Source organism: Allobosea sp. P1_A7 (assembly GCF_056406775.1).
Window position 1 is genome coordinate 1 of the sequence record NZ_JBFTZN010000010.1, and the last position, 48,986, is coordinate 48,986.

46 protein-coding genes and 4 pseudogenes are annotated in these 48,986 nt (G+C 65.6%); 26 read left to right on the forward strand and 24 right to left on the reverse strand.

The genetic code is table 11. The features are described 5' to 3' along the window. Positions 1–933: ABC transporter substrate-binding protein (locus tag AC1D34_RS02615; protein WP_476823422.1), on the reverse strand; the 933-nt coding region annotated here is incomplete at its 3' end. A gap of 415 nt (positions 934–1,348) precedes the next feature. On the opposite strand from AC1D34_RS02615, the gene AC1D34_RS02620 reads away from it, so the two are divergent. After that, positions 1,349–2,089: a GntR family transcriptional regulator gene (locus AC1D34_RS02620; protein WP_441506726.1), complete on the forward strand. Its 741-nt coding sequence runs from the start codon at positions 1,349–1,351 to the stop codon at positions 2,087–2,089. Between the two features lie 86 nt (positions 2,090–2,175). Beyond that, a complete protein-coding gene (locus AC1D34_RS02625; RefSeq protein WP_441506725.1) occupies positions 2,176–3,444 on the forward strand; it encodes a Gfo/Idh/MocA family protein in 1,269 nt (422 codons plus the stop codon). Positions 3,445–3,535: 91 nt separating this feature from the next. Here the strand turns inward: AC1D34_RS02625 and dhaK are convergent, their stop codons facing one another. From dhaK to AC1D34_RS02685, 12 genes are all read right to left on the reverse strand, one after another. Further along, entirely contained in the window at positions 3,536–4,522 is a 987-nt protein-coding gene (dhaK, locus tag AC1D34_RS02630) for a dihydroxyacetone kinase subunit DhaK (protein WP_476823423.1), read from the reverse strand. Next, on the reverse strand, positions 4,519–4,977 hold the full coding sequence (locus AC1D34_RS02635; protein ID WP_441491149.1) for a hypothetical protein: 459 nt from the start codon (positions 4,975–4,977) through the stop codon (positions 4,519–4,521). Before AC1D34_RS02635 ends, dhaK begins: the two co-directional genes overlap by 4 nt. After that, complete coding sequence (ptsP, locus tag AC1D34_RS02640; protein WP_441506723.1) at positions 4,974–6,578, reverse strand: phosphoenolpyruvate--protein phosphotransferase; 1,605 nt, start codon at positions 6,576–6,578, stop codon at positions 4,974–4,976. The genes AC1D34_RS02635 and ptsP overlap by 4 nt, the downstream gene beginning before the upstream one ends. A gap of 6 nt (positions 6,579–6,584) precedes the next feature. Continuing rightward, on the reverse strand, positions 6,585–6,863 hold the full coding sequence (locus tag AC1D34_RS02645) for an HPr family phosphocarrier protein (protein WP_441491362.1): 279 nt from the start codon (positions 6,861–6,863) through the stop codon (positions 6,585–6,587). A 53-nt stretch (positions 6,864–6,916) separates the two neighbouring features. Then, entirely contained in the window at positions 6,917–7,315 is a 399-nt protein-coding gene (gene dhaM, locus AC1D34_RS02650; RefSeq protein WP_476823424.1) for a dihydroxyacetone kinase phosphoryl donor subunit DhaM, read from the reverse strand. A gap of 4 nt (positions 7,316–7,319) precedes the next feature. Further along, the gene (dhaL, locus tag AC1D34_RS02655) at positions 7,320–7,922 is read right to left on the reverse strand and encodes a dihydroxyacetone kinase subunit DhaL (RefSeq protein ID WP_441491146.1); all 603 of its coding nucleotides are present in this window, start codon (positions 7,920–7,922) and stop codon (positions 7,320–7,322) included. A gap of 3 nt (positions 7,923–7,925) precedes the next feature. Then, positions 7,926–8,939, reverse strand: coding sequence for an ABC transporter ATP-binding protein (locus AC1D34_RS02660; RefSeq protein ID WP_476823425.1), 1,014 nt, complete (start codon positions 8,937–8,939; stop codon positions 7,926–7,928). Next, positions 8,932–10,053, reverse strand: a complete 1,122-nt coding sequence (locus tag AC1D34_RS02665) for an ABC transporter ATP-binding protein (RefSeq protein ID WP_441491144.1) — start codon at positions 10,051–10,053, stop codon at positions 8,932–8,934. The genes AC1D34_RS02660 and AC1D34_RS02665 overlap by 8 nt, the downstream gene beginning before the upstream one ends. A gap of 3 nt (positions 10,054–10,056) precedes the next feature. Further along, positions 10,057–10,281 carry a hypothetical protein gene (locus tag AC1D34_RS02670; RefSeq protein WP_441491143.1) on the reverse strand — a complete coding sequence of 75 codons (225 nt, stop codon included), beginning with the start codon at positions 10,279–10,281 and terminating at the stop codon, positions 10,057–10,059. 8 nt (positions 10,282–10,289) lie between these two features. Continuing rightward, complete coding sequence (locus AC1D34_RS02675; protein WP_441491142.1) at positions 10,290–11,258, reverse strand: carbohydrate ABC transporter permease; 969 nt, start codon at positions 11,256–11,258, stop codon at positions 10,290–10,292. Beyond that, positions 11,255–12,175, reverse strand: a complete 921-nt coding sequence (locus AC1D34_RS02680; protein ID WP_441491361.1) for a carbohydrate ABC transporter permease — start codon at positions 12,173–12,175, stop codon at positions 11,255–11,257. Before AC1D34_RS02680 ends, AC1D34_RS02675 begins: the two co-directional genes overlap by 4 nt. 136 nt (positions 12,176–12,311) lie before the next feature. Continuing rightward, entirely contained in the window at positions 12,312–13,619 is a 1,308-nt protein-coding gene (locus AC1D34_RS02685; RefSeq protein WP_476823432.1) for an ABC transporter substrate-binding protein, read from the reverse strand. A 304-nt stretch (positions 13,620–13,923) separates the two neighbouring features. Here AC1D34_RS02685 and AC1D34_RS02690 point away from each other — a divergent pair. Continuing rightward, positions 13,924–14,163: pseudogene (locus tag AC1D34_RS02690) on the forward strand (EmrB/QacA family drug resistance transporter); the annotation flags it as partial. A gap of 45 nt (positions 14,164–14,208) precedes the next feature. Here the strand turns inward: AC1D34_RS02690 and AC1D34_RS02695 are convergent. After that, on the reverse strand, positions 14,209–15,978 hold the full coding sequence (locus tag AC1D34_RS02695) for a hybrid sensor histidine kinase/response regulator (protein WP_441506721.1): 1,770 nt from the start codon (positions 15,976–15,978) through the stop codon (positions 14,209–14,211). 96 nt (positions 15,979–16,074) lie between these two features. On the opposite strand from AC1D34_RS02695, the gene AC1D34_RS02700 reads away from it, so the two are divergent. From AC1D34_RS02700 to AC1D34_RS02740, 9 genes and pseudogenes are all read left to right on the forward strand, one after another. Beyond that, a complete protein-coding gene (locus AC1D34_RS02700) occupies positions 16,075–16,776 on the forward strand; it encodes a response regulator (protein ID WP_441506720.1) in 702 nt (233 codons plus the stop codon). A gap of 1,792 nt (positions 16,777–18,568) precedes the next feature. After that, a pseudogene (locus AC1D34_RS02705) lies at positions 18,569–18,733 on the forward strand (autotransporter-associated beta strand repeat-containing protein); the annotation flags it as partial. A gap of 260 nt (positions 18,734–18,993) precedes the next feature. After that, positions 18,994–20,397, forward strand: coding sequence for an autotransporter outer membrane beta-barrel domain-containing protein (locus AC1D34_RS02710; protein WP_441506719.1), 1,404 nt, complete (start codon positions 18,994–18,996; stop codon positions 20,395–20,397). Between the two features lie 221 nt (positions 20,398–20,618). Continuing rightward, on the forward strand, positions 20,619–21,017 hold the full coding sequence (locus AC1D34_RS02715; protein WP_441506718.1) for a DUF1236 domain-containing protein: 399 nt from the start codon (positions 20,619–20,621) through the stop codon (positions 21,015–21,017). 198 nt (positions 21,018–21,215) lie between these two features. Continuing rightward, positions 21,216–21,539, forward strand: coding sequence for a response regulator (locus AC1D34_RS02720; RefSeq protein WP_476823426.1), 324 nt, complete (start codon positions 21,216–21,218; stop codon positions 21,537–21,539). 286 nt (positions 21,540–21,825) lie between these two features. Further along, positions 21,826–25,260: a response regulator gene (locus tag AC1D34_RS02725; protein ID WP_441506716.1), complete on the forward strand. Its 3,435-nt coding sequence runs from the start codon at positions 21,826–21,828 to the stop codon at positions 25,258–25,260. After that, positions 25,257–26,096, forward strand: a complete 840-nt coding sequence (locus tag AC1D34_RS02730; protein ID WP_441506715.1) for a CheR family methyltransferase — start codon at positions 25,257–25,259, stop codon at positions 26,094–26,096. The genes AC1D34_RS02725 and AC1D34_RS02730 overlap by 4 nt, the downstream gene beginning before the upstream one ends. Further along, complete coding sequence (locus AC1D34_RS02735) at positions 26,093–26,659, forward strand: chemotaxis protein CheB (protein WP_476823427.1); 567 nt, start codon at positions 26,093–26,095, stop codon at positions 26,657–26,659. Before AC1D34_RS02730 ends, AC1D34_RS02735 begins: the two co-directional genes overlap by 4 nt. 8 nt (positions 26,660–26,667) lie before the next feature. Next, positions 26,668–27,786, forward strand: coding sequence for a response regulator (locus tag AC1D34_RS02740; protein ID WP_476823428.1), 1,119 nt, complete (start codon positions 26,668–26,670; stop codon positions 27,784–27,786). Positions 27,787–27,833: 47 nt separating this feature from the next. Here AC1D34_RS02740 and AC1D34_RS02745 read toward each other — a convergent pair whose 3' ends face one another. Then, entirely contained in the window at positions 27,834–28,169 is a 336-nt protein-coding gene (locus AC1D34_RS02745; protein ID WP_441506712.1) for a GIY-YIG nuclease family protein, read from the reverse strand. A gap of 126 nt (positions 28,170–28,295) precedes the next feature. Here AC1D34_RS02745 and AC1D34_RS02750 point away from each other — a divergent pair. Both AC1D34_RS02750 and AC1D34_RS02755 read left to right on the forward strand, forming a co-directional pair. Next, a pseudogene (locus AC1D34_RS02750) lies at positions 28,296–28,957 on the forward strand (DUF2239 family protein). A gap of 72 nt (positions 28,958–29,029) precedes the next feature. Then, positions 29,030–29,647, forward strand: a complete 618-nt coding sequence (locus AC1D34_RS02755; RefSeq protein ID WP_441506711.1) for an NUDIX domain-containing protein — start codon at positions 29,030–29,032, stop codon at positions 29,645–29,647. A gap of 88 nt (positions 29,648–29,735) precedes the next feature. Here AC1D34_RS02755 and AC1D34_RS02760 read toward each other — a convergent pair whose 3' ends face one another. The 7 genes from AC1D34_RS02760 to AC1D34_RS02790 form a co-directional block, all read right to left on the reverse strand. Continuing rightward, positions 29,736–30,416 carry an antibiotic biosynthesis monooxygenase family protein gene (locus tag AC1D34_RS02760; RefSeq protein WP_476823429.1) on the reverse strand — a complete coding sequence of 227 codons (681 nt, stop codon included), beginning with the start codon at positions 30,414–30,416 and terminating at the stop codon, positions 29,736–29,738. Between the two features lie 43 nt (positions 30,417–30,459). Further along, entirely contained in the window at positions 30,460–30,852 is a 393-nt protein-coding gene (locus tag AC1D34_RS02765) for a RidA family protein (RefSeq protein ID WP_441506709.1), read from the reverse strand. Between the two features lie 188 nt (positions 30,853–31,040). Beyond that, positions 31,041–31,226, reverse strand: a complete 186-nt coding sequence (locus AC1D34_RS02770) for a hypothetical protein (RefSeq protein ID WP_162767949.1) — start codon at positions 31,224–31,226, stop codon at positions 31,041–31,043. Positions 31,227–31,499: 273 nt separating this feature from the next. Next, a complete protein-coding gene (locus AC1D34_RS02775; protein ID WP_441506708.1) occupies positions 31,500–32,252 on the reverse strand; it encodes a siderophore-interacting protein in 753 nt (250 codons plus the stop codon). A gap of 222 nt (positions 32,253–32,474) precedes the next feature. Further along, the gene (locus tag AC1D34_RS02780; protein ID WP_441506707.1) at positions 32,475–33,131 is read right to left on the reverse strand and encodes a hypothetical protein; all 657 of its coding nucleotides are present in this window, start codon (positions 33,129–33,131) and stop codon (positions 32,475–32,477) included. Between the two features lie 35 nt (positions 33,132–33,166). Then, entirely contained in the window at positions 33,167–33,637 is a 471-nt protein-coding gene (locus AC1D34_RS02785) for a chromate resistance protein ChrB domain-containing protein (protein ID WP_441506706.1), read from the reverse strand. Beyond that, positions 33,634–34,605: a Fe-Mn family superoxide dismutase gene (locus AC1D34_RS02790; RefSeq protein ID WP_441506705.1), complete on the reverse strand. Its 972-nt coding sequence runs from the start codon at positions 34,603–34,605 to the stop codon at positions 33,634–33,636. The genes AC1D34_RS02785 and AC1D34_RS02790 overlap by 4 nt, the downstream gene beginning before the upstream one ends. Positions 34,606–34,884: 279 nt before the next feature. Here AC1D34_RS02790 and AC1D34_RS02795 point away from each other — a divergent pair, with 279 nt between their 5' ends. The 4 genes from AC1D34_RS02795 to AC1D34_RS02810 all read left to right on the forward strand — a co-directional run bounded on the left by AC1D34_RS02795 (position 34,885) and on the right by AC1D34_RS02810 (position 38,864). Then, on the forward strand, positions 34,885–35,976 hold the full coding sequence (locus tag AC1D34_RS02795; RefSeq protein ID WP_476776167.1) for a Cj0069 family protein: 1,092 nt from the start codon (positions 34,885–34,887) through the stop codon (positions 35,974–35,976). Further along, a complete protein-coding gene (locus tag AC1D34_RS02800) occupies positions 35,973–36,956 on the forward strand; it encodes a chromate resistance protein ChrB domain-containing protein (protein WP_441506703.1) in 984 nt (327 codons plus the stop codon). Before AC1D34_RS02795 ends, AC1D34_RS02800 begins: the two co-directional genes overlap by 4 nt. A 16-nt stretch (positions 36,957–36,972) precedes the next feature. After that, positions 36,973–38,388, forward strand: a complete 1,416-nt coding sequence (gene chrA, locus AC1D34_RS02805; protein WP_441506702.1) for a chromate efflux transporter — start codon at positions 36,973–36,975, stop codon at positions 38,386–38,388. A gap of 101 nt (positions 38,389–38,489) precedes the next feature. Further along, positions 38,490–38,864, forward strand: coding sequence for a hypothetical protein (locus AC1D34_RS02810; RefSeq protein ID WP_441506701.1), 375 nt, complete (start codon positions 38,490–38,492; stop codon positions 38,862–38,864). Between the two features lie 35 nt (positions 38,865–38,899). Here AC1D34_RS02810 and AC1D34_RS02815 read toward each other — a convergent pair whose 3' ends face one another. Beyond that, positions 38,900–39,832, reverse strand: a complete 933-nt coding sequence (locus AC1D34_RS02815; protein WP_441506700.1) for a MurR/RpiR family transcriptional regulator — start codon at positions 39,830–39,832, stop codon at positions 38,900–38,902. Further along, the gene (locus AC1D34_RS02820; RefSeq protein WP_441506699.1) at positions 39,829–40,587 is read right to left on the reverse strand and encodes an HAD-IIA family hydrolase; all 759 of its coding nucleotides are present in this window, start codon (positions 40,585–40,587) and stop codon (positions 39,829–39,831) included. Before AC1D34_RS02820 ends, AC1D34_RS02815 begins: the two co-directional genes overlap by 4 nt. 192 nt (positions 40,588–40,779) lie before the next feature. Between AC1D34_RS02820 and AC1D34_RS02825 the strand changes: the two genes are divergently transcribed. From AC1D34_RS02825 to AC1D34_RS02860, 8 genes and pseudogenes are all read left to right on the forward strand, one after another. Next, entirely contained in the window at positions 40,780–41,703 is a 924-nt protein-coding gene (locus tag AC1D34_RS02825) for an ABC transporter permease (protein WP_441506698.1), read from the forward strand. Between the two features lie 6 nt (positions 41,704–41,709). Beyond that, on the forward strand, positions 41,710–42,612 hold the full coding sequence (locus AC1D34_RS02830) for an ABC transporter permease (RefSeq protein ID WP_441506697.1): 903 nt from the start codon (positions 41,710–41,712) through the stop codon (positions 42,610–42,612). Between the two features lie 59 nt (positions 42,613–42,671). Next, positions 42,672–44,240 (forward strand): ABC transporter substrate-binding protein, encoded by a 1,569-nt coding sequence (locus AC1D34_RS02835; protein ID WP_476823430.1) that lies wholly within the window; start codon positions 42,672–42,674, stop codon positions 44,238–44,240. Between the two features lie 72 nt (positions 44,241–44,312). After that, positions 44,313–45,206 carry a metallophosphoesterase family protein gene (locus tag AC1D34_RS02840; protein WP_441506695.1) on the forward strand — a complete coding sequence of 298 codons (894 nt, stop codon included), beginning with the start codon at positions 44,313–44,315 and terminating at the stop codon, positions 45,204–45,206. Between the two features lie 76 nt (positions 45,207–45,282). Beyond that, positions 45,283–45,921 (forward strand): class I SAM-dependent methyltransferase, encoded by a 639-nt coding sequence (locus AC1D34_RS02845; protein ID WP_441506694.1) that lies wholly within the window; start codon positions 45,283–45,285, stop codon positions 45,919–45,921. Between the two features lie 381 nt (positions 45,922–46,302). Next, positions 46,303–47,823 (forward strand): ABC transporter substrate-binding protein, encoded by a 1,521-nt coding sequence (locus AC1D34_RS02850; protein WP_441506693.1) that lies wholly within the window; start codon positions 46,303–46,305, stop codon positions 47,821–47,823. Continuing rightward, entirely contained in the window at positions 47,820–48,737 is a 918-nt protein-coding gene (locus AC1D34_RS02855) for an ABC transporter permease (RefSeq protein WP_476823431.1), read from the forward strand. Before AC1D34_RS02850 ends, AC1D34_RS02855 begins: the two co-directional genes overlap by 4 nt. A gap of 19 nt (positions 48,738–48,756) precedes the next feature. Further along, positions 48,757–48,986: pseudogene (locus tag AC1D34_RS02860) on the forward strand (ABC transporter permease); the annotation flags it as partial.

Consider the following 48,986-nt stretch of genomic DNA (forward strand, 5'->3'; position numbering starts at 1 on the left):
CATCTGCGACGGCTTCAGATACTGCCCCGGCTTGCCGCCCGCCGTGACCGGGAAGGCGGTGATGTCGAGCTTGGCCTTGTTGAGCTGCTGGAGGCCGACGAATTGGTTGGAATGCGGGAACGCGGTCGCGGCATAGCCGAGCGTCAGGGTCGAGGTGTCGAGCGTCGACTTGTCGAGGGCCTGGACATCCGGCGGTACGCAGCCGCCCGATTTGCGCAGTTCGGCCCAGAGCTTGAACCAGTTGCCCGCGTCCTTTTCGTCGAAGGCGAGCTTTCCATCCTCGCCATAGAGCGCCTTGCCGTTCTGCACGAGCCAGAGCTCGAAGCCCGGCTCATGGCCGCTGGCATCCATGGTGGCGTAGAATTTCTTGCGCTTGTTGCCCTTTGCGAAGGCCGCGCATTTGCTGACGAACTCGTCCCAGCTGTTGCCGAACGCCAGTGGCGCGACGCCAGCCGCCTCCCAGGCAGCCGGATCGAACACGGCGCAGGACGAGTTCACGCCGAGATTGATGCCGAAGAGCTTGCCGTCGACACTGCAGGATTCGAGATTGGCCTTGCCGAAATCCTCGATCTTCAGCGCGTTGCCCATGTACTGGTCCAGCGGCACGATCGCGCCGCGGCGGGCGTATTCGAACATGTACCGGTAGTCCATCTGGAGCAGATCCGGCGCATTGCGCCCGGCGACCCGTGTGGCGAGGCGCGGCCAGTAATCGCTCCAGCCGGCGAACTCGGTCTTGGCTTCGATGCCGGCATTCGCCTTCTTGTAGGCATCGACGGCCCGGTTGGTACGGTCGGCACGCTCCTGCGAGCCCCACCAGAACACCCTGATGTCCTTTTGCTGCGCAGCTGCGGGCTTGAGGCCCAGCAGCGAAGCAGCAGCGATACCGGCGCCGGCGCCAAGCAACCCTCGACGGCTAACAGAATAGGCGCTCATCGACTTTCTCCCTCGATTGGTGCGTTTCCAGATTTTGTTTTTGTTTGAACTTATTGTTCTTGGCGCGCCGGTGCGCGCGGAAGTCTTCGGACGTCAAACCTACTTCGGGCGTCAAAGATACTTCAGGCATCAAAGCGTCTGCAGTCGTCGGAGCTGGTGTCAGGCGGCGAGCTGTATCCGCCCATGCTTGCACGAGCGCGGCCCCGATCCCAGCCCGCAAGTGCAGCGAACCCTGCCCCGTCATGCCCAACAGACGGATGAGCGCGGACGGGCATGCGCTTCGAGCGGTAGCGAGCTGGTTTTGTGGCGTTCCAACCAAGCGCCTTCCTTTGAGCCTTGATAAACTGATACACTAAGATACTAGTATGTCAAAACCGCCTTGAGCGGTGCTGCACAGGCCGAACAGGCGAGAGCGATGGAACGCCAGGGCGAGCATGAAACGGCGGAGGGGCCCGTCCCGCGGGGGCGGTCGGCGAAGTCCGGCCTTCGTCCGCCGCAGCGACGCGTCACCACGGCGACGGTGATCTACGACGAGCTCTACGAGGCCATCGTCAACATGCACCTGGCCCCCGGGACCCCCCTGCAGGAGAAGGCGCTGACCCAGCAATTCGGGGTCAGCAAGACGCCGGTGCGCGAGGCGCTGATCCGCCTCTCGGAGGACGGACTCGTCGACATCTTCCCGCAATCGGGCACCTTCGTCTCGCATGTGCCGCTCAGCGCAATCCCCGAGGCGCAGGTCATCCGGCTGGCCCTTGAAGACACGGCGATCAAGCGCACGGCCGAGATCGCGACCGTCGCCGACATCGCCCAGCTCGACGCCAAGCTGGCGAACCAGCGGATGCTGGCCGAGATCGGCGACATGGACGCCTTCCACGCGGCGGACGAAGCCTTCCACGAGGCGATCGCGCTGATCGCCGGCTATCCCAGCATCTGGAAGCTGCTGCGCCAGGTGAAGGTCCAGATCAACCGGGCGCGCCGGCTGACCCTGCCGGTCCCCGGCCGCATGCACCAGGTCATCGGCGAGCACGAGGTCATCCGCGACGCCATCGCGCGGCATGACGTCGAGGCCGCGCGGGAGGCCATGCAGACCCATCTCAACGTGGTCATCCCCGACCTGGCCCGGCTGCGCGTCGCCCATCCCGACTATTTCGTCTGACGGCCGGTCATTGCAGCCGGCGATCAAGCCCGGCGCGGTGATCCGGAGGGTTTCAAAAAACAAGAGACTGACGAGGAAATGCAGACATGACGGATGCGGCGATGACCTTGAGTGACGAACGCCATCGCGTGGCCCTGGTCGGCACCGGCCACCGCGGCGCCGGCATGTGGGGGCGCGAGCTCCTCGCCGGCTGGCGCGATTGCACCGAGTTCGTCGCGATCTGCGATATCAACGAACGACGCGCCAGCCATGCCCGCCAGGAGATCGGCACCAATGCGCCGATCTATACCGATGTCGACACGATGCTCGCCGTGGCAAAGCCCGAGATCGTCATCGTCTGCAGCCGCGACGACACCCATGACGACATCATCATCAAGGCGCTGGAGGCCGGCTGCCGGGTCATCACGGAAAAGCCGATGACCACGACGCCGGAGAAATGCCGCCGCATCCTCGAGGCCGAGATCCGCACCGGACGGCAGATCGACGTGACCTTCAACTATCGCTTCGCGCCGACTGCCGCCCGGATCAAGCAGCTGCTGCTCGAGAACGCCATCGGCACCGTCACCTCGGTCGATTTCCACTGGTATCTCGATACCAAGCACGGCGCCGACTACTTCCGGCGCTGGCACGCCTATGAGAAGAATTCCGGCAGCCTGTTCGTGCACAAGTCGACCCATCATTTCGACCTGCTGAACTGGTACCTGGACTCGACGGCGCTCGAGGTTTCCGCCTTCGGCACGCAGCGCCATTACGGCCGCAATGGCCCGTTCCGCGGCGAGCGCTGCCAGACTTGCGCGCATGCTGGCGCATGCGACTTCTATCTCGACATCCGCAAGGACCCCTGGCTGACGGCGCTCTATGACGAGCCCGCCGAGGTCGATGGCTATTTCCGCGATGGCTGCGTCTATCGCGAGGATATCGACATCCCCGACACGATGACGGCGATGCTGCGCTACGAGAACGGCGTGATCGCCTCCTACTCGCTCAACACCTTCATGCCGATCGAGGGGCACCACCTCGCCTTCAACGGCACCAAGGGCCGCATCGAGATCCGCCAGTACGAGCGCCAGGCCTTCGAGGTGCCCGACCACGACGAGATCATGCTGATGCGGAATTTCGGCAAGGCCGAGCGCATCCGCGTGCCGCATGCCAGCGGCGGCCATTTCGGTGGCGACGACCGCCTGCGCGACATGCTGTTGCGCCCCGGCCTCAAGGACCCGCTCGGGCAGCGCGCCGGGGCACTGGCCGGCGCCATGTCGATGCTGTGCGGCGCGGCCGCGATGGCCAGCGTCAAGCAGGGCCGGCCGATCACGCTCAAGGAACTGGGCGGATTGCCGGACGGCATCCAGATCTGATCCGCGCGAGGTTGGGCAGACTGCCGGGCCGTGCGCCGCAACCGGACATCGGGCCTCCCAGCGATGGCCGGCATGCGGAGCGGTGCGGCGCCTACCCCCAGCGGAGCGCGGCCGTATGGACGGGCGCGTCCCAGAGCTGGATCAGGCTGTCGTCCAACGCCGTCACCGTCAGCGAACAGCCCGCCATGTCCAATGAGGTGACGTAAGAGCCTACCAACCCGCGCGCGATCGAGAGACCCCGCCCCGCCATGACGCGCCTTGCAGCATTGGCCATCAGATAGAGCTCCATGGCAGGAGTCCCGCCGAAGCCGTTGACGAGCAGCAGGCAGGGCGTGCCGCTCTTCAGGGAGAGATCGTCGAGGATCGCGYCCATCATCTCGTCGGCAATGGCATCCGCGGTTGCCAGCTTCACGCGCCGCCGGCCCGGTTCGCCGTGGATGCCGACGCCCATCTCCATCTCGTCCTCGGCGAGTGTGAAGGTCGGCTTGCCGGCTGCGGGCACGGTGCAGGAGGTCAGCGCCACGCCCATCGAGCGGGTGCGCCGGTTGACCTCGTCGCCGAGCGACTTCAGCGCGTTCAGATCACGGCCCTGCTCGGCGGCCGCGCCGACCATCTTCTCGACGATCAGCGTGCCGGCGACGCCACGCCGGCCGGTGGAATAGGTCGAGGCCGGGACCGCAACGTCGTCATCGGTGATGACCGTCGCAACCGGGGTCTCGGCCATCTCGGCGGCCATCTCGAAATTCATCACGTCGCCTTCATAGTTCTTGACGATGAAGAGCGAGCCCGCCGAGGTGGCGACGGCGTTGACGGCCGCAAGCATCTGGTCTGGCGTCGGAGAGGTGAAGACCTGGCCCGGGCAGGCGGCATCGAGCATGCCGGTGCCGACGAAGCCGGCATGCAGGGGTTCATGGCCCGAGCCCCCGCCCGAGATCAGCGCGACCTTGCCCGGCATCAGTGCCTTGCGCCGAACGAACTTCTCCTCTTCGCCAAGCATGAGGATATCGCCGTGGATGGCGGCAAGTCCCTGGAGGCTCTCCGACAGGATGCTGTCGACCGCGTTGATCAGCTTCTTCATGGGCTCTCCCCCCGCATCTCGGCTTCGTCGTCATCGGCCCCGACCGGAATCAGCGAGACCAGGCCGCGCGCGACCCCCAGCACGATATGGTCGGCCCGGGCATTCAGGTCGGCGCTGCCGAAATCCGGCAATTCGACCACGAGCCGGCGCATCGGCCGGGCGGTGTCGACCACCTCGAGACGCCCGGGATGGGCGGCCCGGTAAGCATTCAGGAAGGCCTCGCGTTCCGGGGGCGCGAAATGGCAGACATGGAAGATCGTCTCCAGATGCTGGACCGGCACGGGCGTGACATAGGCCGGGTTGACGATCTGCGAGATGAAGCTGCGGTTCTTGCCGAGGGCTTCCGCCAGTCGCTGCCGTGTGCCGGAAGGACGGTTCTCGATGACCGCGCGCAGGATCGCCTTGTACTCGGCCAAGGGCGAAGGCACGCTGGCAAGGGTTTCCAAGCCTGTCATGCGTCCGCCCCTGGCTGCGAGAGATCGACCGCGCGGATCGCTTCCTTTGCCAGCGCCAGCTGCCCGGGAGAGACCGATACAGCCCGGACGCCGGCCCGCAGCAAGGCGGCGATGGCGCGCGGATCGCCTCCCGCGTCGCCGCAGAGGCTGACCTCCCGACCCTGCTCCACACCATGGCGCGCGACATGCGCGATCATCGCGAGCACGCCGGGATGCAGAACATCGGCATAGGCCGCGACCTCCGCCCCATCGCGCGCGGCAGCAGTCGCGTATTGCGTCAGATCGTTCGAGCCGATCGAGAAAAACGCGGCGTCGAAGCTCGCGACCGCCACGGCGGCCGCGGGAATCTCGACCATGATGCCGAGTGCGGGCGCGCCATGCGGCACGCCGTCGGCCGCAAGTTCCGAGAGAACGCCGTCCAGCAGCCCCCTCGCCTCCTCCAGTTCCCGCGCTGCCGTCACCATGGGCAGCATGATCTTGAGCGGGCCGAGGCTCGCCGCCCGGGCCAATGCGCGCAACTGGACGCGAAAAATTCCGGGATGGCGCAGCGACAGCCTGATGCCGCGCAGGCCGAGAAAGGGATTGGTCTCGCCATCGAGCGTGTAGCCGGCGATGGGCTTGTCGCCGCCGGCATCGAGCGTGCGGATCGTCACCGGCCGGCCGGCCGCCCAGTGCAGCAACCCGGCATAGGCCTCGAACTGGCGCGCCTCATCCTGCAACGCCTGCTCGACCAGAAACTCCGTGCGGGTCAGGCCGATGCCGTCGCAGGCGTCGGCCGGGAAGCCGGCGACATCGGCCATCCCCGCGACATTGACCATCACGGTAATCGGGGTCCCGTCGCGGGTCAGCGCAGGCTCGCGCTTGCGGGTTTCCGCCTGGGTCCGCACTTGGCCGAGTTCGTCTGCCCGCTGCCGCGCCGCGTCGATGCTCGCACGCGACGGTCCGGTCAGGACGAGGCCCGCCATGCCGTCGACGACGACCGTGCCGGAGACCGCCTCCCAGTCGGAGCCGATGCCGACCACCATCGGCACGCCACGCCCGCGCGCCAGCATGGCGACATGGCTGGTCGGGCTGCCGGCCCCGAGCACGATGCCGCCACCTTGCGACCAATCGATGCCGAGGAAGGCGGAGGGCGGCAGGTCCTGAGCCAGGATGACGGCGCCGGGCGGCGCATCCGTCAGCTCGGGCAAGCCGAAAAGCTGGCGCAGAACCCGGTCCCGGATATCTGCCAGATCTGCGGCGCGGGCGCGGAAATAGGCGTCGTCGGCCGCCTCATAGCCTGCGATCTCGTCCGCCAGCGCCTGGCGCCAGGCCGCGTCGGCCGGCACACCACTCTCGATTGCGGCAAAGGCCCCCTCGGTCAGGGCATCGTCCTCAAGCAGCGCCACCTGGAAGCCCACGATATCGGCGGCCTCGCCGTGAAGGCTGGCAGCCAAACCCGTGACCGCCTGGAGGGAGGCGGCAACCGCATCCGCCAGGGCCTGTCGCTCGCTTGCGACCGGCCCCGTCTTGCGCTGCATCTCGCCGACGGCGCGAAAGACCACCGCCGGGCCGAAGGCGATCCCGGTCGATGCGGCGAGGCCGGAAAGGCGGCGTTCCATCACGCCTCACTCCTCGTCGAACTTGCGTGCGACGATATCGACGAGCGCGGCCAGCGCCGCGGACGCATCGTCGCCGCTGGCCTTGAAATGCAGCACTTCACCCTTGGCCGCCTTGACGCGCATGATCTTCACCGGGCTCTTGGCATCGGTCCACGGGCCGGCCGCGCTGGTGGCCACCTCGATACGGGAGCCGAAGCGCTTGGCGGTCTGGGTAAGCTTCACCGAGGGCCGGGCATGAAGCCCGATCTTGTTGGTGAGCAGGGCGCTGGCCGTCACCTCCTGCATCCCTTCATTCCTCTCGCTACCTTGCCTCTGGCTGGCATTGGCCGACATCTCGTTCATGCCGACATCAATTCCTCGGCGGTCGCCTGCACGACTGCCAGCGTCGAGCCGCCGGACGCTTCGGTCGCGGCCATCACGGCGCCTTCCACAATGGGTGCATTACAGATGACGATGCGCTCGCGCCGCTCCTCCGGCATCATTTCCACCGCCATCTCGCTATTGGTCTCGGCCCCGCCAAGATCGACCAGGATGGCGACGCCCGCCTCCGACCATGCCTTGTCGATCGCTGCCATGATGGCGGCGACATCGGTGCCGAGGCCGCCTTCGGCATTGCCCCCGGCCGCGGCGAGCGGGACATTGTCGCCGACCATCTGGCGGACCATGTCGGYGGCGCCTTCGGCGACCTTGGCCGAGTGCGACACGATGACGATGCCGACATTCTTGCTGGCTGGCATGGTTTCAGGCTCCGATGGTATTGCAGATTGCGGTGGCGAGCAGCGCCGATGAGCGTGCCCCGGGGTCCATATGGCCGACCGAACGCTCGCCCAGAAACGAGGCGCGTCCGCGAATGGCCCTGAGCGGAACCGTCGCCTCGGCCGCGTCCTTCACGACCTCGGGAAGGCGCTTCGTGAGATCGGCGCCGCCCTGAGCGAGGGCGACCTGGAGCGGCGCCAGCACGTCGAGCATGGTCTTCTGGCCGAAATCGGACTTGCCGCGTGCCTTCACGGCCTCGATCGCCGCGGCCAGCGCTCGCGCCAGATCCGCAACCGTCGGCTCTGACGGCAGCTCCTTGCCCAGCGCCATGAACAATGTGCCGTAGAGAGGCCCCGAGGCGCCGCCGACCTTCATCACCAATGTCGTGCCGATAGCCTTCAGGGCGTCGGGCAAGGGCTTTGCCGCGATCGGATCCATGTCCGCCAGCACGGCCTCGAAACCGCGCTTCATGTTCAGGCCGTGGTCACCGTCGCCAATAGCCTGATCGAGCGCCGTCAATTCATCGGCATGGCCGACGATCGCCCCGGTCATGGCCTCGATCAGCCTCTTCTTCAGCGCGCCATCCATGGTTCACCTCACCCTCTGGCCGTCGGCATCGAAGAACAGCGGCCTGAGCAGGCTCACGCTGACCTCGTCGCTGACATCCAGTCCTTCATCGGGATCGACCAGGCTGACGATCTGCTGCTGGTTCACCGCGATATGCAGGTGGTTCTGGTCGCCGAGCCGCTCGATCCAGTTGACCTTGCCCGTCACCGCGCCGTTGCCCGCCTTGGCGATGGCGAGATGCTCGGTGCGCACGCCGATCGTGGTCGTGCTCGCCGGCGCCTCCAGATTGGGAAAGAGTGCGCGCGGCAGCAGGTTGATGCCGGGGCTGCCGAGCCGGGTGGCGACATAGATGTCGGCCGGGTCCTCATAGATGCTGCGCGGCGTGCCGATCTGCACGAGGCGGCCCTGGTTGATCACGCCGATCCGCGAAGCCAGCGTCATCGCTTCGGTCTGGTCATGCGTGACGTAGAGGATGGTCGCGCCCAGGTCCTGCTGGATATGCTTCAGCTCGATGCGCAATTCCGCGCGCAGCTTGGCATCGAGCGAGGAGAGCGGCTCGTCCATCAGGTAGATGGACGGGCTGCGCACCAGGGCGCGGCCGATCGCGACGCGCTGCATCTGGCCGCCGGAGAGTTGTGTCGCGCGGTTCTGCAGCTTGTCCTCGATCCTGAGCAGCTTTGCGACATGGCCGACCGCGCGCCGGATCTCGTCCTCCGGCGTGCGCCGTGTCGGCGAACGCAAGGGGAAGGCGAGATTGTCGAAGACGCTCAGATGCGGATAGAGCGAATATTGCTGGAACACGAAAGTGACGTCGCGCGCCGCCGCCGGCAGCGCGGTGACGTCGACGCCGCCGATGAAGATCCGGCCGTCATCCGGGGTTTCCAGCCCGGCGACGAGGCGCAAGACTGTCGTCTTGCCAGCGCCTGTCGGCCCCAGCAGCACCACGAACTCGCCATCGGCGATGGTAAGCGACAGGTCGCTCGCGGCCTGCACCGCGCCGAACCGCTTCGAGACCTGCGTCAGCGTGACTTCAGCCATGGGTGCGCCTCGTCGTGCCGGCCTCATGCAAGGCGGAGCGGATCGCCTTCCCCGTCGCCGCATCGAACAGCGACAGCCGCTCCGGCCTGAACGAGAGGCTGACGCGCTCGCCGGCGACAACCGGCATATGGGCGGGCAAGCGCGCCTTGAGCTTGCCGCGCGGGGTCGCGACCGTCACGATCTGGGTCGTGCCGAGATATTCGGTGCCGAAGATCTCGCCCGGAAGGGCGCTGCCTTGCCGGCCGGGATCGCCGATGACGATCTGCTCCGGCCGCACCCCCAGCGCCAGCGGCCCGGGCGCGTGGCTCTCGCGCAGTTCCGGCAAGGTCACGGAGGCGGCATCGATGCTGACCGAGGTCGAGCCCGCAATCGCTGCGCCGTCGAAACGAACGAAGTTCATCGCTGGCGAGCCGATGAAATCCCCGACGAACATCGAGTTCGGCCGGTCATAGATCTCCTGCGGCGAGCCGAGCTGCTCGATCACGCCATCATTCATCACCGCGATCTTGTCGGCCATCGACATGGCCTCGAGCTGGTCGTGGGTGACGTAAACCGTCGTCGCCTTCAGCCGGTCGTGTAGGGCGCGCAGCTCGCCGCACATCAGATGGCGGAACTCGGCGTCGAGCGCGCCCAATGGCTCGTCCATCATGAAGGCCTTCGGCTCGCGCACGATGGCGCGGCCGAGCGCGACCCGCTGCCGGTCGCCGCCGGAAAGGCCGGATATCGATTTGTCGAGCAGATGCTCGATGCGCAGCACGCGCGCCGCTTCCTCGACGCGCCGTCTCGTCTCGTCCCTGGGCACGCCCATCGAGACCAGCGGAAAACTGATGTTCTTGCGCACGTTCATATGCGGGTAGAGCGCAAAGAGCTGGAACACCATGGCGATGTCGCGTTCGCGCGCCCGCTTGAAGGTGACGTCCTCGCCGTCGAGCTGGATGCTGCCGGAGGATGGCAGTTCCAACCCCGCAACCATCCGCAATGTCGTGGTCTTGCCACAGCCCGACGGACCCAGCAGGCAGAAGAAATCGCCATCCTCGACCGTGAAGCTGGTATCGCGCACCGCCATGAAGGCGCCGAACCGTTTCACCAGATTGTCGACCCGGATCTCGGCCATGGCTCACTCCGGGAACTTGGTGACGAAGGTGAACATGACGACGCCGATCAGGGTCGTGACGAAGGAATAGCCGTAGAGCGCAAGCGAGAAGGGCTGCAGCAGCATCAGCACGCCGGCCGAGATCAGCACCGTTGCCAGTGTTTCCATCGGTCCGCGTCGCAGCGCCTTCGGCCAGCGCGACGCGGCCGCGCCTTCGCGCTCCCGGGGATGGCTCAGATGCCGGTTCATTTGCAGGTTCATTTGCGCACCGCCCCGAAGGTGATGCCGCGCAGGAGGTGCTTGCGCAGCAGCACGGTGAAAACCAGGATCGGTATCAGGAACAGCGTCGTTCCGGCCGCCACGGCCGGCCAATCCTGCCCGCCCTCCCCGATGATGATCGGGATAAAGGGCGGCGCGGTCTGCGCCGTGCCCGAGGTAAGCAGAACGGCGAAGGCATATTCGTTCCAGGCGAAGATCAGGCAGAAGATCGCGGTCGCGACGATGCCGGTCGTGGCCTGAGGCAGCACGACCTTGCGGAAGGCCTGCAGCCGCGTATAGCCGTCGATCATCGCCGCTTCCTCGTATTCGCGCGGGATCTCGTCGATGAAGCCCTTGAGCAGCCAGACGGCCAGCGAGACATTGACCGAGGTGTAGAGCAGGATCATTCCCAGCCGCGTGTCGGAAAGGCCGAGTTCGCGATACATCAGGAAGATCGGGATCGCGACGGCGATCGGCGGCATCATCCGTGTCGACAGGATGAAGAACAGCAGGTCGTCCTTCAGCGGCACCTTGAAACGCGAGAAGGCATAGGCCGCGCAGGTACCCAGGCCGACCGAGAGCAGCGTCGAGCCGAAGGCGATGATCAGCGAATTGACGAAGCGCGGCACGTAGTTCGACGGGCCGACGACCACCATGCTGCGCGAACGGGTGATCTCCTCGCAGGCGGAATTCGCAGGCGGGAGCGAGGCAAGGTAGTCCGCCGTCTGGCGCGAGCGCGTGTTGAACAGGTTGCAATAGCCTTCGATCGAAGGCTCGAAATGCAGGAAGGGCACGACCTTGGGTGGGTAGGAGATCGAATCGGGCGGCGTCTTGATGCTGGTCAGACCGATCCAGAGCAGCGGCACGATCGCCACCAGCGCGTAGAGGGCGACGATGGTGCCGGCCAGCAGCTTGACGCGACCGCTCGGCGCGACGACGGAATGGGCCGTGGAGAGAGCGCCGCTCATCGTGCCTTCACCTTGTTCAGCGCCTTCACATAGATGTTCGCCAGCCCGAACACGGCGACGAACAGGATAATTGCGAAGGCGGAGGAATAGCCGGTGCGCCAGGCCTCGAAGGCGGCGCGCTTCAGCGTGATCGAGGCGAGTTCAGTGGTCGAGCCCGGTCCGCCGGAGGTCAGAAGATTGACCATGTCGAACATCTTGAAGTTCTCGATACCGCGGAAGAGTACGGCCAGCATGATGAAGGGCAGGCACATCGGCAGCGTGATCGAGATGAATTGCCGCCAGTTGCTGGCCCGGTCGACCTCCGCTGCCTCGTAGATGTAGTCCGGGATAGAGCGCAGGCCTGCGAGGCAGATCAGCATCACGTAGGGCGTCCACATCCAGGTATCGACGATGATGATCGCCCAGGGACTCAGGGTCACATCGCCGAGCATCTGGAAGGAGGACGGCGGAATGCCGGAGAAGAACGAGACCACGTAATTGAACAGGCCGATCTGCGGCTGGTACAGGAAGGTCCAGAAATTGCCGACCACCGCCGGCGAGAGCATCATCGGGATCAGGATCAGCGTGGTCCAGAAGCCATGGCCGCGGAACTTGCGGTCGATCAGATAGGCCAGCGCGAAGCCGATGACCATCTGCAGCAGGATCGTCCAGAACACGAAATGCGCCGTCGCCTGCATGCGCTGCCAGATTTCGGGATCCGACAGGATCGTCTGGTAGTGCTCGATCCCGACATTGCGCAGCGGCGCATTGGGGCGATTGGCGCGGTAATTGGTGAAGGAGAGCTGGATCGTCCAGATCAGCGGAAACAGGTTGATCACGAGCAGGAGGATCATCGTCGGCGCGATGAAGATCCAGGCGATCGCCCTGTCGCTGAGGCCCCGGACCCGGTGGGCGATCGGGGGATAGGCTGCGCGCATCGCTGCCGCGCTCCTGATGCCGGTGACGTCGCTCGCATTCATGACTCAGCACCGTTCAAAGGCAAGGTCGGGAACTGGCTGCGCCGCCTGTGAGAGGCGCAGCCCCGGTTCGGCTGGGGGGAAAGCCCCGCTTGCGTCAGAACTTGCCGTCTTCCTTGAAGACCTTGGTCCAATCCTGGATCAGCAGGTCGAGCGCCTGTTTGGCTGTGCCCTTCTCCGCCACGACATAGTCGTGGATGCGCGCCTGCTCCGCCTGCATCAGCTGCGCGTAGGAGGGCTCGGCCCAGAAATCGACGACCTGGCCCATGGCGACGAGGAAATCGGCCGCGAAGGGCGCAGATTTGGCGAAGCCGGGATCGTTCAGCACGCCCTTGTGGCAGGTATAGCCGCCGAGCTCCCACCACTTCTTCTGCACATCGAGCGAGGCGAACCATTTGACATAGGACAGCGCCTCGGCCTGGTTCGGCGAGTAGGCGACGACCGAGAGGCCCTGCCCGCCGAGCTGCGAGCCCTTCTCCTTCTCCGGCGGATTGACGAAGAAGCCGATCTTGTCGCCGCCGACATTCGGATCCTTGTACAGGCCGGGGAAGAAGGCGAACCAGTTCATCTGCAAGGCCGCCTGCCCGGATTTGAAAGCGTCCAGACCCTCCTGCATATAGGCGTTGGAGTAGCCCGGCGGGGTGCAGCACTTGTACAGGGACTTGTAGAACTCCAGGCCCTTCACGGCGTCCTCGGAGTTGACGAAGCCGGCCATGGCGTAGGGCTTCTTCGGGTCCTCATATTTGAAGCCGAACGGATAGAGCGCGTTGGCGACGCCCATCGTGATGCCTTCCGAGCCACGCTCGGTGAAGATGGCCGCGCCATAGACCTTCTTGCCGTCGATGTCGCGGCCCTGGAAGAACTCGGCGATCTGCTTCAGCTCGGTCTGGGACTTCGGCGCCGCGAGCTCGCGGTTGTACTTCGCCTTGAATTCGGCCTGCAGCTCGGGCCTGGAGAACCAGTCCTTGCGGTAGGTCCAGCCGAGCGCATCGCCCATGGCCGGCAACGCCCAGTAGTTTGGCGTGTTCTTCGGCCATTCGGCATAGCCGGTGACTGTCGCCGGCATGAAGTCGTCGATCTTGATGCCTTCCTTGGCGAAGAAATCGTTCAGCTTCACATAGTGCTTGTTCTCGGCGGAGCCGCCGATCCACTGCGAGTCACCGATGATCAGGTCACAGAGCTTGCCCTTTGAATTGAGCTCGTTGAGCATGCGGTCGGYGAAATTCGGCCAGGGCACGAACTCGAACTTCATCGCGATATTGGTCTTGGCGGTGAAGTCCTTGGAGAGTTCGACCAGCGCATTGGCCGGATCCCAGGCCGCCCAGCAGAGCGTCAGCGACTTGCCCTGTGCCTGGGCCCCGGGGGCAGCAAGTGCCGCGCTCCCGGCAATGGTCGCGGCCAGCATCCATGTCCTGAATTGTGTCATGTGCTTCCCTCCCTTGGCGTGCCGTCACCAGCCGTCATTGGGGTGACGGGCGAACCTGCGCGACCGCGAAGGGCACAGCCGCAAGATAGGGCACAGCCGACGCGGGATGTTTCCTCACGCCGCCCCGGAACGAGCCGTCCAAGTTCAGCGATTTGTTTAGTGAACTMTCAATCACTAAACATGTCAAGCAACGACGACCCCGGACAACATATTGCAATGCAACCGTTTTTATTGCGATGCACAAGTTCAGTGAACTGTTGGGCATGGCCGATTCGAGGCCGCGCTGGACAATCTCGGCGGCGCGGTCGGTGCCGCCGTGCTTGGCACGATCATCATCAGGCGCGAGCAGTTCCACTCCAACATCATCGGCCAGGCGGTCATCGCGCGCGGCAAGACCGCGAAGCGCCAGGCCCTGGTGCTCGGCGACAGCCTCGCCATCATCGGCATCATGCTGGTCCTCGCCGCGATCGTGGTCCTGTTCGCCAGGAAGGGCCCAGGCGGCGGCGCAGCGGCCGCGCATTGAAAGGCTCGGCCCTGCCGGTTGCGATTGCGGCCAGGGTGAGAGCCTTCAGTCGGCCGCGTGGCCGGAGCCGGATTGCCGGATCGCCGCCTGCAGGGCGTCCGGCGCGACGGGCTTGTGCAGCACGCGGTATCCGGTCGCGTTCAGCTCCCGCAGCCGCTCCGGCATGGTGTCGCCGGTGACGATCAGCGCCCGGGCACGATATCCCAGTTTTTCCGCCAGGCGTTCGACGGCCTCGCTGCCGGTCAGCCCGGCCTTGAGCCGATAATCCGCGATGATCAGGTCCACCCTGCCTGCGCCCACCTTGGCATGGCGCCGGCAAAGCTCCTCGACGTCCGTCCCGGCGATGGCCTCGTGGCCCCAGGCCGTCAACAGGCTGACATTGGCGTCAAGCACCTGAGGATCATCGTCCAGGACCATGATGCGAAGACCGGGCGGGAAGGCCTGCGCCCGCGCCGGCGCCAGCCCCGAGGCCGGCGGATCGATCCGCGGAATCCGCACGGAGAATGTCGAGCCCTTGCCGGCTGTGGAGCGCAACCCGATGGGATGCTCGAGCAATGCCCCCAGGCGCCGAACGATGGCGAGACCGAGGCCAAGTCCCTGCTCGCGGTCGCGTTCCGGATTGCCGAGCTGGGTGAACTCCTCGAACACGGCCTGATGCTGCTCCTGGGGAATGCCCGGCCCGGTATCGACCACGAGAATCTCGATCGCCTCCCCGCGACGGCGACTGCCGATCAGCACGCGGCTGTCGGGGGCGTGGCGGAGCGCGTTCGACAGGAGATTGTCGAGGATGCGCCTGAGCAGTTCCGGATCGCTATCGCCCCAGGCATCGCCCGGCACCGCGCGCAGATCGATGCCGCGCTGGCGCGCCTGGGGTGCGAAGACCTCCTGCAGGTCCGCCAGCATCCTGCCGAGATGAACCGGCTGCCGTCGCACCGGAACGAGGCCGGCATCGAGTTGCGAAACGTCGATGAGGCCGTTCAGCAGCCCGCCGAGCGAGCCAATGGCCGCGTCCAGCTTGTCGGCGATCCCACTGGCTTCATGGCTTCCGACAGCGCCGCGCCGGGCGAGCGTTCCGAGCGTCGCCGCAAACAAGGCGAGCGCGTGGACCGGCTGCCGCAGGTCGTGGCTCGCCGCCGCGAGGAAACGCGTCTTGGCCTTGTCGGCAGCCGTGGCGCGGTCCCGCTCGCGCTCGAGCCCGCGCACCAGCGCCAGATTCTCGAAGCGCAGGGCGACGGTCTCCTTCAGGGTGCGGTAGGTGACCCGGCAGCAAAAGAGATAGGCCCCGATCAGGAAGAGCTGGAACAGGGCATAGACCGAATAGATCGACCCTTCCTGCATGAGACAGCGCAGGGCGAAAGGCAGGTGCATGGCGATCAGCAGGCCGATATAGGCCGGCGGATAGGCCGAGAGGGACGGCACCGCTCCGCCCGACAAGCCGGTCAGCACGATGCAGACGAAGGCGATCAGATGCGGCTGGGTCGGTTCGAAGCCGAACCAGCCGAGCGCTCCCCAGAGCAGGCTCGACAGGATCGACAGGACCGTGAAACGTCGGGCCCAGTTCGTCGCCTCGGCCTCGCCGTCAGCCCGGGCGAAATAGCGCCGCGACAGCAGCAGGCGGGCTCCGGTGAGGAGATAGGTCGCGCCGATCCAGCCGATCAGCAGGCCGACCGGCACCACCTCGCGCATCACATAGGCGACGGGCCAGGGGATCACGAGATTGGCGAGCAGGATCGAGCCGGACTGGCGATAGAGGAGTTCGACCAGAGCCGCACGCAGATGGGTGCTGGTGTCAGGCGTCAGCGCCGGGGCCCGCATGATTGCTCCTTCCTGCGCCGGCAAGCGCTCACCGCGCAGGGGTGATGCCGCAGGGCCCGTAGCCAGTGACGCGCGCCCAAGGAATAGTCACGCATCATGATTCCTCGCCACACGTCCAGGACGCCGGCCGCTCCAGCCGAAGAAACCGCCTGCCGCATCATTCTGGCCGACGACCATGCCCTGATCCGCGAAGGGCTGAAGCTTCTGATCGCGACGCAGCAGGACCGTACCGTCGTGGGCGAGGCCGCGGACGGCGCAAGTCTTGCCGCATTGCTGAAGGACAGGCCGGCCGAGCTTCTCGTGCTCGACCTGGGCATGCCCGGGCTGACGGGCCTGCGCTCCATCGGCGAGCTGCGCCAGGCCTATCCGCGCCTGAAGATCCTGATCCTGACGGCGAACACCGATCCGCAGATGGCCCAGGCGGCGCTGGCGGCGGGGGCCGACGGTTATGTCGTGAAGGGCAGCGATCTCGACGAGCTGTTCGACGCCCTCGCCGCCCTGCAACGGGGCCATCCCTATGTCAGCCTCCCGCTGCGTGACGCCAAGCTCCAACAAGGGGTGGGCACGCCGGGCGGCATCCCGTTCGATGCGACCACATCTGTTGCGCTGACGCGGAGGGAAAGTGAATTGCTGGTCCTGATCGCCGGTGGCGCCACGACCCGCGCCGTCGCCGCACGTCTTGGCATCAGCCCCCACACTGCCCGCAAGCACCGGGAGAACCTCATGCGCAAGCTCGATCTGCACAGCGCTACGGAACTTGCAGCCTATGCGGTGCGCGTCGGCCTGCCTGTCGGTTGACGCGGCACCGGACCGCCGCCAACGCTGCCGCGGTCCCCAAGCTCCCTGCCCGCCTGCCCTAGCGGGCATAGCCCGGCCGTCGCCGCGCGGGCTGTGACGGCTGCGTAGCCGGGGCCTCGTCAGCAGCAAGGCGGCAACAGAACGGCTTGAACGGACAAGGGCGACCTCGGGCGGGACCAGAAACCCTCCTGGCGAAGGATCGGGCCCCGCACTGTCACGACTCCGCAGGCGGCGTTCAATACGGCAGATGCCGTATTTCATCTCTTCGGCGCTGCTGCCGCGACCTGGAAGGCGGCCGATGCGCCGCCTCGACCGGCTTCGTCAGCGCAAGCCTCGCGCATGGTCGGCAAACGATCGCCCTCGCGCGGCGCCGAAATACGGCATCCGCCGTATTTCTCCGAGGCCTCGCCATCCATACAGTCCCGGCTTTCGGCGACGGCATTGGCGGCAAGCCGCAGGCTTCCGGGATCGCACGAGAACCTCATGATTGGCGGACAGAGTGATCGACCATTTGCAGCGTGCCTTGTCCCGGACCACGGCCCTTGTCGGACCGCAGTTCGCAATTGCCGTGGCGTTTTCGGCCGCCCTGTCGATCCCAATGGCCCGGGCCGACGGGGGCCAGGGCGGAGGTATGAACAGAAGCCCAGGCGGCGGGGACAGCTATAGCGGACCAGGCGGGAACGGAGGCGATTCCGGCGCCGGCGCAGGTGGCGGCGGGGCAGGCTGGAGCGGCGGCAACGGTGGAGCGGGCGACGGTGTGCCAGGGTCCGGCGGAGCCGGCGGCGTGGGCGCAGGAGCATCGGGACAAGCGGGACGCAACGGGGCCAATGGCGGCGGCGGCGGTGGCGGTGCGCACGGTTTTCTCGATGCGGGGGCGAGCTTGCCCGGCAATGCGGTTTCCGGTGGCGACGGCGGCGCTGGTGGTGCTGGCTATTCCCCCAACGGTGGGAACGATGGCGGCGGCTTCGGTGCAGTGCTTGGCGCCGCGACCGGCGCGATCAATGCCGCGACGACGGGCGGTACTGGCGGCGCAGGAGGATCGGGCCACAATGATTGGACCTACTTTTACGGCCATGGCGGCAATGGTGGCTCCGGCGGCATCGGCCTGGTGTTCCTGAGCAGCGGAAGCTTCGTCCTCAATGCCGCAGCGACCGGTGGCATGGGTGGAGTCGGTGGTACGGCTACCGGGTTGAACGGTCCTATTGGTGGGCACGGCGGCGCAGGCGGGGTGGGGCTGCAGTTCCTGACCGGCGGCCATGCCGAGATCAATGCGTCGGTCGTTGGCGGCAATGGCGGAGCCGGCGGTACGGGGAGCAGCGGCGCCGGCGGCATCGGCATTGTCGGTTCCAGTCTCGACCTGATCCTCGGCAGCGGCGCGACGGTGGCGGGCGGTCTCTCTGGCGACGGAGCGAGGCGCGCCGATGCGATCCATCTGACGGGTCCCAATAACCGGGTCGAGCTGCAGGCTGGCGCGACCGTGACGGGCAATGTCGTGGCCGGCGGCATCGCCGGCAATGTGTTCGCGTTGGGTGGCTCGGGCAATGGCGGCTTCGACGTCTCCTCGATCGGCGCGAGCGCGCAGTTTCGCGGCTTTACCGCTTTCGAAAAGCTCGGCACGAGCATCTGGACACTCACCGGATCCGGCAACCAATCCTGGTCAATCCAGGCCGGCACTTTGCGGGCTGGCGCATCGGGCGTTTTCGGTGCGTCCTCGCAGATCACGGTGGCGTCGGCTGCGACACTCGATCTCGGTGGCTTCAACCAATCGATCGACACGCTTGCGGGCGCGGGGATGGTGACGCTGGGCGCAGGAACCTTGAACGCGGGCTCCGGCAACGGCGGTTCGACCTTTGACGGCGTCATCTCGGGGACCGGTGGTCTGATCAAGGCCGGAACGGGAACGCTGACCCTTTCGGATGCCAATACCTATACGGGCGCGACCTCGGTCACCTCAGGTTCCCTGATCGTCAACGGCTCGATCACGGCATCGTCGGGGGTGACGGTCGCAGCAGGCGCGACCCTCGGCGGCTCCGGCACGCTGCCGACGACGGTGATCAACGGCGGCACGCTGTCGCCGGGCAATTCGCCTGGCACGCTGACGGTCAACGGCAATCTGACGCTGAACCCCGGCTCGACCTATATCGCCGAGGTGCAGGGCGCGTCGCCGATCGGGTCAACGTCACCGGCACGGCCGCGCTGGCCGGCGCGCTGCGGATCGTGCCGCTCGGCGGCGCCTATCGGCTCAACAGCCCCTACACGCTCCTTTCGGCGACGGGCGGTCGAGCCGGCAGCTTCAGTCCGGTCGACACGACCGGCAGCTTCGGCGACGGCGTCACCACGGGGGTGAGCTACACCAGCACCGATGTGCTGCTGACGCTCACCCCGAAGCCGCTGGCTCCGATCGTGAACCCTATCGACCCTGTCGCGCCCACACCTGCACGCCCGCGCCTTGCCCTCGGTCGTCCGGCCAATGCCCTTGCAATCGCCTCGGCCATCGATGGCGCGGTGGCCGCTGGTGGCGACCCATCCTCGCTGTTCGGGATCTACAACCAGCCGGCGGTTGCGATCCCGGCCGCGGTGAACAGCCTGTCCGGCGAGATCCATACGGCCGCAGCGGCAACGGCGGAGGTTGCCGCCGACCAGTTCCTGCGGGCGATGCTCGATCCCTCGGCAGCAGGGCGGCTCGGCGCTGTCCTACCCGGCCCCGGCGCAGCCGCCTTCTCCGGCACGGTGCGCAAGGGCGCCGACCAGCCTGCTGGACCCTCACGGCTCGAGGCGCCGACCTATTCGGTCTGGGGCTCGGCCTTCGGCTCCTATGGTCGCACCGATGGCAACGCGGCGGTGGGCTCGAGCCGCCGCAAGATCGACGATGCCCATCTCGCGACGGGTGTCGATCTCCGGCTGATGCCCGGCACGGTCGCAGGCTTCGCCGTCTCTGCCGGCAGCGCGCGGGCCTCGCTGCCCGGTCTGCTCGGGAAGATCGATGCCGATGTCTTCCAGGCCGGTCTCTATGGCGTCACCCAGCTCGGCCCGGTCAGGCTCGGCGCGGCGGCGAGCTATGCCCGGCTCGACAATGAGGTCAGCCGCGGCATCCCGGCGCTCGGCAGCAGCCTGTCCTCGTCTTACGACACGACGGCCTGGAGCGGGCGCCTGCAGGCGAGCGCCACTCTGCTGAACTGGAACGGCTTTGGTCTCTCGCCGCTGGCCGCGCTCCAGGCGACGCGGGCGCAAAGCCCGGCCGTGCGCGAGAGCAACTGGGCCGGCGCCACTGCCGGCGCGCTGGCTTTGGCCAGGCGCAACGACGTCACGAGCCGCAGCGAACTCGGCCTGCAGCTCGACGCCGACACGATCCTCAATGGGGTTCCCGTCACCGGCTATGTCCGGGCGGTCTGGGCGCATTCCTTTCAGCGCGATGCCGACCTGACCGCGAGCCTGGCGGGTTTTCCGGGCGCGGCCTTCAGCGCGACGGGCGCGCAAGCCGATCGCAACAGCGCGCTCGTCGCCGCCGGCCTCAACGCCAGGCTCAGCGAGCGCATCACGCTCGGCCTCAACCTCGACAGCGAACTTTCCGCGGGCAGCAGCCGCCTCGGTGGTTCCGCGCAGCTCAGGGTCGGCTTCTGAGGCCAGGCTGCGCCGTACGGCGCTCCGTCCGCTTCGGACCCGGCGTCGATTCCATGTGAGTGGAGCAGATGCAGCGGATGTTGCGCCATGAGTGCCGCTCGGGCCGCGGCCGGCATGGCCCAGCCGCGACCTGCAGCCCAAGGATCGGCCCGATTTTGCCGGAACCTCAGCGCCGCAGCCTCGTTGGTTCAGCAAGCCCCCACTGTCAGGGAGACCAACAGATGATGAAGACACTTGCATTCGCTGCGGCGCTCGCCGTACTGCCCGCCTCCGTTTTCGCCCAGAGCAGCGGGCCGGTCATTCCCGACCCGGCCGGCGGCACGACCCGCGATCCGGCGCTCGGCGTCGGGACGGTCGAGGTTCCGCTGAGGCGCGATCCTGCCGGCGGCACGATGATCGACGACTCGCCGCGCTTCCGGACCTATGTGATCGAGCAGCGCCTGCCGTCCTATAGCTATGGCCGCCCGGTCGTGGTGGGAACGATCCTGCCGGATGAGGGCATCGTCTATCGCGAGGTTCCGGCCGAATATGGCGCGCCGGGCTATCGCTACACCGTGGTGAACGAGCGCGCCGTCGTGGTCGAGCCGCGCACGCGCCGCATCATTCAGGTGATCGACTGACCCTCCGCGGAGTCGCGAAGCCTGACACCCCAGACTCCGCTGAACCGAGGCCCGCTCCGGCAAGGGGCGGGGCCGATCCATGAGCCCCTCCCGCGAGACGATCTCAAAGTCACGCAGAGAGGCTGAACAAAAATCGCAAGGCGCGGCGAACAAAGCCGCGCCCGATGCGTTGTGGCTGGGAACAGCCGGAGCCCAGTCGTGAGAAAATGCGTTCTCGTCGTCGAAGATGACACTTTCATTCGTATGGATACCGTCGATACCGTCGAGGATGCCGGCTTCGAAGCGATCGAGGCCGCAAATGCCGACGAGGCCATCAGCCAGATCGAAGCCAATCCGGCGATCGAGATCATGATCACCGATATCGAGATGCCCGGCTCGATGAATGGCGTCCGGCTTGCACATGCGGTCAGGGACCGCTGGCCGCCGGTCGAGATCATCGTGGTGTCCGGACAAGTGATGCCGGGTCGAGGCGCATTGCCCGAGCGCGCGCGCTTCATCGCTAAGCCATTCCGGCCAAGCTAGATCGAGGCAGCGTTGCGCGCTGCTGCGTAGATCACCGGACCGGGTTCGTATCCGGTCGGATGATGCGACGTCTGGGTTAGGGCCGGCTTTGCACCGAAAACCGCAATCCAGTTTTGAGGCCAACTTTCCAGGGGGCGGGATAGCCAACCGCATGGAGATGGAAGACGACAACGCGCACAGGCAGCGACCGCATATGTCGCGGCCACCGAAATCGTGTCGGGATGGAGACAACCGGGCGGCTCCGCTATGGCGGTCAGCCAGGTCTTGCTGGCTGATGAGAGCATAAATGAAACGAAGCCACCTGCCCGGGGCCTCCAGGCGAACTTTGGGCCTCGAGCCTGTCGTCGCGCTCGGCCTTGCCGGCGCGATCGCATTTTTCCTGATCAGCGGAATCGTAGCCTTTCTCAATCTGCAGGCCCTGCGCAACGGGAGCGAACGGGTCATTCAGACCCATCAGGTCATCGTCGCGCTCGAGCGATTGATGTCCCAGGCGCAAGACGCCGAAACAGGCCAGCGCGGCTTCCTCCTGACAGGCGATGAACGCTATCTCGCCCCCTACAATGCCGCCGTATCGGCGATTCCAGCCCAGCTCGACGAGATCTCGGAGCGAACCCGCGAAAATCCGTCACAGGGCCCGCGGATCGCTGCGCTGAGACGACAGGTCGGCAGCAAACTCGCAGAACTCAAGGAAACGATCGAGCTGCGGCGAGTCCAAGGGATCGACGCCGCGATGGCCGTCGTCAGCTCGGACCGCGGAAAACTGGCCATGGACGCCATCCGCTCGCAGATTGCCGCGATCTCCCAGGAAGAGGGAGAAACGCGCGCGAAGCGCCTCGTTGAAATGGCCGACGCCCAGAAGACCGCGCTGGTGAGCGGCCTCCTTTCAGGGCTGCTCGGGTTACTCCTGACGCTGACCATCGGCTTTCTGGTCCGCAGGGCAACGCTCGCCCGCAGGCAGGAGGAGTGGCTTCAATCAGGCCAGGTCGGCCTGGCCGCCGCCATGATGGGCGATCCGCAGGCCGAGCAGCTCGGAAACAGCATTCTCGCATTTCTGGCGCAGTATCTCGGCGCAGTCGCAGGAGCGCTCTTCGTCGTCGATCGCACGGTTTTCCGGCGCGCAGCGACCTATGGCATTCCCGAGGACGCCCCGATTGTCACGCAGTTCAAGCTGAGGGAAGGCTTGCTGGGCCAGGCGGCGAGCGAGAAGCGGCCCATGCTGATCGGCGAGGTTCCCGACGGCTACCTCGCCTTCGGCTCCGCCCTGGGACAGGACAAGCCGAAACATCTCGTCATCCTGCCCGCCACCGTCGACGGAACCGTCAATGCCGTGATCGAGCTTGGGTTCCTGCGCCCGGTCGACGACGGAGTCATGAAGCTGCTGCAGTTCGCCTCCAACGCGGTGGCGATCGCAGTCCGTTCGGCCAAGTATCGCGGCGAGCTCCAGGACCTGCTCGAGGAGACGCAGCGCCAATCGGAGGAATTGCAGACCCAGAGCGAGGAATTGCGCGTCTCGAACGAGGAACTGGAGGAGCAAGGCCGGGCGCTCAAGGAGTCGCAGATGCGGCTTGAGCAGCAGCAGGCCGAGCTCGAACAGACCAATTCGCAGCTGGAGGAGCAGACCCAGCAGCTGGAGACGCAGCGCGACGATCTGGAACAGGTCAATGCGGCCATGCAGGTCAAGGCGCGGGAGGTGGAGCAGGCGAGCCGCTACAAGTCGGACTTTCTTGCCAACATGTCGCACGAGCTGCGCACGCCGCTCAATTCATCGCTGATCCTGGCCAAGCTCCTGGCGGATAATCCCGACGAGAACCTGAGCGAGGAGCAGGTCAAATATGCCCAGACGATCCAGTCCTCCGGCAATGACCTGCTGAACCTGATCAACGACATCCTCGATCTTTCGAAGATCGAGGCCGGCCATGTGGAGATCAGGCCCGAAACCGTTTCCCTGGAGCGGTTGACCGGCAATCTTCGGCAGCTGTTTCAGCCCGTCGCCCAGGGCAAGACGCTGGATTTTCTGGTCGACGTGGCGGCGGACTGCCCCGCGAGCATCGAAACCGATCCGCAACGGCTGGAACAGGTTCTGAAAAATCTCCTGTCCAACGCCTTCAAGTTCACGGAACGCGGACAGGTCCGCGTCTCGATCCAGCGGGCCGGCGAAGGGCAGATCGCCCTCTCCGTATCGGACACCGGCATCGGCATCGCCGAGGAGCAGCAGCGCAGCGTCTTCGAAGCGTTTCATCAGGCCGATGGCACCATCAGCCGCAAATATGGGGGCACCGGCCTCGGCCTTTCGATCTCGCGACAGCTCGCCCACCTGCTCGGCGGCTCGATCACGCTCAAGAGCCGCGAAAGACAGGGAAGCACCTTCACCATCACCATTCCCGAAATCTATGACCCGGCGAAGGTCGGCCCCCGGGTGGCGCGCGAAACCATTCGCGCCGTGCCCACGCTCGTGAATGCGGAGGCGCCCCGGGCCGCGGTGCAGCCACGCAGGCACAAGGTGGAGGACGACCGCGACGCGCCATCCGATGCCAAGCGCGTCCTGCTCGTGATCGAGGACGACGATTCCTTCGCCGCCATCCTGCGCGATCTCACGCGCGAAATGGGATTCCGTTCGCTGGTCGCGGGAACCGCCGCGGAGGCCCTGGGGCTGGCCCGGGAGTTCATGCCGAGCGCAATCATCCTCGATGTCGGCCTGCCCGACCAGTCCGGCCTTTCCGTGCTGGACCGGCTCAAGAGCGACGTCCAGACCCGCCATATTCCGATTCACATCGTCTCGGCTGGAGATCACGCCGAAACCGCGCTCGCGCTGGGCGCGGTCGGATATGTGCTCAAGCCGGTCAAGCGCGAGCAGCTGGTCGAGGTTTTCGAGAAGCTAGAGAACAAGCTGTCCCCGCGGGTGCATCGCGTCCTCATCGTCGAGGACGACCTGGTGCAACGCGAGGCGGTCGCAAAGCTGCTGACCTCCCATGATGTCGAGACCGTGACCGCAGGGACCGCAGCCGAATGCCTCAAGCTCCTCAAGGAAGAGACATTCGATTGCATGGTGCTCGACCTGTCGCTGCCCGATGCGTCCGGCTATTCGCTGCTGGAGACGCTGAGCCAGGAGAGCGCCTACGCCTTTCCACCGGTCATCGTCTATACCGGCCGGGACCTCTCGGCGGATGACGAGCAGCGGCTCCGCCGCTACTCGAAATCGATCATCATCAAGGGTGCGAAATCGCCCGAGCGCCTGCTCGACGAGGTCAGCCTCTTCCTTCACCAGGTGGTCTCCCAACTGCCGGCCGAGCAGCAGAAGATGATCCGCAAGGCGCGAAGCAGGGATGCCCTGCTCGAGGGGCGGCGCATCCTTGTCGTCGAGGACGACGTGCGCAACGTCTATGCGCTGACCAACATCCTCGAACCCCGGGGGGCGATCGTCGAGATCGCCCGCAACGGCCGCGAGGCCCTGGAGGCGCTCGAACGATCCGAGAAGCAATCCGGCCCCAGGATCGAGCTCGTCCTCATGGACGTGATGATGCCGGTCATGGACGGGCTCACCGCCACGCGCGAGATCCGCAGGAACCCGGACCTGGTCAAGCTGCCGGTCATCGCGCTGACGGCAAAGGCCATGCCCGACGATCAGCAGCGCTGCATCGAGGCAGGGGCCAATGACTACATGGCCAAGCCCCTGGATGTCGAAAAGCTCCTGTCGCTCGTGCGGGTCTGGATGCCGCGATGAAGGAGGCGCTCGCATCCGAGGCGATCGAAGCGATTGAGATACGACTTCTCCTCGAGGCGCTATACTCGCGGTATCATTATGATTTCCGCAATTACGCGATGGCTTCGATCAAGCGCCGCCTCAAGCAGGCGCGGGACCAGCTCGGCTTCGCCAGTTTTTCGGCGTTGCAGGAGAGCCTGCTGCATGACGCGGCCGTTCTGCCGCGGCTTCTCGGATACCTGACGGTTCAGGTCAGCGAGATGTTCCGCGATCCGACCTATTTTCGCGCGATCCGGGAAAAGGTCGTGCCGCATCTGCGGACCTATCCCTCGCTCAAGGTCTGGATCGCCGGCTGCAGCGGCGGCGAGGAGCTCTATTCCCTGGTCATCCTGTTCCGGGAAGAAGGCCTGGAGGACCGCACGCTGTTCTATGCCACCGACATCAACCAGGAGGCGCTCCGTTCGGCCGAGGCTGGCGTCTTCGCCATGGAGCGGGTGCCGCTGTTCACTGAAAATCATCGCCAGTCCGGGGGAAAATCATCCCTGTCCGACTATTATCATGCCGCCTATGGCAGGGTTTCGTTCGACAAGAGTCTGCGCCGCAATGTCGTGTTTTCCGACCATAGCCTGGTGACGGACGCGGTCTTCGCCGAGATGCAGCTGATCTCGTGCCGTAACGTCCTGATCTATTTCGATCGCACCTTCCAGGACCGGGCGCTGGGCCTGTTCAAGGACTCGCTCGCACGAAAGGGCTTCCTCGGGCTCGGCGCCAAGGAGAGCCTGCGCTTCTCCGAGCATGCGGGGGCCTTCACGGATTTCGTACGCGAGGACAAGATCTATCAGAGGCGCGGCGAATGAGCGCGGACCGAGCCGAGGCCGTGGTGATCGGCGCCTCCGCAGGGGCGCTGGAGGCGCTGTCCGTGATCCTTCCCGCACTGCCTGCCGGATTTCGATTGCCGGTGATCGTGGTCGTCCATGTGCCGCCGAACCGGCGCAGCATGCTGGCCGAGCTGTTCGACGCCAAGTGCCGGATTCCTGTTCGCGAGGCCGAAGACAAGGAACCGATCGCGGCCGGCACGATCTATTTCGCCCCGCCCGACTACCATCTCCTGGTCGAGATGGATCGGTGCCTGTCGCTGTCCAGCGACGAACCCGTGCTGTTTTCGCGCCCCTCGATCGATGTCCTGTTCGAAAGCGCGGCCGATGCCTACGGCCCTGCCCTGATCGCCATCGTACTGACTGGCGCCAATCAGGATGGTGCGAACGGGATGCAGGCCATTGTCAAAGCGGGCGGCACCGCGCTCGTTCAAAACCCGACCGGCGCCTYTGCAGCTGCGATGCCCGAAGCGGCCATCGCAGCCTGCCCCAGCGCACACATCATGACACTCGACGCCATCGCGGCGCATTTACAGGAGATTTGAGTTCGATCATGGGTCCTGTCTCATTCCTGCTGGTCGACGACCTCGAGGACAACCTCGTCTCCCTGGAAGGCCTTTTGCGGCGCGAAGGCCTCGTGCTGCTGAAGGCGCGGTCGGGCGACGAGGCGCTTGAACTGCTGCTCGAGAACGACGTCGCGTTGGCACTCGTGGACGTCCAGATGCCGGGCCTGAATGGTTTCGAACTGGCCGAACTGATGCGCGGCAACGAGCGAACCCGACGCATCCCGATCATCTTCGTCACCGCCGGCACCGCCGATGGTCGCCGCCGCTTTCGCGGCTACGAGGCCGGCGCGGTCGATTTCATCCAAAAACCGATCGAGCCCGACATCCTGCGCAGCAAGGCCGAGGTCTTCTTCGAACTGTACCGGCAGCGGCAACAGATCGCGGTACAGCGAGACGAACTGGCGGCGCAGGCCAAGGCCCTAGAAGAGGCCGGGCATCGCAAGGACGCGTTCCTGCTCACCCTGACGCAGGATATCAGCCTGCATGAGCATGCGCGGGCGCAGCAGGACGTGCTTCTGCGCGAGGTCAATCACCGCATCAAGAATCTCTTCAGCCTGACGGCAGGACTGATCTCCCTCAGTGCGAGATCGTCCAGGAACGTCCAGGAACTCGCCGCCGATCTGACATCGCGACTGCAGGCGCTCGRTCGTGCCCACGACCTCACCCTGCCCGACCTGAGCCAGAATGGCGTCTGCGAAGCCGGGACGACGGTTCWCGCCCTGACGCGGGCGATCCTGGCGCCTCACGAGCACAGTCAGGACTCGCGCATCACGGTGACCGGTGCCGACGTGGAGCTCTCCGGTAATGTATTGTCGTCGCTGGCCCTATTGCTGCACGAGTTGACGACGAACGCCGCGAAATATGGCGCCCTGTCCACCCCTGGGGGGCGATTGACCATCGATATCAGCGCCACCGACGGCCTTCTCCATGTGAAATGGGACGAGTGCGGAGCCTCTCCCCAGGCCAGATCCGGGTTGCACGAGGGCTTCGGAGCAACGCTTGAAAAGGCACTGCTGAGGGGCATGAGCGGGGTGATTTCGCGAGAGTGGAAAGACGATGGGCTTTCCCTTTCCCTGCGAATTCCGCTGGCCAAGCTCGCGAGCTGAGGCCCCAGACGCCGAACCGATCGTCCGGGGCGCAGCGCGGATCGCTTTCAGATTGGCTCGGCCTGAAGCGTCTCGGACCAATGGCCCAGCCGATCCTTCAGAACACGATCCAGGCCGGAGACAAGTTTCTCGATATCCACCCGCTCGACGATCTCGAAGGTGAAGCTGTCGGCGCCGTGCTCCCGCCATGCCGCCTGGAGGGAGCGATGCGTGTTGGCTCCCTGGCGAAGCGTGAACGACAGGCGGTTCCAGATCGTGGCGAGATCTGGCGCGCTGCCCGCCCATTGCTGGCCGGTTGTCGCGCAGGCCACGACATAGATGCCGGGAACCGCCTTGCGCAGCTTATAGGCCGCGACGGCTGCTTTCCGCTCCTCAGATTTCACGACCCACTCTCCCCGTTGCGCCAGCTCTCCGGCTATCGCCTGGCCATCGGCACAATTTATATCCGGATTATATTTTCATCAAGATATTTATCCGGGTAATATAAACTCATCATCAGAGAGCCCGTCATCAGTGATTTTCTGTCCAAGTCCTGCACCGCCTTCCAGGGAACGAGCCGCATCGCCGCTGGCCCGCTGATCGATGTCGCGCTGGCCGTGAAGGCGGCGATGGAAGCCGATCCCGCTTCGGCCTTTCTCACCTTCGACGATGCGACCGGCGCCGTGGTCGACCTCAATCTGCGCGGCGAAACCGCGGAGATCGTGGCGCGCCTGGCTGAGCGCGCCGAGGCGGCGGATCGCGCCGCGCGAGCGGTCCCCCGGTCCGAGGCGAGCGACGGGACGCCGGCGCGGGGCCGCGGCCGGCCGAAACTCGGCGTCGTCGCCCGGGAGGTGACATTACTGCCCCCGGCACTGGGACTGGCTGGCGATGCAGCCCGGCGGCGCGTCGCAGGCCTTGCGCAGGCTTGTGGACGACGCGAGACGCGGCGATGGCGGCCGAAGCGAAGCCCGCGCCGCGCAGACGGCGACCTACAGCTTCATCGCGGCAATGGCCGGCGACCTTCCGGGTTTCGAGGAGGCGACGCGCGCCCTGTTCGCCGGGGGATCACGCGCGCTTTGCCGAGCAGAACCGGGCCTGGCCACCGGATATCCGCTCCTATGCGGAAAGCCTGATGAAGACCGGAACTGCGAGGCCGCAACAAGAGGCGCCTGGCGATGCAACCCCATCTTGAACCCAGCCAGGAGGCGGGGCGTGCCTGATCAGGCGATTTCGCGACTGGCTGTCGCGGCAGGGATATAGGGAGATGGCGTCGCTGAGGCTGGCGCGTGGGGATGAGGCAGTGGCGGGTATGTCGGAGGAGATCGAAATGGAGAGCCCGGTTTGCGAGATCACGGCGCTTTCAACCCGCGTCGTCTACCAGAACCGGTGGATGACCGTCAGGGAAGACAAGATCCAACGCAGCGACGGCTCCACGGGCATCTATGGCGTCGTCGAGAAGAGCGACTTCGCACTGGTCATCCCCGTCAATGCCGATGGCTCGCTCTGCCTTGTCGAACAGTACCGATACCCGGTGAAGGGCCGGTTCTGGGAGTTCCCGCAAGGCTCCTGGGAGGGCGTCGCCACGGCCGATCCTCTCGATCTGGCGCGCGGCGAACTCGAGGAGGAGACCGGCCTCCTGGCCAGGGAGATGCACTATGTCGGGCATCTCTTCGAGTGTTACGGCTATTCGACGCAAGGCTGCCATATCTTCATCGCGCGCGATCTGCAGGCGACGGAAACGAAGCTCGATCCCGAGGAGCAGGGGCTGATCAGCCAGGCCTTTGCCCTTGAAGCCGTCATCGCCATGGTGGGAGATGGCCGGATCAAGGACGCGATGAGCATCGCAGCCCTTGGCCTCTGCCGCCTGAAGGGGCTGCTCTGACCCCGGGGCGCCGAGGCGCCATCCGCCGGAGACGCAGCCTGCCGGGCCGCGGCTGCGAGCAGCCGAAGTCGCGACATGGCGCGGCGTCCTATCCGCCACGGCGCCGAGCATCGACCTCGGGATAGTATTGCGGGGCCTCGCGCCGGTCGAACATGCCGTAGTCGCGCACGACACGCACATGGCGCAGCCTCTGTGCTCCGAGCGAGGCCTTGTCCTCAAAGCGCTTCGCCGCCATCTCGTCGCGCCAGGACAGCAGCAGGATCAGGTCTCCCGGCGTCAGCACCGCGTCGAACACATCCCATGACAGCAGGCCATCGGCTTGCGGGAGCAGGCCGAGAGACGCCGCGCACTCGGCCGCGCCGGCCCCCTCGCCGCAATTCCCCGGCCTGGGGCCCGTCACCAGCGTAACGGTCGTCCCCTCGCCGACTTGCGTCTCGTCGAGGCGCTGCTGCCGAAGCGTCTGGCCTTCCGGGATCTGCGTGTCCCGCGTGATCTCGCCGACACGCAGGTGGTAGTCGAGGAAGATGCCGGACCGACCCTTCTCCTGCGCGAAGTGGTGGCGCATCGTCGTGCGCCAGCGCACCACTGCCTTCTCGTCACGCCAGCCCGAGAGCGAGAGCAGCCAGCCCTCGCGGGTCATGCTGCGATAGCGGATATTGTCGACGAACCCGTCCACCGCCTCCAGTTCGGGCCGCAGCGATCTGGCCACGCCGAGATAGGCATCCCATTGCTCCGGCGTAGGATGCACTTCGAAGATCACAGAGAACATCGGCTTCTCCTGGGACCCCGCTCCTGGGACCGCGCTCCTCGCATCACACGGCGGCGATGCAATCCATCTCGATATCGAAGCCGCCATTCCAGGCCGGGACGTTGATGAAGATGCGGGCTGGCGGATCCTTGGGGAAGAAGCGGCGATAGACCTCGTTGACCGCCGGGAACATCTCGACCGAGGTGACGTAGACATTGACCTTCAGGACGTCGTCGAGGGAGGAGCCCGCCGTCTCGACGCAGAGCTTCATCTGCTCCAGGACAAGCTCCGTCTGGCGCTCGATCCCGCCCGTATAGATCTCGCCTGTCTCCGGATCGAATGGCGGCGCGCCGGATACATAGATCGTATCGCCGTGCCTGGTGACCGTCGATGTCGGCGCCTTGTACCTTTCAAGATAGCTCGCRAGGGGCTCGACACGGATGATCTGTCTCTTCACGGCCGCCACTCCCGTTGCGCTATCCGATCGAAAGCGCCGCGGCGGGCATAGGAGGCGCCGGGCACCCCCTATCTCTACTCCCAGGCGACTGCGGCCGTCATTCAGCAGCGCTACGGCCGCGGCCGAAGCGTTGCGGCTTCCTCGCGCGTCGCATCGGAGTGGCATGCGACACAGAAGAAGGAGCGCATCTATTCGGCGCCGCCAATGGCAGTCTTCTCGCCCGGCTTCGGATCCGGTTTGTCGGCAGACCCCGTATCCCTGACCTCTGGATTGATCGAGACCTTGTTCAGGGACTCCTTGTCCGGCGCGCCCTGGATCGACTTCACTTTCTGTTGTTCTTCCGGCGACAGCTTGTTTCCGCGTCCATCACGCATGACGACCTCCTGTTGCTTCTCGCCGGAGAACCGCCGGGAGAGCTGGAGGTTCCTCGTAAACGGACTCCTCGCGGCAAAGAGATTGGCCGGTCGAGCGCGTCATCGGGCCGGCGTCACCTCCCAAACGACCCGATACTCATCCGACAGGGCTGGCGTCCGCCCACCGCTCACGAGATCATCGCGAGCGCTCGATCGTCCCGGCACCGCAAGGCCCGCTTCAATGCTGGATCATCGGCCCTCCCGAAAACCGCAATCCACTGCTCTGGCCGCTGCTCAGCGCGCCCAATAGGCCACCATCTTCTGGCGCTCGGCGCCCGATTGTTTCAGCTCCTCGGACTGGGCGCGCAATGTCCTGACGACGGTTTTCTCGGCCGCAGCCCAGAGATAGGTCCGTCCGTCGTCGAGCGGCTCCGAGGCCAGCAGGTCGGTGAGGCGGCTGCGATCCGTGTCACCATGGGGACAATGGAACCAGGTCGTTGTCGCCAGGGGATGGTCCGGCAAGGGCTGCTCGTGGGTTTCATCCGCCACCTCGATGAAGACCCGGCTCGCGACATGCTCCGGCGTCTGTTCGAGAATCCGCGCGACCGCCGGCAGGCCGGTGGCATCCGAGATCAGGATCTGCCGGTCCAGCGCGTCCGGCCGGGCATAGAGCCCGCGCGGATTGTTGATCACGATCCGCTCGCCGATCTCGGCATCGCGAGCCCAGTCGCTGGCCTTGCCGCCATCATGAACCACGAGGTCGATCTCGAGTTCGCAGCGCGCGCTATCGAAGCTCCGGACCGTATAGGTGGAATAGCGGACGCGCTGGCGCTCTTCCGGGAAGACCCAGCGCCCCTCGGCATCGATCGTCGGCAGGACGAGTTCGCCGGTGCCGGGATCGGGAAAGAACAGGCGGATATATTCGTCCGGGATCCCGGTCGAGCGAAAGCGCGTCAGGCCGCCGCCGGAAAAGGTCAGCCTGATCATGCCAGGCGTCAGGTAGCGGCGCGCGACCAGCGTCGCCTCGTGGAACGGATTTTCCGTCATGGACTCAACTCACCCCGGCGCATCGGACAACCAGCACCGGCGCTTCTTCCACGGAGCGACGCAGCTCGCAAGTGGCTTAGTCTTTGATTTATTTAGACTATCTCTAAACCAGCATGGTTATGGAGCCAGGGTCCGGCAGCCCTGCCGCTATGCCTGGCGGCGCCTGCGGACCCCGCATTGCCATGACCTATGCCGTCGCCGACAGTCGGGGAGCCACGACGCTCATGGCTTGGCTCCAGGCAAGATGGGCTTGATCTCGAGCCAATCGAAATGCGTCACGCTGTCGGCCTTTGTCCAAAGCGCAACGCGCCCCGGCGCACTGATCGAACCGTCGCGAACGTCGATCAGTTGCTTTCCATCGAACGAAACCTGGAAGCGGTTGCCCTCGGCATGCAGGGTCAGGGTGTGCCAGTTCGAAGACGAGACCTTGACCATTGCACCGCGCAACTCCTCGCGCCGGCCATTCAAGACCCGGTAGAAGCGCACATTGTGCTCCAGGGCGTTCGCACGGGCGACATAGTAGTTATCGGCATCGCGGAGCCGGACTGCGATGCCGGCCGCCCGATCGACCGCACCGGATACAGCCCGGAAACGGATCGCGACTTCGACATCCCCAAGGACAACGGGCATGTAGATGGCGAGTGGGAAACGATAGTCCGTCTTGTCCTGGCTGAGTTGCGCCAGAGCTCGGTCGCCCTCGGCGGAAGCATCCATCACGACCGCCCAAGTGCCGGTCGCTCCTCCCCCCGTCCGGGCCGATGTGAACTGCGCAGGCAAGGGTCCCGGCGGCAGGGATCCGAAAGTGATCGTTTCCGCCGAGCCTTGAGCCGATGCCATCGCGAGCGGAATGGCGAGTACCAGACTGCGATAGGACCTCATGGGAGGGCTCCTTCCCAATACCCCCCTTGCGCGCGCTATGCTGCCGTCGGCTTCATCGCCGGCGGCCAACTATGCGTTTCCGCCTTCCGACGCGAAGCCCAGGCATAGAGCGCGTCATAGATGACGAAGCCGTGCTTGAGCACTTCGTGGTCGTCGGGCGTCACGTCCCGTAATCCCATGGAGATCGCCAGCAACCCCGCGGATTGAGGGGTGAGATGGTGCCGATCGGTATCCGCGCCGCGCACGATCGCGGCTATCGTCACGATGGCCGGATCGCGATCGAGGCCGTGCTTAGAGACGAAGGTGTCGAAGCTGCACCCGTCGCCGACATGCGTGTATTCCACACCCGGCACATCATAGGGCGTTGCGCCCGTCTGGGCGGCCACGCTCTTCACTTGATCGGGAGCCACGAACAAGAATTCTGGCTCCTTGTCGATGAAGCGGGCGATCAGCCAGGGGCAGGCAATCCGGTCGATAACCGGGCGTTCGCGAGTGACCCATTTCATGACCTCATCTCCTTCTGGTTCAGCGTGAGAGCAACGGTGGGCGCGCCAATGGCGTGCCATGCGGCGATGCCACCGGAGAGAGTGCTGGCGTCGATGCCGCGCCGTCGCAGTTCGGCGACGGCGTCGCCACTGACCTGGAACCCGTAGACGCAATAGACGACCACCGGCTTGTCCTTCGGCAGCTCCTCGGCCCAGTCGGCAATCGCCTCTGGTGCCCGGATCAGAGCGCCCGGCACCATGTCGCTGCGCTTCGCCAGATCCTCGGCGAGGCAGACGTCGAGCACGACAAGATCGTCGCCGCGGGCGATGCGGCCCCGCAGATCTTCCGGAGCGACGGCATGAGCTTTGGTTGAGACCGGCCTCGCCCAGCCCGCCTGTTGGGCGACGATGCGCCCATGACGGGCAGCAACCCGCTCCCAATGGATGTTCTTCATGAATGCGTCGACATAGGCGCCGGCCCTCGCGCCGAAATCGAGGTGATAGGCGTGCTCGTACATGTCGAGCGCCAGGATGGGCACGCCGCCGGCAAGACAGTTCGTGTGGTCAGCCGCCCATTGGATCGTCAGCCGATCATGGCGTTCCGACCAGGTGAGCAGAGTCCAGCCCGAGCCGCCGGCCTGTGCCTTGGCGCAGGCCGTGAACTGGGCCCGCCACGCGCTGACGCTTCCGAAGTCGCGTTCCAGCGCAGCGGCAAGACCGCCGCCGGCATCGCCCGAACCTCCGAGTCCGTCGAAATAGATCTCGTGCAGGATCGCCGAGTTGGCGGCGACCAACTCCTCCCGCTTCAACCCATTGATGTCGAAGACCGGCGCTGCGCCCCAATCGAGCGCATCAAGCCGGCTCTCGATCGCATTCAGGCGGCGAACCGCGCCGCCGTAGTTGTTCTCATAGTGGCTCGCGAGCAGGCGCTCCGACAGGCCTTCGAGCCGGGGCGGTTTGAATGGCAGCGGCATGATGTGATGCGGCATGGCGTCCTCGTTCGGCAGCACGGCGCGTCCGTGAGAGGCCGAAGGCTACGCTTGAATGAAAATTGATACAACTGTTGCATTTAATAATTCCGATGATACGGTACGCTCATGAATGATGGGGAGTCTGGGGCAGAGCATTGCTGGTTGGCCTGATTCATCTGCCGGCGGCCGTTTCCCGAGGAAACCCGGCGTCAGCAGAAGGCATCGGAGCGGTCGCGGACAAGCTTGAAGCGTCCCCAGAGGACGTGTGCCCCGGAGGAAACGAGAGGGAAAATGGCGATGCCTGGAGTGGCAGTGGTCTGGCGCGGTGACCGCGAGGGGCGACGCGCGGCGACATCCCAGAACAACCGCTTTCATCGCGTGTTCGAGGAACTCGCCGCGATTGGCATTCACGCGGAACCGGCGGTCTTCGATGAGGAATTCGCGGACGAGGTCCGCGATCAACTCCTGAGGGTGGACGGCGTGCTCGTTTGGGTCGATCCGATCCATGACGGGAGGACACGCGCAGTGCTCGACCCGATACTGCGCGACGTCGCAACACGCGGCCCCTGGGTGAGTGCGCATCCCGACGTCATTCTCAAAATGGGTGTGAAGCAGGTCCTGCATCGCACGAAGCATCTCGGATGGGGCACCGACACCCATCTCTACGGATCCTACGCGGCGTTTCGCGAGGCATTCCCTGAGCAGCTGCGAACGGCCGGTCCGCGGGTGCTGAAGCAGAATCGCGGCAACGGGGGCCAGGGTGTGTGGAAGGTCGAACGGATCGATCCGCTTCCCGGTGCAGCGGCGGCGGTTCGGGTGTTGCATGCGCGACGCGGCAGCGTGCCGGAAGAGCTCCCGTTGGAGGACTTCATGGCGCGTTGCGAGGCGTATTTCGCGCCCGGTGGCTGCATCGTGGATCAGCCGTTCCAACCCCGGCTGCCGGACGGCATGATCCGTTGCTACATGGGTGGCGACAAGGTCGTGGGCTTCGGCCACCAGTTCATCAAGGCGCTGATCCCACCCCCGCCCGAAGGACCGGACTCAGAAGCGGCACAGCCAGGTCCCCGGATCATGCATCCCGCCTCGGCAGAGCCGTTTCAGACCCTGAGGATCAGGATGGAGGCTGACTGGACGCCGCAGATGATGGCGGTGCTCGGTATCGAGCCCGGTTCCTTGCCGATCATCTGGGATGCCGACTTCCTCTATGGACCGCGCACGGCGTCGGGAGAAGACAGCTATGTGCTCTGCGAGATCAATGTGAGCTCCGTCTTCGCCATCCCGGACCAGGCACCGGCTGAAATTGCCCGCCTCGTTGCTGCGCGATTATCGATCAGCTCCAACCCGAGCGTCCGGCAGAGCCCAGGAGCTGCGCTGACGGTGAATTCATGAGCGACGATGAAACCGGGACAGAGCAGCGCTGGCTGCTTCTGATCCATCAACTGCCGACCAAGCCAGCCTATTTTCGGGTGAAAATCTGGCGGCGGCTGCAAGGTATCGGTGCGGTCGCGGTCAAGAGCACAGTCTATGCGCTGCCGGCCAATGCCGAGACGCAGGAGGATTTCGAGTGGCTCTTGAAGGAGATCATCGACGGCGGCGGCGAAGCGATGGTGTGCGAGGCGCGCCTCATCGATGGCCTGTCGGACGCACAGGTCAGAGCCTTGTTCGATGCTGCGCGTGACAGCGACTACGCGGACATCGCCAAGGACGCCCGCGATCTCAGCGCTGGCCTCGACGCCGAAGCGAGTGCGGAGAAGCGCGCGGACGCTCGCACGCAGCTCGGTCGCATGCGCAAGCGCCTCGCCGAACTCGTATCGATCGACTTCTTCGGTGCCACCGGCCGCCTTGCCGTCGAAGGATTGCTCGCCGAGCTCGAAGCCCGGGTCACGGAGGAGAAGGTCATGAGCAAGCACCCACCAAAGGGGGCAGACCCCATTGCCGAGCTCAAGGGGCGAACCTGGGTGACGCGCCGCGACGTGTATGTCGATCGCATCGCCTGCAGTTGGCTGATCCGTCGCTTCATCGACCCCGATGCCGTCATCCGCTTCGTGGCGGGCAAGGGCTATGTCCCAAAACCGGGCGAGCTGCGCTTTGACATGTTCGAAGGCGAGATCACTCATGAGGGCGATCGCTGCAGCTTCGAAGTGCTGCTGACCCGTGCCGGCATAGCCGATCCGGCACTGCAGGCCATCGCCGAGATCGTCCACGATATCGATCTCAAGGACAGCAAGTTCGGCCGCGAGGAAACGACAGGCATATCCAGCCTGATCGCCGGCGTCGCCATGGCGAACGCGGGCGATGAGGAGCGGATCGCGCAGGGCGCTGCCGTCTTCGACAACCTCTACCAGTATTTCCGCTCCAAACGCGGATGATCGGAAGGACCGGGCCATGGCCAATCTGGACAGCTATGTCGCGACGCCGGCCTCGAAGAGCGACAGGCCGGATCATGGCATTTCCTTCGGGGAAGCGGTGCGGGTCTGGGTGCGTGTGGCCGCCTTGAGTTTTGGCGGCCCGGCCGGGCAGATCGCGGTGATGCACCGGATCCTTGTCGAGGAGAAGCGCTGGATCGGCGAGACCCGGTTCCTGCATGCGCTCAACTATTGCACGCTGCTGCCCGGCCCCGAGGCGCAGCAATTGGCGATCTATATCGGCTGGCTCCTGCACAAGACCAAGGGCGGGCTGGTCGCCGGAATCCTGTTCGTGTTGCCGGGTGCGATCGCCATCATGGCGCTGAGCTGGATCTACGCGATCTTCGGCAATGTCGGAGCGGTCCAGGCGCTTTTCTTCGGCCTGAAGGCGGCGGTCCTCGCCATCGTGCTCGAGGCGGTCTCCCGGATCGGGCGACGCGCGCTCAAGAACAACGTCCTGATCGGGCTCGCCGCCGCGGCCTTTGTCGCGCTCTTCTTCTTTCAAGCGCCGTTTCCACTGGTCATTCTGGCCGCAGGGCTGATTGGCTATATCGGCGGACGCGCAGGCTTCATAGCGTTCCTGACGGGCAACGGGCACGGCAAGCTCGGCGGCACGCAGGTCGCGGATGCCGATACGGCGCTCGGCGACGAGGTTCCGGCTCACGCTCGCCCGCCACTCAGCTGGTCGCTGAAGGTCGCCGGGGTTGGTCTGCTTCTGTGGATTCTGCCGGTTCTCGGACTGCTGGCCCTATTGGGGCCAGGCAATGTCTTCGCTGACATTGCGGTCTTCTTTTCCAAGATGGCGATGGTGACATTCGGCGGCGCCTACGCAGTGCTCGCCTATGTCGCGCAGCAGGCAGTCGAGCACTTTGGCTGGCTGAAGCCAGGCGAAATGTTGGACGGGCTCGGCATGGCCGAGACGACACCCGGTCCGCTGATCATGGTCACCCAGTTTGTGGGCTTCATGGGGGCCTATCGGGCACCGGGTTCGCTTCATCCCCTCCTTGCCGGCACGCTCGGGGGCCTGCTCACCACCTGGGTGACCTTCGTCCCCTGCTTTCTCTGGATCTTCCTCGGCGCGCCCTTCATGGAGACGATGCGCAGCAACAAAGCCCTGTCCGCCGCCTTGTCGGCGATCACCGCGGCTGTCGTGGGCGTCATTCTCAATCTCGCGATCTGGTTTGCGCTCCACGTGCTGTTTTCAGAGCTGCGCGAGGTTCATGGGCTTGGCGTGACACTCGACGTGCCTGTGCTCAGCTCCGTCAACATCCCGTCTCTGATTCTGACAATTGGCGCGCTGTTGGCGGTGTTTCGCTTCAAGGTCGGCATGATCGGGGTGCTGGCGGCATGCTCCGTCCTTGGGGTCCTCTTTGGATTCGTCACGGGATCGATCTAGCGGGCGGCCACGCACCTGTTCGCGGCCGACGCGGTCCTGGCGTTTGGAGCCTAGGCTGCAGGCGGCCGGCAGCTCACGCGCCACCGGAGATCTTGAAGCGCATGAGAAGATGGGCCCTCCCCCTGTTCGCACTGGCAGCCGCCGGACAGATCTCGACGACATGGGCGCAGCATCGCCCCGAGCTGAAAGGCTTCAGGCGCATTCACGGCACAGCGATCGAGCGCTTGATGTCGGGGAAGGAATTCAGTGACGGCGTGCACTGGCGTTACAGCTTCCAGCCCGGCGGCAACCTCACGGAATACGCGATGAGCCGCCGGCAGGATCTCCGCTGGTTCGTCAAGGGCGACGCGCTCTGCTGGCAATCAGCGCGGGGCGAGGACTGCTTCGAAGCCTGGACATCGAGCACAACATTGCAGCTTCAACCGCAAGGGCTGGGTGTGCCCTATGAGGGCAGGCTGTCGCGGCAAACGCGATAGGTCCGCTACTGGGATGAGGTTCCCCTGCCCCCGGCTCAGAAGCGCTTGCTCGACAGGACGTCGAAGGTCTTGCCGATCGTCGCCAGGGCCTTGTCGTAATCGGCGAGCGACACACAGGCGATCAGCGCGTCGATGATGGCAAGCTGTGCGATCCGGCTCGTCATCGCCTCGGTGCGGAACTGCGTTTCGCGCGCCATCGTGTGCAGCACGATATCGGCATGGGCGAGCAGCGGCGACTTGCCGAAATTGGTGATRCAGATCGTCGTCGCGCCGGCTTCCTTGGCAAGTTTCGTGGCTGCAACCGTCTCGAGCGTGCTGCCGGAATGGGAGATGGTGATCACCGCCACGTCAGGCCCGGTCAACGAGGCGCTGATGGCCTGGACATGGGAATCGACCACGACCTTCGCCTCGATGCCGATGCGCAGCAGGCGGTAATTGGCATCCTCGGCGATCGGGGCCGCGCTGCCGATGCCGTAGAGCTCGACGCGGCGCGCCTTCAGGATCGCGGCGACCGCGGCCTCCATCGCCGTGGTGTCGAGCACCTTCATGGTGTCGTGCAGGGCCTGGAGATCGCTGCGGAAGATCTTTTCGATCACCGCACCGGTGTCGTCGGAACGGGCCAGATCCTCGTGGATGAACTGAACCGGTTGCACCAGATCGCGCGCCAGCGCGATCTTGACCTGCTGGAAGCCCCGCGCGCCGAGCTGCTGGCAGAGCGAGATGACGCTGCCTTCGCTCGCGCCGGTGCGCTCGGCCACTTCGGTGACCGACATATGCACCACCTCGGCGGCATGGGTCATGAAGAAATCGGCGATGCGGGCAGCTTTGGGCGGCAGGTTGGCGCGCAGCGCCTGYAGGCGTTCGAGCGCCCCCTCGAGACCGGGCGTGCCGGTGCCCTTGCGCCTTTCGGTGCCTGGTTCGCCGGGGGCGGCCTCGGCCGATCCGGGATTGCGATTCGACGCCGTCATGCCGGGAAGGCCAGCATGTCGGCCGAGACACGACAAGGCGCATTCGCCGCGATGGCGGGGAAGACCCCGTCGCGAAGCTCGAAATAGCGCAGGCCGAGGCGCCGTGCGCCCTCACCATCGGTCGCCGGGTTGTCGCCAACCATCAGCACCGCATTCCTGGACAGCCCGAGCAGCGCCAGGCCGGCCTCGAACAAGGCGGGTTCCGGCTTGCCGATGATGCGGTACGGCACGGGGCCAGTGCAGGCGAGCAGCGCCGCCAGCAATGCACCGGTCTCCGGCACCACCGCGCCATCCGGGCCGGGATGGACGAGATCGGGATTGGCAGCGACGAGCTCGGCGCCGCCGCGTACCGCATTGGCTGCAAGCATCAGGCGTTCATAGGAAAAATGCCGGTCGCGTCCGAGAAAGACGATGTCCGGCCGCTCCTGCACCGGGACAAGGCCGCGGTCGCGGGCATGGATCATCAGGCTCTTGCTGGCCATCATGGAGATGCGGGCCCGGGGCTGCCGGCGCGCGATTTCGTCAAGCGCGGTCGAGCCGGCGAGAACGATCCGGCGCGGCGCGATGGTCAGGCCGAGACGCTTCAGGGCACGCGACAATTCGAGCGGCGTATGCTCGGCATCGTTGGAGACGATGACGAAACGGCCGTCCAGGCTTTCGAGAAAGGCATTTGCGCCGGGAAGCATCTGCCGGCCGCGCACCAGGGTGCCGTCGAGATCGACGAGACACCCCTGAATGCCGTGAAACGACCCCATCGCGCGAATCCAAACCCTGTCAGCAAGTGAGGCTCGTCCATGAACTGAGATAAACTCAGTGTCAAATTCAATATCGAATGAGATTATTTCATCATCCTGTCATGAAGCACAGCCTAGAACGAGCCCGTCGCAGCACGGGCCACGACTGAGCCGGCATGCAGGGCGACGTCCGGCGGCTCCAGGGGGGAAGACATGCTTGAATTCCTCGCAGGCCGGCTGCTGCGCATGGGCATCACGCTTTGGGTGATCACCTCGGTCGTCTTCCTCGCCACGCGCCTGACGGGCAACCCGATCGACTTCCTGATGCCGGAAGGGCTGGATGCCGCCTCGCGCCGCGAGATGATTGCCTATTGGGGGCTCGATCGTTCCGTCGCCGAGCAGTACTGGCTGTTCTGGCGCTCGCTTCTTTCAGGCGATTTCGGCCTCGGACTGATGGAGCGCCGGCCGGTCGCGACGATCTTCACCGAACGGCTCTGGCAGAGCGCCTCGCTCCTGGTCGCGACCCTGGCGCTGACGATCTGCATCGGCGTGCCGGCCGGTATCCTGGCTGCCGTCTGGCGCGGCCAGGGGCGCGGCAGCGCCGTGCTCTTCACGGCCTTTTTCGGCTACGCCATCCCGAATTTCGTGCTCGCCATCCTGCTGCTGCTGGTCTTCTCCTACACGCTGCACTGGCTGCCCAGCGCCGGCTCGGCCACACTCGCGCATTACGTCATGCCGACGGTCGCGCTCTCGGCCTATTTCGTCGCGGCGCTGGTCCGCTACACCCGCAACGCCATGCTCGACGTCCTCTCGCAGGACTATATGCGCACGGCCCGGGCCAAGGGGCTCGCCGAGAGCAGCATCATTCTCCATCACGGCCTGCGCAACGCGTTGATCCCGGTCATCACGGTGCTCGGCCTGCAGATCACCACGCTCGTCTCGGGAGCGGTGGTGGTCGAGACCGTCTTCGCCTGGAACGGCGTCGGCGACCTGCTGGTCGGCGCGACGCTGCGCCGCGACTATCCCGTCCTGCAATTCGGCGTCCTCGTCGTCGCCTCCGCCGTCATCGTCGTCAACCTGCTGGTCGATCTCGCCTATGCGCTGGTCGATCCGCGCGTGCGCCTGGCTGGAGCCTGAGCGGTCATGACCGATACCCTCGACGTCAAGATCGTGCTTGCCCCGCAGCACAAGCCGCGCCGGCGCTTCGCGCGTCCGGCCGGCATGAACGCCCTGGTCGTCGCGGCCGCGCTTCTGGCGCTCGTGCTCGTCCTCCTGGCGGTGCTCGCGCCCGTGCTTGCGCCCTTCGACCCCGACCAGCAGAAACTGCTGGCGCGGCTGCGGCCCCCGCTCGGTTTCGAGCGCGCCAATCCGGCGCATTGGCTCGGCACCGATCAACTCGGCCGCGATCTGCTCTCGCGCTGTCTGTACGGCCTCAGGCTGACGCTGGCGCTCGCGCTGTTTGGAACGCTGATCGGGCTCGTCATCGGCGTCGCGCTCGGGCTCGTCGCCGGGCAACTCGGAGGCCGGGTCGATGCGCTGGTCATGGGGCTCGTCGACATCAAGCTGTCACTGCCCTTCACGCTCGTCGCGCTGCTCGTGGTTGCGCTGGCGGGAACCGATGTCGCGGTGCTGATCGGCGTGCTCGGCATCGCCTATTGGGCCCATTTCACCAGGCTTGTGCGCGCCCAGGTCCTCGGCCTGCGGGAAATGCCCTTCATCGAGGCGGCCCGAGCCGCCGGAGCGACCCGCTGGCACATCGCGACCGTCCACATGATCCCCAATATCGTCTCGCCGGTCGTGGTGATGGCGAGCCTGAACTTCTCGAACCTGATCCTGCTGGAATCCGCCCTCTCCTTCCTCGGGCTCGGCGTCCAGCCCCCCACTGCCACGCTCGGCTCCATGGTCGGCCAGGGGCGCGACTACATGGCCTCCGCACCCTGGATCGTGGTGGTGCCGGCTGCGGCGATCGTGCTCGTGAGCCTCGCCGCCATGCTGCTCGGCGATTTCCTGCGCGACCATTTCGACGTGCGCCTGCGCGAACGCTGACGCGCCGCCTCCACCTTGCCTGCCGAACCACCTTCGCTCGAACCGAAAGGGCTGAACTGATGCTCAAGACCTTGCTGAAGACCGCGCTCGCCGCCGCGCTCGCGACAACCGCCCTGACCGGGCTTGCTCGCGCCCAGGAGCTCAAGGTCGGCGTGCAGAACATGGCGCCCTGGCTCGATCCCGGCCGCGATTTCTCCAATGTCGGCTCGCAGTTCTATTTCAACGCCTTCGACCCGCTGATCGGCAAGGACGCCACCCGCGCCGAGAGCGTCTGGCAGCCGGGCATCGCCACGAGTTGGAAGCAGGTTTCTCCGACCGAAATCGAACTCAAGATCCGCCAGGGCGTGACCTTCCACAACGGCGCTCCGATGACGGTCGAGGATGTGGTCTTCTCCTTCGACCGCATCATCAACGCGAGTTTTGCGCCCTATAGCGTGCGCAAGCGCGACACGCTGCCCAACATGGCCAAGGTCGAGGCGGTCGATGCCGAGACCGTGCGGATCACCGCGACGAAGCCCGAACCGCTGTTCGAGACCCTGCTCAATGTGCAGCAGGGCATGATCGTACCTAAGAAATACATCATGGCCCTGACGGGCGATCCGAACGTCGCCGAGCCGGCCGATTTCGAGGCCTTCGCGCTGAAGCCCGTCGGCACCGGCCCCTACAAGATCACCGAATTCGTGCCGAACCAGCGCCTCGTCTATGAGCACTTCGAAGGTTTCTGGGGCGAGAAGGCGCCGTTCCAGAAGGTCACGGTGCAACGCATCCCGGAACTCTCGGGCCGGCTGACGGCCTTGAAGAATTCCGAGGTCGACCTGATCACCAATGTCCCGCCGGACCAGCTCGAGCCGATCGACTCGGACGCGAAGCTCAAGGTCGAGGGCATGCAGACGCCGCTCTTCCACGTCGTCATCTTCAATACGCAGAACCCGAAGATGGCCCATCCGAAGCTGCGCCAGGCGCTCTCCTACGCCATCGACCGCAAGACGCTGAACGAGGCGCTCTGGTTCGGCAAGGCGAAGGTGCCGACGAGCCATAGCTTCCAGCAGTTCGGCCAGCTCTACATGCCCGAGCTCGCCACCTTCGAGTACGATCCCGCCAAGGCCAAGGCCCTGCTCAAGGAAGCCGGCTATGACGGCACCCCGATCCGCTACGACGTTCAGGCCGCCTACTACACCAATGGCCTGCTCGCCGCGCAGGCGATCCAGGAGATGTGGGCCGCCGTCGGCGTCAAGACCCAGCTCAACGTCACCGAGCAATGGACCGGCTCCGATCCGACCATGATGGCGCGCGCCTGGTCGAACCCGATGTATTTCCCGGATCCCGCGGGCGCTTTCGGCATCATGTGGGCTCCGACCGGCAATTCCGCCTCGGAAGGTCGCTTCAAGGCCGACGACGCTTATGTCGCGCTGTGGGAGCGGTTCCGCTTCTCGACCGACCTCGGCGAGCGCAAGAAGGCCTATGCCGATCTGATGCAGGCGATCAAGAACGACCCGCCGGTGCTGCCGCTCTATCAGCCCTACGAGTCATACGGCATGAAGCGCTCGCTCGCCTGGCGGCCCCTGCCCGGGCACATCCCCTATGTCCTCGACTTCCGTGCCGGCCGCGTGACGCTCGCCGCCCGCTGAACCAACCGGGAGGGGTCGGCCCGCGCCGGCCCCTCCGTTTTCGCCCTCGTCCTTCGCATCGTGAGCCCAGCCATGGCCAAGCCCCTTCGCCCAGCCCCCCTTCGCCTCGCAATCGTCGCCGATATCCATCACGGTGAGAACAGCTTCACCAAGATGGGCAGCCAGGCCCTGCCGCTCATGGCCGAATTCCGCCGCTTCGTTGAGGACGCGAAACCCGATGCCGTCATCGATCTCGGCGACCGCATCTCGGACCGCGACCATGCGACCGACCTGCGACTGGAGCAGGAGGTAGCGGATGCATTTTCTGCCATCGCCGCGCCGCGCTTCCATCTCTGCGGCAATCATGACCGCGATCATCTGAGCGTCGCCGAGAACGAGGCCATCCTGCGCCAGCCGCTCGGCCATCGGACCATCGATCTGGGCGATTGGCGCCTCGTGCTCTGGGCGGCGGATTCACGGATCCACCGCCCGGGCGGCTTCATCCTGACCGAGGCCGACCTGCTCTGGCTCGCCGCCACCGTCAACGCCGCCGATCGCCCGCTCGCGATCATGAGCCATGTCCCGCTTTCCGGCCACGCCCAGACCGGCAACTACTATTTCGAGCGTAATCCCGAATTCTCGACCTATCCCGGTGCCGAGCGCGCACGCGCCGTGCTGCGTCAGGCCCGGGTTCCGGTCGTCTGCCTCGCCGGACATGTCCACTGGAACACGCTGACGATCGTCGACGGCATCCCGCATCTGACGCTGCAATCGCTGACCGAAAGCTTCACCACCCTGCCGCAGCCAGCGGGCGCCTGGGGGCTGCTGGAGCTCAGCGCGACGATCGCCTGGACGGTCCATGGCAATGACCCCTTCGTCGCGAAACTCGATGCCGCCGACACGCTTCGGCGCTGGATGACGCCGTTGCAGCCCTTTTCGGAGCATCCGGAACTGCGCCGCCGCCATCCTTCGCTGGCGGCGGAGTGACCGACGATACGATCGTGCCGACAAGCGACAGGCCAGACTGACTGCGCCTGTGCTAGAGAGCGGCATGGGAGCGGCCATGGCACAGATTGCGAATGATACGCGCTTTTGGAACCGGGCCGCGCGGAAGTACGCCGCCGGTCCGATCGCGGACATGGCAGGCTACGAGCGCACGCTGGAGCGCACGCGGCATTATCTTGGGGGCAGCGATACGGTCCTCGAATTCGGCTGCGGCACGGGCACCACGGCGCTGAGGCTCGCGCCTCATGTCGGGCGCATCGTGGCGACGGATATCTCCGGCGAGATGATCGCGATCGCCCGGGGCAAGGCCGAGGCCGCAGCTTGCGGCAATGTCGCGTTCGAGGTCGCGACGCCGGCTGCGATCTCGGAGCCTGACGCGACATTCGACGTCGCGCTGGGGTTCAATGTCCTGCATCTGATCACGGCGCGGGAGGCTGCCCTGGCCGGCGTCCATCGGCTGCTGAAGCCGGGCGGGATCTTCATCTCCAAGACGCCATGCCTGTCTGAGATGAACCTGCTCCTGCGCCTCGTCGTGCCCCTGATGCAGCGCCTCGGCAAGGCGCCCTCAGTCAGCTTTCTCAGCACGGACGAGCTCGAACGCGAGATCGCGGCCGCGGGGTTCGAGATGATCGGGCGCGAGCACCACGCCTCGCGCGGCCGGGATGCCCGGCCGTTCCTCGTGGCACGGAAGCGCTGACGCCCCGCGGAACGAAGGCCGGTCGGAACCCGGCCGCTTTCACATCTGCGGAGTTCGAGCGCCTGCCCCAGCGCGACCATCCGCAGCGGCCGACGAGCATGAGCTTCAGGTGCAGATTATAGCCGGGTCCCCCTCCCGGCCGAGCGCATCCGCGCCGCTTCAAACCTGTCGACCGCAGCCTCGCTTGCCTGGATTCGGTCGTTGGATTCTCCGGGCGTCCCGGCAGCGCGCAGGACACCGTGCCGACAACAAAACTTCTGCGCCATCCGATAATCGGAGAGGATCTCTGTCGATATCGCCGTGCATTTGAAGACCTTTTCCGGATAGCGCACGCTAATTTGGCGCCATCCCAATGTTCTCGAAGGCAAAGGCGTTGCTTCCATGAGTCTGTTCGCTYTGATCCGCTGGCCGGTCTTGGCCATGTCGGCAGCGTTGATCTTTGCAGGTCCTCAGAAATCAGCCGCAGCCGAAACGCTGACCATCGCGCAAGGAAACGACATCCTTTCGCTCGACCCGGCCAATCACGGCAATAACAGCACCGAGTCGGCGCTGGTGAACATCTACGATTACCTGGTCAACAAGGATTTCAGCCAGGGACAACTGCGCTTCACCCCGCGTCTCGCCATCTCCTGGAGCAGCGATGACAATATCCATTGGACGGTGAAGCTGCGCGACGACGTCTACTGGCACAACGGCGACAAATTCACCGCGCAGGACGTCAAGTTCACAATCGAGCGGTCGCAGCAGGACAAGAAGCTGATCAGTTCCGGCAAGTTCCGCCGGATCAAAGCGGTCGAAGCCCCCGACGACACGACCCTGCGGATCGAAACCGACGGGCCCGATACGCTGCTGCTGCACGCCTTCGTCGGCAACGGCGCCGGCATCCTGCCCAAGGCGGCGTTCGAGAAGGCGGGCAAGGACGAGTTCTTCAAGCAGCCGGTCGGCACCGGGCCCTATGTCTTCAAGCAATGGGTCAAATCCGACCGCGTCGTCCTGGCGAAGAACCCGCGCTGGTGGGGCGGCACGCCGAAATGGGATGGCGTCGTCATCCGCTCGATTCCCGAAACCACGACGCGCGTGGCCGAGCTCCTGACCGGCGGCGTCGATATCGCCGTGAACGTTCCGCCGGAAGACATCGCGCGCCTGAACGACAACAAGGGCACGCGCGCCATCACCTTCGACATCGCGCGCAACCTCGCTTTGCATGTCCGCACCGGCAAGGACCGCGTCACGGGCGATCCGCGCGTCCGCGAGGCGATCGACCTCGCCATCGACCGCAATGCCATCGTGCAGCAGGTGCTGGAAGGGCATGGCGGGGCGACGCGCGGCTTCTTCCCGCCGGCGATCCCGGGCTTCGCCCCGGAGCTGAGCCGCGACATCCGCTTCGATCCGGAACGCGCGAAGGCGCTGCTGCGCGAGGCGGGCTACAGCGACCGCAAGCGTCCCGCCATCAAGATCAGCACGCCGAGCGGCCGCTATGTGAAGGATCGCGAGATCGTCGAGGCGGTCGCCGGCTATCTCGAGGATGCCGGCTTCCGGGCGCAGGTCGAGGTGCTCGACTGGACCGTCTACAACAACAAGGTCGTCGGCGACGGTTTTGGCGAGCTCTATCTCTGGGGCATGGGCTCCTACACCGATGCCTCGACCCTCTTCGTCGACAATTTCAAGCGTCACTACGACTGGTCGGACGAGAGTTTCGAGAAGCTCGCCGCCTCCGTTCGCCAGGCGAAGAGCGAGGCCGACCGCATCGCCATCTCGCAGCAGGGCCAGCAGATCGTCGCCGAACAGCGCGTCCGCATCGGCCTGCTCTTCCCGCAATCGATCTACGGCGTCAGCGATCGCATCATCTATACCGGGCGCTTCGACGAAATGATCGCGGCCGAGGACGTCTCGCGCCCATGAGCGGACGCTCTCCCCTCAAGGCGCTGCTGCAATTCGTGCCGGTGCTCTACATCGTCTCGCTGATCGTCTTCGTGCTGGTCTATCTGACGGGCGATCCTTCGGCCCTGCTGATCCCGGAGGATGCAAGCGAAGACGATCGCCTCACGCTGGTCGCGGCGTGGGGGCTCGATCGGCCCTGGTATGTCCAATATCTCCGCTACATGGGCAATATCCTGACCGGGGATTTCGGCGTCTCCTATCGCTACGGCACCGATGCCCTGCCGGTCGTGCTCGAACGCATTCCCGCAACCCTGACGCTGACGGCGGGCGGCCTCGTCGTCGCGATCCTCATCGCCCTGCCGACCGGCATCTTCGCTGCGCTCAAGCGCAACAGCATGCCGGATTTCGCGATCTCCGCCGTGACGATCCTCGGCAAGGCGATGCCGAATTTCTGGGTCGGCATCATGCTGATCCTCGTCTTCGGCGTCTGGCTCCGGCTGGTTCCGGTCTCCGGCAGCGGCAGCTTCGCGCATCTGATCCTGCCGGCGCTGACGCTGGGCACCGGCTTTGCCGCCGAGCTGACGAAACTGATCCGGTCCAGCCTGCTGGAAGTCATGGGCCAGGACTATATCCGGACCGCCCGGGCCAAGGGCGTGCCGGAGTTCCTCGTCATCCTCCGCCATGGCCTGCGCAATGCGCTGATCCCGGCCCTGACCATGACCTCGCTCCATGCCATCGCGCTGCTTGGCGGGGCTCTGGTCACGGAAACGGTGTTCTCCTGGCCGGGTCTCGGCCAGCTCGTCGTGCAGGCGGTCTACACCAAGGACATGGCGGTCATCCAGATCGCGGTGTTCGTCATCACCATCATGGCTCTGACGATCAACCTGACGACGGACGCCCTCTACCGACTGATCGATCCCCGCCTGCGGYATTGATCGGCCCGAGATGAAAACGATGCAGATATCCCTCCCGCTTCCCCKTATCCCGCGCCTGCCGCGCGTGCTGCGCTCGCTCCTGTCGAACAAGGCGGGCCTCGCCGGCCTTGCCATCGTCGCCGCCATCGCCGTCACCGCGCTGCTGGCCGACCATCTCGCGCCGCTCGACCCGCTGCGGCGGAATCTTTCGCTGAAGTTGCTCCCGCCGGCCTGGCTCGAGGGCGGCAATCCGCGACATCTGCTGGGAAC

What these genes read in the sequence shown, in the direction of transcription:
- ptsP (WP_441506723.1), bottom strand. Translation starts at nt 6,578, where the DNA reads ATGGAACGCCGCCTTTCCGGCCTCGCCGCATCGACCGGGATCGCCTTC.
- AC1D34_RS02820 (WP_441506699.1), bottom strand. Translation starts at nt 40,587, where the DNA reads ATGGGGTCGTTTCACGGCATTCAGGGGTGTCTCGTCGATCTCGACGGC.
- AC1D34_RS02620 (WP_441506726.1), top strand. Translation starts at nt 1,349, where the DNA reads ATGGAACGCCAGGGCGAGCATGAAACGGCGGAGGGGCCCGTCCCGCGG.
- AC1D34_RS02625 (WP_441506725.1), top strand. Translation starts at nt 2,176, where the DNA reads ATGACGGATGCGGCGATGACCTTGAGTGACGAACGCCATCGCGTGGCC.
- AC1D34_RS02670 (WP_441491143.1), bottom strand. Translation starts at nt 10,281, where the DNA reads ATGAACCGGCATCTGAGCCATCCCCGGGAGCGCGAAGGCGCGGCCGCG.
- AC1D34_RS02755 (WP_441506711.1), top strand. Translation starts at nt 29,030, where the DNA reads ATGGCGTCGCTGAGGCTGGCGCGTGGGGATGAGGCAGTGGCGGGTATG.
- AC1D34_RS02775 (WP_441506708.1), bottom strand. Translation starts at nt 32,252, where the DNA reads ATGACGGAAAATCCGTTCCACGAGGCGACGCTGGTCGCGCGCCGCTAC.
- AC1D34_RS02700 (WP_441506720.1), top strand. Translation starts at nt 16,075, where the DNA reads ATGATTCCTCGCCACACGTCCAGGACGCCGGCCGCTCCAGCCGAAGAA.
- AC1D34_RS02790 (WP_441506705.1), bottom strand. Translation starts at nt 34,605, where the DNA reads ATGCCGCATCACATCATGCCGCTGCCATTCAAACCGCCCCGGCTCGAA.
- AC1D34_RS02840 (WP_441506695.1), top strand. Translation starts at nt 44,313, where the DNA reads ATGGCCAAGCCCCTTCGCCCAGCCCCCCTTCGCCTCGCAATCGTCGCC.
- AC1D34_RS02680 (WP_441491361.1), bottom strand. Translation starts at nt 12,175, where the DNA reads ATGCGCGCAGCCTATCCCCCGATCGCCCACCGGGTCCGGGGCCTCAGC.
- AC1D34_RS02830 (WP_441506697.1), top strand. Translation starts at nt 41,710, where the DNA reads ATGACCGATACCCTCGACGTCAAGATCGTGCTTGCCCCGCAGCACAAG.
- AC1D34_RS02660 (WP_476823425.1), bottom strand. Translation starts at nt 8,939, where the DNA reads ATGGCTGAAGTCACGCTGACGCAGGTCTCGAAGCGGTTCGGCGCGGTG.
- AC1D34_RS02695 (WP_441506721.1), bottom strand. Translation starts at nt 15,978, where the DNA reads ATGCGGGCCCCGGCGCTGACGCCTGACACCAGCACCCATCTGCGTGCG.
- AC1D34_RS02645 (WP_441491362.1), bottom strand. Translation starts at nt 6,863, where the DNA reads ATGCAGGAGGTGACGGCCAGCGCCCTGCTCACCAACAAGATCGGGCTT.
- AC1D34_RS02795 (WP_476776167.1), top strand. Translation starts at nt 34,885, where the DNA reads ATGCCTGGAGTGGCAGTGGTCTGGCGCGGTGACCGCGAGGGGCGACGC.
- AC1D34_RS02760 (WP_476823429.1), bottom strand. Translation starts at nt 30,416, where the DNA reads ATGTTCTCTGTGATCTTCGAAGTGCATCCTACGCCGGAGCAATGGGAT.
- AC1D34_RS02835 (WP_476823430.1), top strand. Translation starts at nt 42,672, where the DNA reads ATGCTCAAGACCTTGCTGAAGACCGCGCTCGCCGCCGCGCTCGCGACA.
- AC1D34_RS02715 (WP_441506718.1), top strand. Translation starts at nt 20,619, where the DNA reads ATGATGAAGACACTTGCATTCGCTGCGGCGCTCGCCGTACTGCCCGCC.
- AC1D34_RS02810 (WP_441506701.1), top strand. Translation starts at nt 38,490, where the DNA reads ATGAGAAGATGGGCCCTCCCCCTGTTCGCACTGGCAGCCGCCGGACAG.
- AC1D34_RS02725 (WP_441506716.1), top strand. Translation starts at nt 21,826, where the DNA reads ATGAAACGAAGCCACCTGCCCGGGGCCTCCAGGCGAACTTTGGGCCTC.
- AC1D34_RS02730 (WP_441506715.1), top strand. Translation starts at nt 25,257, where the DNA reads ATGAAGGAGGCGCTCGCATCCGAGGCGATCGAAGCGATTGAGATACGA.
- AC1D34_RS02635 (WP_441491149.1), bottom strand. Translation starts at nt 4,977, where the DNA reads ATGACAGGCTTGGAAACCCTTGCCAGCGTGCCTTCGCCCTTGGCCGAG.
- chrA (WP_441506702.1), top strand. Translation starts at nt 36,973, where the DNA reads ATGGCCAATCTGGACAGCTATGTCGCGACGCCGGCCTCGAAGAGCGAC.
- AC1D34_RS02785 (WP_441506706.1), bottom strand. Translation starts at nt 33,637, where the DNA reads ATGAAATGGGTCACTCGCGAACGCCCGGTTATCGACCGGATTGCCTGC.
- dhaL (WP_441491146.1), bottom strand. Translation starts at nt 7,922, where the DNA reads ATGGATGGCGCGCTGAAGAAGAGGCTGATCGAGGCCATGACCGGGGCG.
- AC1D34_RS02665 (WP_441491144.1), bottom strand. Translation starts at nt 10,053, where the DNA reads ATGGCCGAGATCCGGGTCGACAATCTGGTGAAACGGTTCGGCGCCTTC.
- AC1D34_RS02800 (WP_441506703.1), top strand. Translation starts at nt 35,973, where the DNA reads ATGAGCGACGATGAAACCGGGACAGAGCAGCGCTGGCTGCTTCTGATC.
- AC1D34_RS02675 (WP_441491142.1), bottom strand. Translation starts at nt 11,258, where the DNA reads ATGAGCGGCGCTCTCTCCACGGCCCATTCCGTCGTCGCGCCGAGCGGT.
- AC1D34_RS02770 (WP_162767949.1), bottom strand. Translation starts at nt 31,226, where the DNA reads ATGCGTGATGGACGCGGAAACAAGCTGTCGCCGGAAGAACAACAGAAA.
- AC1D34_RS02845 (WP_441506694.1), top strand. Translation starts at nt 45,283, where the DNA reads ATGGCACAGATTGCGAATGATACGCGCTTTTGGAACCGGGCCGCGCGG.
- AC1D34_RS02825 (WP_441506698.1), top strand. Translation starts at nt 40,780, where the DNA reads ATGCTTGAATTCCTCGCAGGCCGGCTGCTGCGCATGGGCATCACGCTT.
- AC1D34_RS02780 (WP_441506707.1), bottom strand. Translation starts at nt 33,131, where the DNA reads ATGAGGTCCTATCGCAGTCTGGTACTCGCCATTCCGCTCGCGATGGCA.